Origin of the sequence: Rothia santali, assembly GCF_024199905.1 — a bacterium.
Classification (GTDB): domain Bacteria; phylum Actinomycetota; class Actinomycetes; order Actinomycetales; family Micrococcaceae; genus Rothia; species Rothia santali.
The window spans coordinates 1-48,064 of the sequence record NZ_JANAFB010000026.1 but is presented as its reverse complement, the minus strand read 5'-3'; the positions used below and the strand labels follow the sequence as shown (position 1 = coordinate 48,064).

The following is a 48,064-nucleotide window of genomic DNA, read 5'->3' as shown; positions in this document are numbered from 1 at the left end:
CCCGCCGCAAGACCGGCCTGGAGCCCTCGCCGAAGTTCCGCGGCGGCCCCCACGTCTCGGACCTCGAGCAGATCCAGATGGGGCGCCCGGACCCGCGGCACGCCTCGGCGATCTACCAGCCGATCACGGAGGCCGTGCCCATCGTGGGCAAGGACTCCGCGGCCCCCGGCTCGGGCGAGACCGGGTCGGTGACGATCAAGGAGTAGCAGCGCACGCTCCCCGCACGCGACGGGGCGGACGGCCGATCGGTCGTCCGCCCCGTCGCGTTTGGTCGTTCGTCCATCCGTCCGGTCATCCGCCCGTCCGTCCCGTCGCGTCCATCCGTCCGGTCGTCCGTCCCGTCGCGTCCATCCGTCCGGTCGTCCGCCCCGTCACGCCTCCCAGGCCCCGGGGGTCATGCCCTCGGGCCCATCGGTGCAGATGCTCCCGACGCCCCATTCCGACAGCAGGCGGGCGCGCTCCGGGGCGTTGACCGTCCACGCGGAGATGCCGAGCCCGGCGTCGAGCAGGGTCTCCACGAGCAGCGGGTCCAGGTCGGCGTGGTGCGGGTGGATCCGCTGGGCCCCGACCGCGTCCGCCGCCCGGCGCCAGCCGTCCGCGAGCTCGCCGGCGTGGAAGAGCGGCGCGAGGACCGCGCCGGCAGAGCGTTCCCGCAGCCCTGCGAGCAGCGCGTGGTCGAAGGAGGAGATCACGACGCCGGGGCCCTCCTCCGGCGCGGGGGCGCCCGGCCCGGGAGCCCCGGGCCCGCCCCCGACCTCGCCGCTCCGCGACGCGCCGGCCAGGCCCTCCAGCTCCTCCACGACGGCGTCGAGGCAGCGCTCGACCCTCTCGGGGGTCGGGTGGGAGAGCTTGAGCTCGAGGTTCGCGCTGAGCCCCGTCCGCGCCATGAGGTCCGTGAGGTCGGCCAGCAGCGGAAGGCGCTCCCCGGCGAAGTCGGCGGAGAACCATGAGCCCGCGTCGCGGTGCCGCAGGGAGCGGCTCGTCGCGGCGCTGACGGGACCGGCGCCGTCGGTGGTGCGGTCGAGGGTCGAGTCGTGGATGAGGACCGGGACGCCGTCTGCCAGGAGGTCGACGTCGGTCTCGATCCACTCGAAGTCCGCGGTCAGCGCCGCCTCGAAGGCGGCCAGGGTGTTCTCCGGCGCGCGCGCCGAGCGGCCCCGGTGGGCGACGAGCTGGCTCATGGGCCCACCGTCTCACACCGTGGCGCCGGGCGACACCCTGGGCGACGCGGCGCGGTCCGACGTGGTGCGTCTGGTCCGGTCCGTCCGGGCCCGCCCGGCTGCCGTCGGCTCAGCCGGCCCGGTGGCCGTCCACCAGCTGGAACGTGGCCCCGCCGGGGTCGGCGACCGTCGCGACCCGGCCGAAGGGGGAGTCCATGGGGCCGTCGAGCAGGTGCCCGCCCAGCTCCTGGACCGTGCGCACGGCGGCGTCGGTCTCCTCCACGAGGAAGTAGGCCCGCCAGAAGGACGGGACCCCGTCCGGGAGGAAGGAGTCCGCCGCGCAGATCCCGGCGCCGCCCTCGCCATCGGGACCGTGGGTCGCGTAGCGGACGCCGCCCTCATCGACGTCGCCCTCGCCGCCGTCCTCCCCGCCCATGGGGACCACGTTCCAGCCGAGGGCCCTCTCGTAGAAGGGGACCGCCGCGTCGTAGTCCGTCGAGAGGGTCTCGAACCAGACGGGCGAGCCGGGCGTCATGGGGAAGGCCAGGCCGTCGAACTCGCCGAGCTCCCAGACCCCCAGCACGGCCCCGTCGGGCGCGGAGACGATCGAGAAGCGGCCCTGGCCCTCGACGTCGCGGATCGGCATGAGCACGCGGCCGTCGGTCTCCTCGACGGCCGCGAGGGCGGCGTCGAGGTCGTCGGTGCGCAGGTAGACGGTCCAGGCGTTGGGCACGCCCTCCGCGTCGGAGGCGCCGAAGTTGTCGAAGCGCGTCGAGTCGATGAAGCCGCCGACCAGCGTCTCGCCCTGGTAGATCATCCCGAAGCCGGGCATCTCCTCGTCGGTGACGCGCCAGCCGAGCAGCCGGGCGTAGAAGTCGCGGACCAGTCCGGCCTGGTCGGTCGTGAGCTCGAGCCAGACGGGGCTGCCGACGCCGCTGGCCTGGGGGACGGTCTCGGAGGTGGGTTCGGTGGACATGGGAGCACCTTTCGAGCGGGGCGGCCCGCGCGGGTGCGGGCCCGTGCTGTCGAGTCTAGGATCCGCGCCGGGGATGCACTAGGCCTATTCCGGGCCTCGACGCGGCCCCGGTGCGGCTCAGCCGCGGCCCCCAGGGCGGCCCCCAGGGCGGCCCCGGCGCGGCCCGGGCACGCCCCCGAGGCGACCCCGGCGGCGACCTAGCCCCTCCGCCGCCCGCCCCTCCGCTGGCTCTCCTTCTCCAGAGCCTCGACGAGCTCGTCCTTGGTCATCCCGGACCGCCCCTCGACGTCGAGCTCCTGGGCCAGCCGGTAGAGGTGCTCCTTCGAGGCGTTGGCGTCCACGCCGCCCGCGGTGGGCTTCGAGGAGTCCCGCCCGCCCTCCTCGCTGCGCGCGTCGGAGGGGCCGTACTCCTCCTTCTCGCGCCACGCGTCGCCCACCTTCTCGTGGGTGTGCTTGAGGGCGGCGTAGGCCACCTGGTGGGCGCGCTGCTCGTCGTCGTACTCCTCCATCGCGGAGTCGTAGGCCTTCGCGAAGGTGTCCTGCGCCTTCTTGCCGGAGTTCTTGAGCGGCTCCGGCAGCTCGCTCCTCTTGGGCTGACCGTTCCTGCCGATCTTGGGCATGGTGCCTCCTCGTCGATGAGGGGAGCTCGGGCCTGGGCTCAGGCTCGCGGCGTCGCGAGCTCCCCGGTGACGTACTGGGCCCTGCCGAAGCCGAAGGTCCAGTCCGCCGCGGTGTTCTCGAAGTATCCCAGGAACACGTCCTCGCCGGCCACGCCCTGCTGCGCCAGGTTCGCCGCGAGCGTGGCGTAGAGCGTCTGCTTGGTGGGGGTGTCCCGGCCGGCCTGCGTGAAGACCTGGATCATGACGACGTCGTCCGAGCGCTCGAAGCCCAGCCCCGCGTCCTGCGCGATGATCTCCCCCGGCTCGTGGCGGGTGACGATCTGGAAGCGGTCGCGCTCGGGGATGCCGTAGACCTCCACGATGGCCTCGTGGACGGCGTCGGCGATCGCGCGGGTCCTCTGCGGGTCCTGGGTCTTGTTGACGTCGATGCGGACGAGCGGCATGGTGCCCCCTGTGGTCTAGTTTGTCCTGACAAACTAAGTGTAGGCGCCGGCGGGCCATAGGGGAACACCCTCAGTCGAGGTCCAGCACGCCGGGGATGGGCTCGACGGCGTCGGCCCCCTCCCGGACGAAGGCCCCCCACGCGGCCCGCAGCGCCCGCCCGGCCTCCTCGACCGTCTCGGGGTCGTAGGTCGCGACCACCTCGGGGCCCGTCACGCCGGCCCCGGCCTCCTCGACGCCGCGGCGCCAGGCCGGGGAGGGGAACAGCAGCGGCAGCTCGGAGAGGTGGCAGCAGGACAGTGTCATCCCGGGCCGCCCGTACACGAAGGTGTAGGACACGGCCCGGCCCCCGGCCTGCCGGAACAACCGGGCCCAGCGCCGGGACTCGCGCCCGTACACCTTCCGGGTGAGCGCGCGGACCAGCGGCTCCACGACCCACCGCGAGCCGCGGGGCGAGTCGGCCAGCCGCTGGAGCGAGGGCAGGATCCCGGTGAACAGCGAGACCTCGCGGGAGGTGGTGCCCATGAGCACCTCGACCGAGCCGGCCAGTCCCTTCCACCGGCCGACCAGCTCGGACTCCGGCGGAAGGGGGCGGGCGCCGTAACGGGTGGTGAAGGGCATGAACTTCGCCAGGCCCTGACGGAAGGCGAGTCGGTCGATCCGGATGCGCCCGTCGGCGAGGTCCTGGGGGTCGGCTTCGCGCATGCTCTCGGTGGCGGCCGCGGAGGGCGTGAGAGCCGCCAGGGCACGACGTCGCCCGAACACGATGCCGAGCGGGGCGCTCTGGACGATGGCGCGCGCGATCATCCCCCGCAGCTCCTCGACCTGCAGGAGGTCCCAGCAGGCGTGGCCGCCGGCCGACTGGCCGGCGATCGTGATCCGGTCCGGGTCCCCGCCGAAGCCGCCGATGTTCCGGTGCACCCACCGGACCGCCTCCACCTGGTCGAGCAGCCCCGGGTTGGCCTCGCGGGACTCGCCGTCGCCGAGGTAGCCGAACAGCCCGATCCGGTAGGTCACCGCGACCACGATGACGTTCTGCTCCTCCACGAGCCACCGGGGGTCGTAGTAGGGCACATCGCCCGCGCCCGCGACGTAGGAGCCGCCGTGGATCCAGACGAGGACGGGCAGGCCGGTCTCGGCGGTGTCCGGGCGGGTGACGCTGAGCCGCTGGCAGTCCTCGTCGAACCCCAGCGCGACGAGCTCCGTGTCGGTCGGCTTGTGCACCTGGGGGCACGCCGGCGCGGGGGTGTCCGCCGCGAAGGGCCGGTCGTAGGCGTAGGGCTCCGGGGCGCCGAAGCGGCGGGAGCTGGCGTAGCGGATGCCGAGCGCGCGGACCAGGTCGTCCTCGCCCAAGGGCAGGAAGGTGCCGGCGGGAGTCGCCACGGAGGCCCAGTGCGCGGGCGCCGAGGTCGGACGCTCGGAGCCCGACGCCGTGGCCTCCTCGGCGAGGCGGGCCGGCGTCGATCGGGCCTCGGGGCTCTGCGCCGGTTCCGTGAGGCGGGGCCGGGTCGAGGGCCGGGGGGATGCGTCGTCGTGGGGGTGATCGCGGCGGTCAGTCATGTCTCGAGCCTACGGGGCGATGCTGCGGACGGCCGTGAACGCACTGATGCCGACCCGGTGTTCGTCGTCGGACTCGAAGTGTCTACCTTTGAACGGTGACTGTGGCTTATGAAAGCCTGTAGCCGCGAAGAGCGATATAGGGTCGGCATAGCGCCAGATAAGATTTTAAAGCTATTCTGTGAGCTTTGAGGCATATGCGGCTCGCCGGGAACAACGCTGAGCCGGGAACCGCTTCGCCAAGTAAATATAGGCTTCTCGCTGATGCTCTGCATCGCCGCTATCCTGCGCCACTCGGGGCGTCTACGGGCAACTTAGCCTGTGGTCAGATGCGGTATCAGAGTGAAGTCTGTACGTACTTATCTGCGGGGTAAGCTTTCATACTCTCTCCCGTCGGAAGGTCTTCGGTGCTGGTTGATCAACCACCTTCAGTAAAGCACTTTAAGGCGCGGGTGTTAAGTGTTTCTTGCTGGGAGTTGTGTGTCAGCTCACCGGGCGTTGGCTCGGCGTCGTCAGGGCCCAGGCGTCGGCCAGGATCTCCATCGAGCGGGCCGACTCCTCCGTGGAGGGGGACTGCAGGGAGATCATCAGCTCGTCCGCCCTAGCCCGCTCGGCGAAGCGCTCCAGGTACCCCCGGACATCGTCCCCCGTGCCGACCGCGCTGTACCGGAGCATCTCCAGGACCTGCTGCCCCGCCGGCGAATGCACCAGCATGTCGATCTCGGCCTCGGTCAGCTCCCGGCCCCGGCCCACCATGGCCGCGACGCGAGCCCTCCTCACGCGCTCGGACTGCTCCTGCGCCTCCTCCTCGGTGTCCGCGGCGGTGACGTTGACGGCGGCGATGACATAGGGCTCTGTCAGCTGCTCCGACGGCTCGAAGTGCTCCCGGTAGGTCGCGACGGCCTGCTCGAGGGCGGCGGGGGCGAAGTGAGAGGCGAAGGAGTAGGGGAGCCCGAGCTTCGCGGCCAGCTGCGCCCCGAAGAGGGAGGAGCCGAGGATGTAGAGGGGGACGTCCGTATAGCGCCCGGGGATCGCCTGCACCCCCGGGATGCGGGAGGCCCCGCCCAGGTACCCCTGGAGCTCGACGACGTCGCTCGGGAACCGCTCCGCGTCCTGGGGCTCCCGACGCAGCGCCTGCAGGGTCTTCATATCGGTGCCCGGCGCCCGGCCCAGCCCCAGGTCGATGCGCCCGGGGTAGAGCTCGGCGAGGGTGCCGAACTGCTCCGCGATGGTCAGGGGTGAGTGGTTGGGGAGCATCACACCGCCGGAGCCGAGCCTGATGCTCTCGGTCTTGGCCGCGACGTGGGAGATGAGGACCGCGGGGGCGGCCGAGGAGATGGTGGGCATGTTGTGGTGCTCCGCGTACCAGATACGGGAGAAGCCGAGCCGCTCGGCCCGGCGGGCCATCTCCACCGAGCGGAGGTAGCTGTCCCGGGGGGTCTCGCCCGGGTAGACGGTCGCGAAGTCGATGAGGGAGAGGGGAAGCACTGCGGCACCTGCCTTTCGAGGGGATGTCTCCATCTCCTACAACCGGGGACGCGCTTCCGGATATTCCACGGGGACCCACGACGCCGGCCCCCGGCCTCTCGGGGTGACCCACTCCACTTTCAGCCCCCCCGGATATAAAAGCCAACGGTGTAGTTTCCCGGTTTCCCGGGGTTCAATGAGCTGTGATCTGTTTCATGGTCCGCCGAGTTGCGGGTCCGGTGGGTGGTGTGTAGAGTTCTACGAGTCGCCGCGGGGCAAACGCTTCGAAGGGCCGACATCGGATCTGGTGTTCACCGGTTTCTCGTGATTGTTTCCTCCTTCTGTGGGGGTTGTTGCGGGGGTTGGTGGGCGCGGGTTCTCATCGGAAAGTTTGTGGACATCGTGTGGTGTTCGTTTCCCGGTGTGGTGGTGCTGCTGTGTGGATGGGGCCTGGTGCTTCGTTCGGTCGGTGGTGCTGGTGCGCCGTGAGGGAGCGGGTGCGGATGGCGGGTTTGCACGGTGGGGATCGGGTCTGGTAGGCTTGAGAAGTTGCCGCGATGATGGTGACGATGTAGGATTGACAACCGGTTCTCCGGTATCGAGACGATGATCTTTTGGGATGCTTCCTTCTTCTTTGTGAAGGGTTTCTCGGGGTGGTTTCGGTGTGCGGGGTTCGAGTGGTTTGTTGTTTGAGAACTCAATAGTGTGCTTTGTTCATTTGATGCTTGTACCAAATTTATTTATTGGTGAATAACCTCTTGGTTATCAGCATTCAAATGATCGTCGGTCTGCGGTTACCCCGTAACCGTGATCGACGTGTTTATTTATGTTGAGTCCAGGGTATTCATGCTTTTTGTTTTTCAACGGAGAGTTTGATCCTGGCTCAGGACGAACGCTGGCGGCGTGCTTAACACATGCAAGTCGAACGCTGAAGCTCCCAGCTTGCTGGGGGTGGATGAGTGGCGAACGGGTGAGTAATACGTGAGTGACCTTCCCTTGACTCTGGGATAAGCCCGGGAAACTGGGTCTAATACCGGATATTCACTTCCTCCTGCCTGGGAGGGGGTGGAAAGGGTTCTGTACTGGTCTTGGATGGGCTCACGGCCTATCAGCTGGTTGGTGAGGTAATGGCTCACCAAGGCGACGACGGGTAGCCGGCCTGAGAGGGTGACCGGCCACACTGGGACTGAGACACGGCCCAGACTCCTACGGGAGGCAGCAGTGGGGAATATTGCACAATGGGCGCAAGCCTGATGCAGCGACGCCGCGTGAGGGATGACGGCCTTCGGGTTGTAAACCTCTTTCAGCAGGGAAGAAGCGAAAGTGACGGTACCTGCAGAAGAAGCGCCGGCTAACTACGTGCCAGCAGCCGCGGTAATACGTAGGGCGCAAGCGTTGTCCGGAATTATTGGGCGTAAAGAGCTCGTAGGCGGCTTGTCGCGTCTGCTGTGAAAGCCCGGGGCTTAACCCCGGGTGTGCAGTGGGTACGGGCAGGCTAGAGTGCAGTAGGGGAGACTGGAATTCCTGGTGTAGCGGTGAAATGCGCAGATATCAGGAGGAACACCGATGGCGAAGGCAGGTCTCTGGGCTGTTACTGACGCTGAGGAGCGAAAGCATGGGGAGCGAACAGGATTAGATACCCTGGTAGTCCATGCCGTAAACGTTGGGCACTAGGTGTGGGGGACATTCCACGTTTTCCGCGCCGTAGCTAACGCATTAAGTGCCCCGCCTGGGGAGTACGGCCGCAAGGCTAAAACTCAAAGGAATTGACGGGGGCCCGCACAAGCGGCGGAGCATGCGGATTAATTCGATGCAACGCGAAGAACCTTACCAAGGCTTGACATACACCGGATCGCAGCAGAGATGTTGTTTCCCCTTTGGGGCTGGTGTACAGGTGGTGCATGGTTGTCGTCAGCTCGTGTCGTGAGATGTTGGGTTAAGTCCCGCAACGAGCGCAACCCTCGTTCTATGTTGCCAGCACGTGATGGTGGGGACTCATAGGAGACTGCCGGGGTCAACTCGGAGGAAGGTGGGGATGACGTCAAATCATCATGCCCCTTATGTCTTGGGCTTCACGCATGCTACAATGGCCGGTACAATGGGTTGCGATACTGTGAGGTGGAGCTAATCCCAAAAAGCCGGTCTCAGTTCGGATTGGGGTCTGCAACTCGACCCCATGAAGTCGGAGTCGCTAGTAATCGCAGATCAGCAACGCTGCGGTGAATACGTTCCCGGGCCTTGTACACACCGCCCGTCAAGTCACGAAAGTTGGTAACACCCGAAGCCGATGGCCTAACCCTTGTGGAGGGAGTCGTCGAAGGTGGGACTGGCGATTGGGACTAAGTCGTAACAAGGTAGCCGTACCGGAAGGTGCGGCTGGATCACCTCCTTTCTAAGGAGCACAACACTAGTTGGCCATTTTCGTGTACGAGTGTTGCACGGATGGTTTGCTCATGGGTGGAATACAAGCACTCAGGCCCTTCTCTGTGCCGCGAGGTAATCGTGGTGCGGGGGGTGCTGGGATGAACGAAGCATGCTGTTGGGTTTTGAGACAACAAACCCGCCGGTGCTTGCTCCCGTGTCAACGAGGGTGGGTGGTGGTGGGGGTTGTTTCATGAAGATACCCGTCCATCGGGGGTCCTGGCGCGGATTGTGCTGGGGTTCTCTGGTGGGGTGGGTTGTTGTTTGAGAACTATATAGTGGACGCGAGCATCTTTTGGTTCGCATCATGGGGGTGTCCTGATCGGCGGTTTTCGGATCGTGGGTGGGGGTGCCCGGTGTGGTGCGATTCTAATTTTTATTGTGATGTATCTTTGTATGCCAATTTGATTATTTGTGTGTGGCTAAGTTATTTAGGGCGCACGGTGGATGCCTTGGCACAAGAAGCCGATGAAGGACGTGTGAATCTGCGATAAGCCTCGGGGAGCCGATAACAGGGCCGTGATCCGAGGGTCTCCGAATGGGGAAACCCCGCTGCCTGGATGATAAGGGCAGTGACCCGCACCTGAATGTATAGGGTGTGTGGAGGGAACGAGGGGAAGTGAAACATCTCAGTACCCTCAGGAAGAGAAAATAACGAATGATTCTGTGAGTAGTGGCGAGCGAAAGCGGATGAGACTAAACCTTTGGTGTGTGATACCGGTAAGGGGTTGCATCAGGGGGGTTGTGGGATGTGTCTGACCGGTTCTTACTTGGCCGGTGGCGTTGATCGCGGGGGTAGGCGAAGCATCTGGGAAGGTGCACTGGAAAGGGTGAGAGTCCCGTAGCCGAAACTTCTGTTGGTCGCGTTTGGACGCTGTTCCCGAGTAGCACGGGGCCCGTGAAATCTCGTGTGAATCTGCCAGGACCACCTGGTAAGTCTAAATACTTTCTTGTGACCGATAGTGAATCAGTACCGTGAGGGAATGGTGAAAAGTACCCCGGGAGGGGAGTGAAATAGTACCTGAAACCGTGTGCCTACAAGCCGTCAGAGCATTGCCTTGTGTGGTGTGATGGCGTGCCTTTTGAAGAATGAGCCTGCGAGTTAGTGCTGTGTCGCGAGGTTAACCCGTGTGGGGTAGCCGTAGCGAAAGCGAGTCTGAATAGGGCGTTTACAGTGGCACGGTCTAGACCCGAAGCGGAGTGATCTACCCATGGCCAGGTTGAAGCGCGTGTAAGAGCGTGTGGAGGACCGAACCCACTTCAGTTGAAAATGGAGGGGATGAGCTGTGGGTAGGGGTGAAAGGCCAATCAAACTCTGTGATAGCTGGTTCTCCCCGAAATGCATTTAGGTGCAGCGTTGCGTGTTGCTTGCCTGAGGTAGAGCTACTGGTTGGCTGATGGGCCTTATCGGGTTACTGACGTCAGCCAAACTCCGAATGCGGGTAAGTGTAAGCGCAGCAGTGAGACAGTGGGGGATAAGCTTCATTGTCGAGAGGGAAACAGCCCAGACCATCAACTAAGGCCCCTAAGCGTGTGCTAAGTGGGAAAGGATGTGGAGTTGCTGAGACAACCAGGAGGTTGGCTTAGAAGCAGCCACCCTTGAAAGAGTGCGTAATAGCTCACTGGTCAAGTGATTCTGCGCCGATAATGTAGCGGGGCTCAAGTACACCGCCGAAGTTGTGGCAATAGCATGTATGTGTTATTGGGTAGGGGAGCGTCGTGTAGCCAGTGAAGTCGCCGGGTGACCGAGTGGTGGAGGCTACGCGAGTGAGAATGCAGGCATGAGTAGCGAATGATGCGTGAGAAACGTATCCGCCGAATGATCAAGGGTTCCAGGGTCAAGCTAATCTGCCCTGGGTTAGTCGGGGCCTAAGGCGAGGCCGACAGGCGTAGTCGATGGATAACGGGTTGATATTCCCGTACCGATTTCAAACCGCCCATACCAAGCTGGGGATACTAACCACTTCGGGCCGCCATTTTACCGGGTTCTCATCCTTCGGGGTGAGGGTCTTGGTGTGGTGGTTCCGCGTGGGACCTGATCCGGTGCGGTAAACGCATTAACAGGTGTGACACAGGAAGGTAGCCAAGCCACGCGGTGGTTGTCGTGGTCTAAGCGTGTAGGACGGGGAGTTGTTAAATGCGCTTCCCGCAACAGGTCTGAGACGTGATGGGACCCCCTTTTGTGGGGGGATTTGGTGATCCTATGCTGTCGAGAAAAGCATCGGCGTGAGGTTTGTGAATTGCCCGTACCCTAAACCGACACAGGTGATCAGGTAGAGAATACTAAGGCGATCGAGATAATCATGGTTAAGGAACTCGGCAAAATGCCCCCGTAACTTCGGGAGAAGGGGGGCCCTGAGCGTGAACTGCCCGTGCGGTGGGGAGCGTGTAGGGGTCGCAGAGACCAGGGGGAAGCGACTGTTTATCAAAAACACAGGTCCGTGCGAAGTCGCAAGACGATGTATACGGACTGACTCCTGCCCGGTGCTGGAAGGTTAAGAGGACCCGTTAGCTTTTTTGGCGAAGCGGAGAATTTAAGCCCCAGTAAACGGCGGTGGTAACTATAACCATCCTAAGGTAGCGAAATTCCTTGTCGGGTAAGTTCCGACCTGCACGAATGGAGTAACGACTTCCCTACTGTCTCAACCATGAACTCGGCGAAATTGCAGTACGAGTAAAGATGCTCGTTACGCGCAGCAGGACGGAAAGACCCCGTGACCTTTACTATAGTTTGGTATTGGTGTTCGGTGTGGCTTGTGTAGGATAGGTGGGAGACTGTGAAGCTATCACGCTAGTGGTGGTGGAGTCGTTGTTGAAATACCACTCTGGTCATATTGGATATCTAACTTCGGCCCATGATCTGGGTCAGGGACAGTGCCTGATGGGTAGTTTAACTGGGGCGGTTGCCTCCTAAAGAGTAACGGAGGCGCCCAAAGGTTCCCTCAGCCTGGTTGGCAATCAGGTGGCGAGTGTAAGTGCACAAGGGAGCTTGACTGTGAGACTGGCAGGTCGAGCAGGGACGAAAGTCGGGACTAGTGATCCGGCGGTACATTGTGGAATGGCCGTCGCTCAACGGATAAAAGGTACCTCGGGGATAACAGGCTGATCTTGCCCAAGAGTCCATATCGACGGCATGGTTTGGCACCTCGATGTCGGCTCGTCGCATCCTGGGGCTGGAGTTGGTCCCAAGGGTTGGGCTGTTCGCCCATTAAAGCGGTACGCGAGCTGGGTTCAGAACGTCGTGAGACAGTTCGGTCCCTATCCGCTGCGTGCGTTGGAAATTTGTGGAGACCTGTCCTTAGTACGAGAGGACCGGGACGGACGAACCTCTGGTATGTCAGTTGTACCGCCAGGTGCATGGCTGATTGGCTACGTTCGGCAGAGATAACCGCTGAAAGCATCTAAGCGGGAAGCTTGCTTCGAGATGAGATTTCCTGACCCTCTTTGTGGGGGTGTGAGGCTCCCTGTAGATGACGGGGTTGATAGGCCAGGTATGGAAGCGTCGACTAACGAGGCGTGAAGTTGACTGGTACTAATAGGCCGAAGACTTATCACACCATTTTTTTCAGGTTGGTGGGTATGTCATGGTTGGTGTTCGCGTTCACTGTATGGTTTTGGGATAACAACCCTGAGTGGGGGTGTTGATCTTCATAGGTTTTTCGGTGGTTTTGGCCAGAGGGGTACACCCGGTCCCTTTCCGAACCCGGTCGTTAAGGCTCTGTGCGCCGATGGTACTGCACCCGGAAGGTGTGTGGGAGAGTAGGACACCGCCGAAAATATTTTTGGTCTTCCGGTCGAATCGCCCAAGTGGCGATTCCCAGAGGATCGTGTATAATAGAATAAGTCTAAAACGACGAGTTTTGCCAGCATCTCCATGCTGAGCTCAAGGTTTTCGGTGATTATAGCCAGAGGGGTACACCCGGTCCCATTCCGAACCCGGTAGTTAAGGCTCTGAGCGCCGATGGTACTGCACCCGGAAGGTGTGTGGGAGAGTAGGTCGTTGCCGAAATATTCTTCATGAGGGGCGGATCCGCAAGGATCCGCCCCTTTTTTATGCCCGGATGCGTGCTGCGCGGCCTGGCTTCGAGCGGCCGGGCCTATGCTGGGGTTCTGATGACTTCTTCCGATATCCATAGCATCCGGCGTGCCCACTGGGCCGATCTGTCTCCCCGCACCGCGTACGCGCTGATCCGCCTGCGTCTGGAGGTGTACGTCGTCGAGCAGGGGATCACGGAGCAAGAGCTCGACGGACGGGAGCTCGAGTCCGGCAGCGAGCTCTTCTGGGTGGAGGCCGAGGGCCTTCCCGTCTCCACGATCCGCGTCCTCGAGGAAGCGCCGGGACTGCGCTCCATCGGGAGGGTCGCGACCGGCGTCGAGCACCGGGGGCAGGGGCTCGCCGGTGCCCTGCTGCGGGAGGCCATTGCAGCCTACGGCTCGCAGGATATCGCTCTTCACGCGCAGGCGTACCTCGAGGAGTGGTACGGCCGGTTCGGGTTCATCCGGAGCGGTGCCCCGGACATGGAGGCGGGGATTCCGCACGTGCCGATGCTGCGCCCCGGCGTCGGCGTCTGAGGTCTGAAGCTTGCGAACGAGAATCTGAAGGCTTGAGGCCCGAGGGCTCGAGGGTCTGAATCAGTCTCCGGCAGGGAACTCCGCTGGCCGAACGCCGCGCGGTGAAACGTTTCGGCATCGGCGCCGGGTCACCCGGGCCGTCCGGAGGCGTGGTGTAAGTTCGAGAAGTACTGTCGTTCCTCCGTCCGTGCCGTGATGACTAGGGGTGCCGCGAATGGTCTTCGCCTTTGTGCTGTGCGTGCTGTGCCTCGTCGTTCCCGGGGCGCTGATCGCATCGGCCGCGAGGATGCGGGCCTTCGACGTCGTGGCGGTGGCGCCGGCGCTCTCCGTCGCGTGCGTGGGGCTCAGCGCGATGTTGGGCGGCGTCGTCGGCGTCCCCTGGGGCTGGTGGCTCCCGCTGGGCCTGGGCGCGCTGATCGCCCTGATCCTCGTCTTCGTTCCCCTCGGCCGCTCCCGGCGGCGGGGGCAGCACGTGCGACGCGGTGGCGACTGGGTGGCCTGGGGCGGGCTCGTGTTCGGCGCGGCGCTCGGCGCGATCCAGATGGTCGCGGCCATCGGGAACATGTCGAGCTTCTCCAACACCTTCGACAACACGTTCCACCTCAACGCCGTCCGCTTCATCATCGACAACGGCAACGCCTCGCCCCTCTTCGTGGGGAGCATGAACGCCGGGGACGGGCCGAGCTTCTACTACCCCTCCGCCTGGCACGCGATCGCCGCGGTGCTGGTGCAGGTCACCGGCGTCTCGGTCCCGGTGGCGACCAACGTCCTCTCGATCGTCGTCGTCTGCATGGTCTGGCCGCTCAGCCTCATCCTCCTGGCCCGGGCGCTGAGCTCCAACCGCTTCTCGTGGCTGTTCGCCGGGGTGCTCTCGAGCGCATTCGCCGTCTTCCCGCTCCTGCTGCTGCGCCACGGGGTCCTGTACCCGAACATCCTCGGCATCGCGATCCTGCCGGCGGCGCTCGGGCTGATCGTGTGGGCGCTGCGCGGCACTCCGCTGACCGGGGCCACCCGCTCGCAGGGAATGGTCCTGGGGGCGCTGGCGGCCGGCGGCACCGCGCTCGGCCACCCCAACGCCGTCCTCTCCCTGATCGTTCTGGCGGCGCCCGCCGTGCTGGCGCGGGTCATCTGGCTCGTCGCGCGGCTGATCCGGTGGAAGCGGCAGCCGCATCCGGCGGGGGCGGCCACGCCCGCGACGCGGACCGGGACGGTGGCCGAGGCGGTCATCTTCCTCGTGCTGCTCGGGGCCATCCCGTTCCTGTGGGGCGCCATGCGCTTCGACACCGTGGAGCCGTACCGGCTCATCCAGGTCCCGGTCGGCGAGGCGATCCTGCGAACCCTGGGCATGGCCCCCCTCCGGTACACCATCTCCACCTTCAGCGTCATCGCGATCGTCGCAAGCATGCTCGTGCTCCTGATCCGCCGCAAGCACCTGTGGCTGATCCTGTCCTACGCGGTCCTGGCCTTCCTCTACGTCGCCGGCGTCTCCATGCCCTGGGAGGCGCGCGACGCCATCACGGGCCTCTGGTACAACGACATGTACCGGATCACGGCGCTCTTCCCGGTCATCGGGATCCCTCTCATCGCGACGGCGGCGGGGGAGCTGTGCAGCCTGCTCTCCCGATCGCTGGCGCGCAGGGCGAGCCGGGACGCGCCCTCGGACGTCGAGGCCCGGGACATCCGGCGGCTGACGCGCCGGGTGGTCAGCCCCGCCGCCGCCTGCGTCGTCGTCGTGGGCCTGCTGGTGCCCGCCTTCGCCGCGACGAGCATGAGGGAGGGGGAGCGCGACGCGGCCTGGGCCTTCAACACCTACGACGACTCGCAGATCGTCACCCCCGACGAGCTCGCCGTGATGCAGCACGTGACCGACGTCGTTCCGGAGGGGGACACCGTCATGGTCAATCCCTGGACCGGGGCGGCAATGACCTACGGGCTCACCGGCCGGAAGACGAGCTCGTACCACCTGCTCGAGACGCAGACCGCTCCGATGGCGTACCTGGCCAAGAACCTCGACTTCGCCTACGAGGACCCGCTGGTCTGCCAGTACGTCCGGGAGAACGACGCCTACTACGTCCTCGACTTCGGCGTGACGGAGGCGCTCGGCGAGTCCCACCGGGACGAGTACGGCGGCCTCCTCGGCCTGGAGGAGTCGGGAGTGGCCCAGACGGTCTACAGCGCCGGCGACGCGAAGCTGCTCCGGATCGTGGCCTGCCCGCAGTGAGGCGCGGCCGGGAGGCGCCCCTTCGGGAGGCGCGCCTTCCGGGGATATGCCGTCGGTCAGCGCGGCTGCGAGGGGAGGGCCTTCGGGCGGCACCCCTTCGACAGGTACGCCTGCCGGGCACGCGCCTGCGCGAGGCATCCCCGGTTGGGAGGCCGCGTCAGCCGTCCTGGCGAGTCAGCGGCGCGGCGATGTCCTCCAGGGACTTCCGCTCCGCACGCACCCCCAGGAAGATCGCGACGATGCCCGCCGCCATCATCAGCAGCGCCCCGATCGTGAAGGCCAGCGCCGTGTCGAAGGGGTTCCCGGTCTCGACCATCGCCGCGAACAGCAGCGGACCGCTGATGCCGCCGGCCGCCGTGCCGATGGCGTAGAAGAAGGCAATCGCCAGCGCCCGGGTCTCCATGGGGAAGACCTCCGAGACCGTCAGGTAGGCGGAGCTGGCCCCCGCCGAGGCGAAGAACAGCGCGACGCACCAGCAGGCGGTCAGGGTCGCGGCGGTGAGCGCGCCCGCGTTGAACAGCCACGCCGTGGCCAGCAGGATCGCCCCGGAGAGCAGGTAGGTCCCGGAGATCATGGGCCGCCGCCCCCAGGTGTCGAAGAACCGGGAGAGCACCAGCGGCCCCACGAAGTTCCCCACCGCGATCACCGCGTAGTAGTACCCGGTGCTGCCGGACGGGACGCCGAAGAAGGTCGCGAGGATCGTCGCGTAGCCGAACGTGATCGCGTTGTAGAGGAACGCCTGGCCGATGAACAGGGAGAACCCCAGCACCGCCCGCTTGGGGTAGGAGCGGAACATGGTCCCGGCGATCTCGCCGAAGCCGATGGAGTGCCGCTGCCGGATCGTGATCTCGCCCTTCGCGGGGGCGAGCTCCCCGCCCGTCTCCCGCTGCACGGTCTCCTCGATTCCGCGCACGATCCGCTCGGCCTCCTCCTCCCGGCCGTGGATGAACAGCCACCGGGGGCTCTCCGGCACGGAGCGGCGCACGAGGAGGATCACCAGGCCGAGGACCAGTCCGAGACCGAAGGTCAGGCGCCACCCGACGTCCACCGGGAACAGGGCCGTGTTCAGGGCGGGGATCGAGAGCAGCGAACCGCCCACCGCGCCCAGCCAGAACGTCCCGTTGATGATGATGTCGATGCGCCCGCGGTGCTGGGTGGGGATGAGCTCGTCGACGGCGGAGTTGATCGCCGCGTACTCGCCGCCGATGCCCGCGCCGGTCAGGAACCGGAAGACGAAGAACATCCAGGCCTCCGTCGCCAGCCCCGTGCACGCGGTGGCCGCCAGGTAGACGGCCAGCGTGATCATGAACAGCTTCTTCCGCCCCAGCCGGTCGGTCAGGTAGCCGAAGAACAGCGCCCCGACGCACGCGCCCAGCACGTACAGCGCGGCGCCCGTGCCGGAGGCCTGGGCATCGGTGATCGCGATGCCGCTGCCCGGCTCGGCGAGCCGGGTGGTCACGTTGCCGACGACGGTGACCTCGAGGCCGTCGAGGATCCACACGGTCCCCAGGCCGATGAGGATGCGCAGGTGCCATCGCGACCAGGGCAGCCGGTCCAGGCGGGCCGGGATGTCGGTGGTGATGGTCTTCAGCTCGGTGCGCGGCATCGCGACTCCTGGCAGCTCTCGACTCGATCTTCCCGAAAGAACATCCGTGTGACGAGGCTAACCCCGGCGGGGCGCCCCCACAAGACCCGGCGTCCGGGGCGGGTAGGCGGCGTCCGGCGCGCCGCCGTGGGCCGGCCGCCGTGGGCCGTTCGGCGTGGTTCGGCCACCGTGGGCCGGGCACCGTGGGCCGGTCGCCGTGGGTCAGTCGGCGTGCCGGTCCGCGACCTCCAGCGCGGCGTCGAGGATCTCCAGCCCGCGGCGGGCGACCTCCTCCGAGATGTTCAGCGGCGGGGCCACGTGGATGCGGTTGTAGTTGGCGAAGGGCAGGACGCCGCCCGCCTTGACCGCGCCCACGACCTCGCCCATCGCCGAGGAGGAGCCGCCGTAGGGGGCCAGCGGCTCCCTGGTCTCCCGGTTCTTCACCAGCTCGACCGCCCAGAAGCAGCCCAGGCCGCGCGTCTCGCCCACCGAGCGGTGCCGCTCGGCGATCTCGGCCAGGCCGGGGCCGAAGACGTTCTCGCCCAGCCACGCGGCGTGCTCGACCATCCCCTCGTCTCGCATCGCGCCGATCGTGGCCACCGCGGTGGCGCAGGCCAGCGGATGCCCCGAGTAGGTCAGGCCGCCGGGATAGGGGCGCTCGCGGAACGTCTCGTAGATCGCCTCGGAGATCGCGACGCCGCCCAGCGGCACGTACCCCGAGGTGACGCCCTTGGCGAAGGTCATGAGATCCGGCTCCACGTCCCAGTGGTCCACGGAGAACCACCGCCCCGAGCGGCCGAACCCGGCCATGACCTCGTCGGCGATGTAGACGATCCCGTACTTTCGCGTCAGCGCGCGCACGCCCGCCATGTACCCGGGCGGGGGCACGTAGATCCCCGCCGTCCCCGGGATCGACTCGAGGATCAGCGCGGCCAGGGTGTCCGGCCCCTCGAGCAGGATGGTGTCCTCGAGGTGCCGCAGGGCGCGCTCGGTCTCCTCCCCCGGGGAGGAGGAGTGGAAGTAGGAGCGGTAGGGGTAGGCGGGCATGAACCGGGCCACCCCGGCGTCGCCGACGTCGTTGGCGAAGCGCCGCGGGTCCCCGGTGACGTTGACGGCGAGCTCGGTGCCGCCGTGGTAGCTGCGGTAGGCCGAGAGGACCTTGCGCCGGCCGGTGTGGAGGCGGGCCATGCGGATCGCGTGCTCGACGGCGTCGGCACCCGCGTTGGTGAAGAAGACGTGGTTCAGGTCCCCGGGCGCGAGCTCCGCGATCAGCCGGGCCGCCTCCGAGCGCGCGGGGTTCACGTGGGCGGGCGCGATGGTGCACAGCGTCCGGGCCTGCTCCTGGATGGCCTCCACGACCCGGGGGTGCTGGTGCCCGATGTTGGTGTTGACCATCTGCGAGGAGAAGTCGATCAGCCGCCGCCCCTCCCCGTCCCAGACGTGCGAGCCCTCCGCGCGGGTGACGACCATGGGGTCGAACGAGCCCTGGGCGACCCACGAGTGGAAGACGTGCTCGCGGTCCAGCGCGTAGGCCCGGCGGCCCTCCTCCAGGAGTTCCGGACTGACCTCGGTCTCGGTGCCGGTCGTGCTCATCGTGGATGCGTCCCTTCGGTCGTGTGAAGCTCACCCGCGCGTCTCCGACCCGCTCGGGCCGGCGCGTGCCACCCAGCCTACTCCGGAGCCGGAGGGGGTGATCGTCGTGGGGCTCTGCCTGTGGATGGCCGTCCGCGGGCCCGTTGTGAGCGGGCGTTCGGGAACGGGCACTACAATTGGCACGGTTTGATCCCGAGACCCCCGACGATCGGAGTCCCTGTCGACATGGAATGGCTGACCCTCGCGCTCCCGCTGGCGTTGTGCCTTCTGCTGGTGGTGGTCCCCGGGCTGCTGGTGACGCTCTCGGTCAGGCTGCGCGGCTTCGACGCCGTCGCGCTGGCCCCCTCGATCTCCATCGCGCTCACGGCCGTCTCCGCGATCGTCGCGCCCCTGCTGGGGATCTCCTGGTCGTGGTGGGTGCCGCTCGCGGCCGGCCTGGGGACGGCGATCCTCGCCGGGCTCGTCGCGTGGGGTCTGCGCCGCGTCGGCCTGGGCGACTTCCCCGCCGCGCGGTCGACCCCGCCGGGGCGCCCCGTGGCGGCCGAGTCCGCGTCACACCCGGGATCCGCCGCAGGGCCCGGCGCCGCGTCGCACCCGGGATCCGCCGCGGCCCCCGGCGCCGCGCGCAACGCAGCCCCCGCGACCGCGCACGGCCCGCTGCCTTCCCGCTGGCTCTCCCGCGAGCAGGGTGCCTACTGGATCGCCCTGGCGCTCGCGGCGGTGCTGACGCTGCGCCAGCTGACCAACGGGATCGGCGCGCCCGGCTGGTTCTCCCAGACCTTCGACAACAACTTCCACCTCAACGCCGTGCGCTACATCGCCGAGACCGGCAACGGCTCGTCGCTGACCGTCAACGCCATGACCTCGGGCGGCGGGGAGACCTCGTTCTACCCGGCCGCCTGGCACGACGTCGTCGCGCTGGTCTTCACGGCCACCGGCTCCGGGTCGGTCCCGGAGGCCACCAACGCGATGATCCTCGCGGTGGGGGCCGTGGTGTGGCCGTTCAGCATGCTCTTCCTGCTGCGCTCGATGCTGCGCCTGAACCTCCCGGCCATCCTGGTCTCGGCGGCCGTGCTGACCGGCTTCAGCGCCTTCCCGCTGCTGCTCATCTTCTTCGGGGTCCTGTACCCCAACTTCCTGGGGCTGGCGCTCCTCCCGGCGGCGCTCGGCGTCGTGCTCAACCTCTTCCGCGTGGGCGGGGCGCGGCGGTTGAGCACGGTCCAGGCCGTGCTGGTCGGCGTCCCGGCGGCGCTCGGGGTCGCGCTCGCACATCCGAACGCCCTCATGTCCTTGCTGGTCATGGCGGTGCCGATCGTCGTCGTGCGCGCCCTGGCGCAGATCTGGGGGGTGATCCGCGGCCGGGTCGCGCTGTGGGCCGGGGCGCTGCAGGTGGTCGTCTGCGCGGCCCTGCTGTGGACGCTGTGGATCCTGTGGGGGATCGTCCGCCCCGATGAGGGCGCGGCGACCTGGGAGCCCACGGCGACCGACAGCCAGGCCTTCGGCGAGGCCCTGCTGAACAGCCCGCTGAGCCTCACGACCGCCCAGTGGTCGGTCTCCGTCCTGGCCCTCGTGGGCGTCGCGGCGGTGCTCGCGACGCGCAGGAACCTGTGGGCGCTGCTGACCTACGGCGTCGTGGTCTACTTCTACATCGCGGTGCGCTACCTCAGCTGGGACCAGGACCGGATGTGGGTGACCGGCGTCTGGTACAACGACCCCTACCGCCTGGCCGCGCTGGTGCCGCTGGCCGCGATCCCGCTGGCCGTGGTCGGGGTGCACTGGGTGACCCAGGCCATCCTCGACTCGCCGTGGGTCCGCGGGGGCTTCGGCCGGAGCGCCCAGGGCACCGCGCGCACGGGCGGGGCCGTCGTCGCGCTCGCCGTGGTGGCCCTCGTGGCCGCCGTGGGAGCGACCCAGTTCTCCCGCCCCCTGAGCACCATGATGGACAACGCCTACTGGACCTACTACCCCGGTCAGGACGCGCCGCTGGTCGACGCGGACGAGCTGGACGTCATCGAGAACCTCGACGCCTACGTCCCGGAGGACGCGACCGTCGTCGTCAACCCCTGGACCGGCGGGTCGCTCGCGTACGCGCTGGCGGACCGTGAGGTCACCGCCCACCACACCCTGTACACCAAGACCGCGGACGACGACGTCCTGGACGGCTACCTGAACCAGGCGGCCACCGACCCGCGCGTCTGCGAGGTGGTGGACGAGCTGGACGCCCGCTACGTCCTCGACTTCGGCGACCAGGAGATCAACGGCGGCTACCACCTGGGCGCCTACCAAGGGCTTCAGAACCTGGAGGAGGACGGCGTCGCCGAGGAGGTCTACTCCTCGGGGGACGCCAAGCTTCTCGAAGTCACGGCGTGCGGTGACCGGCAGGCTCAAACGGTAGGCTAGGACCACTATGGCTAACTCGACCGACGCGCATCCGGCGCAGAGCTGCCTCATCATCATGCCGGCCTGGAATGAGGAGGAGGTCATCGGATCCACGATCCGTGAGCTCCACTCCACCATGCCCGGCTACGATCTGCTCGTGGTCGACGACGGCTCCACCGACGAGACGGCCCGCGTGGCCCGGGCGGTCGGCGCCAACGTGCTGCAGCTGCCCTACAACATGGGCGTCGGCGGCGCCATGCGCGCCGGCTACAAGTACGCCGCCCGGCTCGACTACGACCGGACCATCCAGGTCGACGCCGACGGGCAGCACGACCCCCGGGACATCGAGCGCGTCCTCCAGGGCCTCGCGCACGCCGACATCTCCATCGGCGCCCGCTTCGCCGAGCGCGGCTCCTACAAGGCCAGCGGCCCGCGCAAGTGGGCCATGAACCTGCTGGCCTTCATGTTCTCCCGGGTCGCCAAGACCCGCCTGACCGACGTCACCAGCGGCTTCCGGGCGGGCAACCGCCGGGCGATCGCGCAGTACTGCCGGTACTTCCCGGCCGAGTACCTGGGTGACACCATCGACTCGCTGGCCATGGCCCTGCGCGCCGGCCTCACGGTCACCCAGGTGCCGGTGGAGATGCGCGAGCGCCAGGCCGGCACCCCGTCCAACAACCCCGCCAAGGCGGCCGTCTACCTGGTGCGATCGATTTTCTCGTTCCTCCTCTCGATGACCCGCCGCCGGGTGACCCTCAACGAGGAGCCGGGAGGCCGAGCGTGAACGTCTCCACCATCTTCTTCCTGATCATCGGGCTGGTCATCCTCTTCGCGGTGATCCGGCTGGTCCGCAACCTCAAGCTTCGCGAGAAGTACGCTGCCCTGTGGCTGCTCACCGGCGTTGTCATCGTCATCCTGATGCTGTTCCCGCGCATGCTGGACTGGCTCGCGCGGGTGGTCGGCGTTGCGACGCCGGTCAACCTGCTCTTCCTCATCGCGATCCTCCTGCTGCTGGGCGTGTGCCTGCACCTCTCCCTGGAGATCTCGCGGCTGGAGGGGGAGACGCGGGTGCTCGCCGAGGAGGCCGCCATCCAGCGCTCGCTGCTGGACCGGCAGCTCGAGCGGATCAGCCACGACCGCAACCCCACCTCCTCCCTGCCGCGGATCACCCTCGGCGAGGACGGGGAGGGCGAGGCCCCGGCGGACGACGACGCCGCGGCGCCGGGCTCCCAGCGCCCGGCCGGCCCCGGCGGTGCCCCGCAGTCCGGCCGGCCTGCCCGCTCCGCGGATCGTCCGGCTCAGCGCCCCACCGACCCCACCGATCCCGAGACCGACCCCGGCGACCGCCCCGAGCGCCACGACCCGACGGAGACACCATGACCGTTGACATCCTCTTCCCCTACTACGGCGACGTCGCCCTGATGAAGCAGGCCGTGCGCTCCGTGCTGACCCAGTCCGACCCGGACTGGCGCCTGATCGTCGTCGACGACGGCTACCCCGACGACTCGATCCCCGGCTGGTTCGCCTCCCTCGGGGACGAGCGCGTGACCTACATGCGCAACGAGAAGAACCTCGGCGCCAACGGCAACTACCGCAAGTGCCTGACCTTCGTGGAGAACGACCTCGTGGTGGTCATGGGCGCCGACGACGTCATGATGCCCAACTACGTCGAGTGGTTCGCGAACGCGGCCGAGGAGCACCCCGAGGCCAGCATCTTCCAGCCCGGCGTCTTCGTCATCGACGAGAACAACGCGCCCTCCAACACGCTGGTCGAGAAGACCAAGGCCTTCTACCGCCCCAACGGCACCACCGTGCTCAAGGGCGAGGACCTGGCCGTGTCGATCCTGCGCGGCGACTGGCTGTACTTCCCGTCGCTGGGCTGGCGCGCGGAGACCATCGTGGGCCTGGGCTTCCGCGAGGGGCTCGACGTCGTGCAGGACATGTGCCTGGTGATGGACGTGGCCATGACCGGCGGCGCCCTGTTCTACGACGAGACCGCGGCGTTCCTGTACCGCCGCCACAAGGCCTCGGACTCCTCGTGGCGCGCGCTCGACGGCACCCGCTTCGACGAGGAGCGCCGCTTCTTCGAGATGATGGCCGAGGAGATGGGCGCCAAGGGCTGGCAGAGGGCCGCCGCGGTGGCCAAGCGCCACCTCTCCTCGCGCCTGCACGCCGCGACCCTGCTGCCCAAGGCCGCCAAGATCAAGAACTGGGGCGGGGTCAAGAACCTGGCCTCCCACCTGGTCAAGTAGGCGCGGGGTGACCGGGACGGGGAGCGAGGAGCCCGTGCTCGCCGGGGAGGCCGAGCTGCCCCCCGAGCGGCGCGGGATCACCCGGCGGGAGTCGCTGGGGATCCTGATCTCGTCGGTGGTGGCGGCCGCATCGGCCCTGGGCGCCACCGTGCTCATCGCGAAGGCCCTCACGAACGAGGAGGCCACGCAGTTCCTGAGCGTCTTCTGGGCCGCCCTCTTCGGGATCTACGGCATCGTGGCCGGGATCCAGCAGGAGACGACGCGGGCGGTGGGTGCCGCGGCACTGGCTCCCGCCGGGACCATCGCCGCCGGTGGGCGTCCCGTCGGTGCCCGGGTCGCAGGCGTCGCAGCGATCTTCGGCCTAGTGGCGGCGGTCCTCGTCGCCCTCACCTCTCTCCTATGGGCCCCCCAGCTCCTGCCCACCGGGACCTCGTGGGCCGTGACGGTGCTCTGCATCGGCGTGGGACTCTACGCGATGCACTCGGCCATGAGCGGTGCGGCGGCGGGTCTCAGCCGCTGGTACCTCTTCGCCGGCCTGGGCGGTGGCGAGGCGGCCTGGCGGATCGTCGCGATGGCGGCCGTCGCGATCTCCGCAGCCTCCCTGGGCAGCTTCGAGGCCGCCGCGGTCTCCCCGGTGATCGTCTGGATCCTGTTCGCGATCTTCTCCCGCCGGGGCCGGGAAGCCTTCGACGCCCGGGCCGACGTCGGCGGGGGGCGTCTCGCGAGGAACTACCTCTTCGCGATGGGCTCCTCCACCGGATCGGCGGTGCTGATGACGGGCTTTCCCCTCGTTATGGCCGCTACGCATGGCCTGAACGACGAGATCCTGGGTGCCCTCACCCTCGCCATCGGCGTGACCCGCTCCCCGATCATGATCCCCTTGCAGGCGTTCCAGGGCGTGGCGATCGCGGCCTTCCTCAGGCAGCGTCACCGGCCCCTCGCCGCGATGTCCAAGCCCGCTGCGGCCCTGCTCGGCGTGGGGCTGCTGGGCGCTCTTCTCGCCTGGGCCATCGGCCCCTGGCTCTACGACCTGATCTACCGCGACTTCAGCGGCATGATGAGCGGCCCCGTCCTGGGCCTGCTCACCTTCGGTTCCGCGGTCATGGCCCTGCTGGTGCTCTCGGGGACGGCCACGCTGGCCCTGAACGCCCATCGGGTCTACACCGCGGGCTGGGTCATCGCCGCGCTGACCGCCATCGGGCTGCTGTTCCTGCCGATGGACCTGATCCCCCGGGCGCTGGTGGCGCTCTACGTGGGCCCCGCCGTGGGATTCGCCGTCCATCTCGCCGGGATGGTGGCGGTCATGAGGCACCGGGCCTAGCGCGCCCGCGTCACACGCGTTCGGCATGTGAACGAGTGTTCGTCGTGTGTTCGGGATCACTCGTAGGGTGGGGGAGATCGGCCCGGGCCCTGCGCCCGCGCCGCCACACCGTGGATCCCGACGGCGGGAGCTCGCCGACCGTTCGGGGCCTGACGCATCCCCGGACCGCCCCCGAACGAAGGCCTGACCCATGAGCGATTCCCCCGCGCCCGCCGAGGCGCCCCTTCCCCAGAAGTCGCCGCGCCGCGCCGCGCTCGCGAGCTGGATCGGCTCCGCGCTGGAGTACTACGACTTCGCCGTCTACGGCACCGCCGCCGCGATCGTGCTCAACCGCATCTTCTTCCCCGAGGACGACGCCGCGGCCGGCATCCTCAAGTCGATGGGCGTCGTCGGCGTCGCCTACGTCGTCCGGCCCTTCGGCGCCCTGATCCTGGGCCCGCTCAGCGACCGGTTCGGGCGGAAGTTCGTGCTGATGCTGACGCTGTTCCTCATCGGCGGCGCGACCTTCGCGATCGGCTGCCTGCCCACCTACGAGCAGGTCGGGGTGCTCGCGCCCGTGCTGATGGTGCTCTGCCGGGTCGTCCAGGGCATCTCCGCCTCGGGGGAGCAGGCCTCCGCGATCTCGATGTCGCTCGAGCACTCGCACGACCGGCGTCGCGGGCTCACTACCAGCTGGACGCTGCAGGGCACCCAGTTCGGCTCGCTGCTGGCCACGGCCGTGTTCATCCCGTTCGCGGCGCTGCCCGAGGAGCAGCTGCTCAGCTGGGGCTGGCGGGTGCCGTTCTGGCTCTCCGCCGTCGTCGTGGTGGCCGCGTACGTCATCCGGCGCAAGCTGCAGGAGCCGCCGGCCTTCGAGAAGCAGGGCCGCCAGGAGTCGGTGCTGGACCGCAGCACCCCGCTGGGCATCTCCTTCCGCTACCACAAGGCCGCGATCCTGCGGGTGGCCGCCTGCGCCCTGGTGAACACGGTCAACGTGGCGTTCACCGTCTGGGCGATCTCCTACGCGACCAACGGCGTCGGGATCGAGCGGTCCACGATGCTGTGGGTCCCGGTGGTCTCCAACACCGTCGGGCTGCTGGTGATCCCGCTGGCGGCCGTGCTCTCCGACCGGGTGGGGCGCAAGCCGGTGTTCATGGCCGGCGCGGTCCTCTCCGGGGCCACGATGTTCCCGTTCCTCTGGGCCGTGACCGAGCAGAACACCCTGCTGCTCTTCGTGTTCGGGGCGCTCATGCACGGCGGCTTCTACTCGCTGGCCAACGCGACCTGGCCCTCGTTCTACGCCGAGATGTTCCCGACGCCGGTCCGCAGCACCGGGCTCGCGCTGGGCACCCAGGTCGGCTTCGCGATCTCCGGCGGGTTCGTCCCGGTCGTCGCGGCCGCGCTGAACGGGCCCGAGATGGGCAACTGGGTCGCGCCCGCGATCTTCGTGCTGCTGATCGGGCTGGGGGTCGCCGCCGTCGCCTCGACCGCCAAGGAGACCGCGCCGCGCTCGCTGGAGTCCATCGACGACCTCCACATGAGCCGCACCGAGGCCCTCGAGGTGATCCGCCTCGAGGGCCGCGGGGAAGGGCGCGCGGACGGGGGCGCGACGACGACGGTGCGGGTCCCGGAGGACCGCTAGGGGCGCCCCCGGGGCGGCGGGCGAGGAGGACGCCGGCCGCCCCGCCCGGCCGCCGAGCCCCGGGCCATCACCCGCTCGGCGGCGTCAGCCGAGCTCCGCGCGCCGCGTGTACTGGCTGGCCATGCGCACCGGGGCGTTGGGGGCGCCGTAGCCGGAGTAGTCCCCGATCCGCTGCACCACCTCGAAGAACACGCTCCCGACCGTCTGGGTGTAGAAGTGCAGGAACTCCCCGCCGTCCTCCCGGTCGTAGAGCAGGTCCAGCTCCGCCAGACGGGTGACGAAGCCCTCCTCGAGGTCGAAGCGGGCGCGCAGGTCGTCGTAGTAGTTGCCGGGGACGCTCAGGAGGCGCAGGCCCGAGGCGCGCGCCCGCTCGGCCAGCCGCACGACGTCGTCGCACGCGAAGGCCACGTGCTCCACCTCCGGCTCCGTCCGCAGGTCCGGCGAGACGTTCAGCGGCAGCCGGACCGTGCGCTCGCGGTTGTGGACCACCTGCGAGCTGACCAGCCCCGTGGGGCCGGGCACGTCCTGCGAGGGCTGGACCCGCAGCCCCAGCGCCGCCCGGAAGAACAGGACCGACTCGGGGTAGTGGTGCCGCGGCTGGGCGAGGTTCACGTGGTCGACGCCGGTGATGAGGGCCTCGGGGGCGGAGGGCCGGCCCGCAGCGGAGCCGCGCGGGGGAGCGGTCGGCGAATGCCCGGCGGCGAGCCCGTCCCGTGCGGTGCCCGGTGCCTCGTCCGCGACCGGGGTGCCGAGGGCGCCAGGCGTCGAGAACTCCTCGACCCAGCGCGTCCCACCGTCGGACGCGGGCGGGCAGAAGAAGACCTCGGTCCCGTCGGGGGCGAGGTAGGCCGCGAACTCCTGCTCGCCGCGGCCGGTCAGGCGCGGCACGGCGGGCACGCGCAGGGTGTCCGCGCGGGCGGCGGCCGCGGCGGCGTCGGGGATCTCGAAGCCCAGGGAGGCGACGCTGGGGGTGTCCTCGGCGCGGGGTTCCTCGTTGACCACCACGCGGGCGCCGCCCTGCTCCCACAGCTGCACCGGCTTGCTCGCATGCCGTCCGCGGCATACGAAGCCCAGGTGGCCCAGGAGCGCCTCGACCTGTTCGGTCCGCTGCCCCCGGACCTCGGCCCAGGTGATCGAGCTCGGCTCGTCGGCCTCGGGGAGGCGGGTCAGCTCGCCGAGGCGGGCCGCGGCGCGGCTCACGACGTCGTCCCGCTCGCCCGGCGTCGCGGCCTCGCTCGCCCCGGTGGCGCCGCCTGGCGCCTTGCTCGTTCCGGTGGTGCCACCCGCGGCCTCGTCGGCCCCGCCGCTGCCGCCCGCGGCCTCGATCTCCCGGGCGGTGCGGTCCTGGAGCCACCGCAGCGAGCGCAGCGCGTCCACGGCCGTGCGGAACACGCTGGTCTGGCGGAAGGAGTCGTTGAAGATCTCCAGCGAGAGCGGGCCCGCGTAGCCCCCGGCCAGGAGCCGGACCATGAATCCCTCGAGGTCGAAACCGCCCTCGCCGGGGAAGACCCGGAAGTGCCGCGACCAGGACAGCACGTCCAGCGACATCAGCGGGGCGTCGGCGAGCTGGACGAAGAAGACCTTCTCGCCGGGGATCCGGGCGACGGCGTCGACGGGCCAGCCGCGGGAGAGGATGTGGAAGGTGTCGAGGCAGACGCCCAGGTTGGGGCGGTCGGTGGCCTCCACCAGGCGCCACGAGTGCTCGAAGTCGTCCACGAAGCGGCCCCAGGCCAGCGCCTCATAGGCCAGTCGGATCCCGTACCCGGCGGCGAGGTCGGCGAGGCGGCCGAGCTGGTCCGTCATGACGGCGTCGTCGCCCACGGTGGCCGTGCCCGCGTTGGAGCACACGAGCATCAGGTCCATCCCCAGCCGGTTCATCAGCGCGAACTTGGCCTCGGCCCGGCGCAGTGCGGCCCGGAACTCCTCCTCCGTGGTGCCCTCGACGTCGCGGAAGGGCTGGTAGAGGTCCAGCGAAAGGCCCAGCTCGGCGGCGTAGTCCCGGATCTGCTCGGGGGACTCGGGGGCGACCACGAGGTCCTGCTCGAAGATCTCGACGCCGTCGAAGCCGGCCGCGGCGGCGGCGCGCAGCTTCTGGCGCAGGGTCCCGGAGAGGCAGACGGTGGCGATCGAGGTTCTCATGGGGTCCTTTCGGCGGGACTGCGGGTGGGTCGAGGGTGCGGTGACGCGAGGGGGCGTTGAGAGGGGCGGGCGGTCGCGAGGGGGCGGCGTCGAGAAGGGGCGGGCCCGCAGATGGGCGACGTCGCGGGCGGGCGGGCGGTGGATGCTGCGGGACGGGCACCCGCGGCCCGGTCAGGCCCCGGCCGGCGCCCCCTGTTGCTCGGCCACGAGGCGCTCGAAGTGGCGGCGCATGCGGGCGGCGTCGGGTCGGATCCCGGTGATGAGCTCGAACGCGTCCACCGCCTGGCCCACGGCCATGTGGCCGCCCGGCAGCACCGCGCAGCCCAGGGCGCGGGCCCGGCGGATCAGCTCGGTCTCCTGGGGGAGGTAGACGACGTCGGCCACCCACGTCCCCGCGTGCAGCAGGTCCGGGTCCACGGGGGTGCCGGGGTGCGCGTGCATGCCGATGGGGGAGGCGTTGACCAGGCCGGTCGCCTCGCGCAGGGCGGCGGGGAGCCCGGTGGCGCCCAGGGGCTCCACGCGGGCGGCGGGGAACAGCGCGCCCAGCTCGGCGGCGCGGGTCCGGGCCCGCGCGAGGTCGGGGTCGTGCAGTCGGAGCCGGGCCGCGCCGGCCGCCAGCAGCGCGTGGGCCGTGGCCGAGCCGGCCCCGCCCACGCCCAGCTGGACGACGTCGTCCAGGTCGGCCCCGGGCAGGCCCTCCCGCAGCGCGGAGGCGAAGCCGGTGAGGTCGGTGTTGTGCCCCTCGGTCGCACCGTCGCGCAGCAGGACGGTGTTGACCGCGCCCAGGCCCGCGGCGTCGGGCGCGACCCGGTCCAGGTGGGGGATGATGCTCTGCTTGGCCGGATGCGTGATGTTGAACGCGGAGAAGCCGAGCCGGAAGCCCGCGCGCATCAGCTCCGGCACGTCCTCGGCGCCGGCGCCCAGCGGGGCGAGGTCGATGGGTCGGTAGAGGTAGCGCAGCCCGTGGTGGGAGGCCTCCTCCTCGTGCATCGGCGGGGTCAGGGAGGCGGTGATGCCGTCCCCGATCAGACCGACCAGGTACGACTCGCCGATGCGGCTCATGGTCCTCCTCGTGGGGTGGTGCGGTATGCCGGGCGGGGCGCGAGGCGCCGGAACCGTGCCGGCCGGCGGCGTCGTGCCGGCGCTCCGGCGGGTGTGCGGGGTGTCACGTCACTCTAACCAGCCGCCGCGACGTCTTTCGCACACTCGTGCGCTCCGCGAACTCCGCCGTCCCTCGTAGCCTCGAAAGTTTCGTCATGGGCAACAAAACTTTTCCACAAGTGTTCTGCGTTACACCGCGTTCGGGGCTATGGTGGTGAGGGTCAAGACGGTCACAAGGACGTGACCGGCTCTGCAAGGAAGGTAGTGCGAACGTGCCCATCAACCATCAGTCCGGGGTCCTCCCCTCCCACACCACGGGAGGCCTGTACCAGCTGTCCGCGGAACACTCCGCCGGGGACCGCGGATCCTGGACCGAGCTCTACTATCAGCACTCGAGCCTCGAGGACCTGGCCGACTACACCAGCCAGGAGCTGGACGAGCGCGCCGAGCTGCACCGCGAGGTCGCCCGGACGCGCCGCGACGGCGAGTCGATCGTCCGCGTCGTGCAGCACCGCGGCGCCTGGATCCTCATGGTGGTCACGCACGACAAGCCGTACCTCGTCTCCTCCATCACCGCGGAGGTCGGCGCGCACTTCGGCGGCTCCCGCTCGATGTTCCACCCCCTCTTCCTGGCCCACCGGGACCCGGAGACCGGCGAGCTGGAGACCCTCCGCGGCCTCGACCTCGACCAGCCCGTGGCCAGCGGCGACACCGCCGCGCTGCCCTCCCTCGGGGCCGGGCTGGGCCGGGACACCTCGATCGAGTCCTGGATCTCCGTGGAGCTCTCCCACGACGAGGACGAGGTCCGGGCGCGCGAGCTGACCGACGCCGTCGTGCGCATCCTGCAGGACGTCTCCCGGGCCAACGAGGACGAGCGGCGCATCCAGGAGAAGGTCCTGGAGCTCGCCGAGCGCGTGGGCGACCTGCCCGAGCCCGAGCGCGCCCGGGACGACCGGCCCGACGCCGCGCGCTACCCCCAGGTGGTCCGGGACTTCCTGGGCTGGCTCGCCCGGGACAACTTCCTCTTCTTCGGATACAAGGAGCGCGACCTCCGGGAGAGCCCGGAGGGCCTCGCCCTCTCGGACCGCCCCGGCACGAGCCTGGGCATCCTCACCGAGCACCCCACCGGCGACGAGATCGGCGCGAGCCACCGGGCCACGCTCGACGACGGGTCGTTCCTGCTCACCGGGCGCTCGCGGGACAACGCCCTGGACCCCAAGATCGTCTACGTCACCAAGGCGAACTCGCGCTCATCGATCCACCGGCACGAGTACCTCGACTACATCGGCGTCCGGGACTTCGACGAGGCGGGCCGCGTGGTCGGCGAGTTCGTGATCCTGGGCCTGTTCTCCCTGCAGGCATACTCCCTCCCGGCCACCGAGACGCCCCTGATGCGGGACCGGGTCCGCGAGATCCGCAATCGCCTGGGCTTCCAGCCCGGCTCGCACTCGGACAAGCAGCTGACCGGCATGATCGAGGAGTACCCGCGCCTGGAGATGCTGCAGGCAGACCAGGACACCCTGACCGGGACCTTCGCCGGCATCATGGGGCTGGAGGAACGACGCCGCACGCGCCTGTTCCTGCGCCCCGACGAGTTCGGCCGCTTCGTCTCCGCCGTGGTCTTCCTGCCGCGCGACCGGTACAACACCGGCGTCCGCCGCCGGATCGAGCAGGTCCTCCGGGAGCAGCTCGCGCTGGACTCGATCGACTTCGAGATCCGCCTCTCCGTCTCGGCCCTGGCCCGGCTGTTCCTGCGCCTGCGCCTGACCGACCCGGAGCAGGTCCCCGAGGTCGACGTCCGCGATTTGGAGAAGCGCCTGCAGGACGCCACGCGCTCGTGGCCCGAGGCGCTGGAGGCCGCGCTCGGCCGCCTGGGGCCGGGGATCGCCTCCCGGTGGGCCGACGCCGCCCCCAAGACCTACCGCGCCGACTACGAGATCGAGGCGGCGGTGGAGGACGCCGCGATCTTCGAGGAGCTCTCCGGGGCGGGCCCGCGCCGCCCCGCGGCCGTGCGCCTGCACCGCCCCTCCGACCAGCACCAGCCCAACGCGGCGCTCGAGGGCGAGATCCGCCTCAAGACCTACCTGCGCGAGCCCAAGACGCTGACGGCGCTGCTGCCGATCATGCAGAACATGGGGCTGACGGTCGTGGACCAGAAGCCCTACGACCTGACCACCTCGGACGGCCGCAGCTACCTGCTCTACGACTTCGGGGTCACCTTCCCCCGCGGCGTCGACCCCGAGTCGGTGATCGGCCTCTACGAGGAGGCCCTGTGCGCCGTGCTGGCCGGCCGCGCCGAGTCGGACCTGCTGGACCGGCTGGTGCTCACCGAGTCGCTGTCCTGGCGGACCGTGATGATCCTGCGCGCCTACGTGCGCTACCTGGTGCAGCTGGGCTCCGGGTTCTCCCAGGCCTTCATGGCCGACACCCTGATGGAGCACTCCGAGGTCACCGGCCTGCTGGTCGAGCTCTTCGAGGCGAGCTTCGACCCGGACGCCCCGCGCCACGCGGGCGGGGTCGAGGCGCGCGAGGAGCGCCGCGCCGAGATCCTGCGGAGGATCCGGAAGGTCCTCAACGACGTCCCGACCCTGGACGCCGACAGCATGCTGCGCAGCCTCAGCGAGGCCATCGCGGCGACCGTGCGCACCAACGCCTACCAGGACCGCGACTCGATCGCGCTGAAGATCCTGCCCGAGGGCATCTCGCTCGCCCCGCTCCCGCGGCCCGAGTACGAGGTCTGGGTCCACTCGCCCCGCGTCGAGGGCGCGCACCTGCGCTTCGGCAAGGTCGCCCGCGGCGGCCTGCGCTGGTCCGACCGCCGCGAGGACTTCCGCACCGAGGTCCTGGGCCTGGTCAAGGCCCAGATGGTCAAGAACGCGGTGATCATCCCGACCGGCGCCAAGGGCGGCTTCTACCCCAAGCAGCTGCCGGACCCGGCGGTCAGCCGCGAGGCGTGGCTCGACGAGGGCCGCGCGGCCTACGCGCTGTTCATCCGCTCGCTGCTGGACGTCACCGACAACCTCGTGATCGACGACGACGGCGCCCGGCGCGCGGTCCGCCCCGAGCGCGTGGTCGCCCTGGACGGGGACGACACCTACCTGGTGGTCGCGGCCGACAAGGGCACGGCGACCTTCTCCGACCTGGCCAACTCGATCTCCCAGGAGTACGGCTTCTGGCTGGGCGACGCGTTCGCCTCGGGCGGCTCGGTGGGCTACGACCACAAGGCCATGGGCATCACCGCCCGCGGCGCGTGGGAGTCGGTCAAGCGCCACTTCGCGGAGCTGGGCGTCGACTGCCAGGCCGAGGACTTCACGGCCGTGGGCGTGGGCGACATGTCCGGCGACGTGTTCGGCAATGGCATGCTGCTCTCCGAGCACACCCGCCTGGTGGCCGCGTTCGACCACCGGGACATCTTCATCGACCCCACCCCCGACGCCGCGTCCTCCTTCGCCGAGCGCCAGCGCCTCTTCGGGCTGCCCCGCTCCTCGTGGCAGGACTACGACGAGTCGCTGATCTCCGCCGGCGGCGGGGTGTTCTCGCGCCGGAACAAGTCCATCGAGCTGACCCCGGAGATCCGGGAGGCCCTCGGGATCGAGGGATCGGTCGCGCGGCTCTCGCCGCCCGAGCTGGTCTCCGCGATCCTCAGGGCGCCGGTGGACCTGCTGTACAACGGCGGCATCGGCACCTACGTCAAGGCCTCCACGGAGACCAACGCCGAGGTCGGGGACAAGGCCAACGACGTCCTGCGCGTCAACGGCGAGGACCTGCGGGCCCGGATCGTGGGCGAGGGCGGCAACCTCGGCCTGACCCAGCGCGGCCGCATCGAGGCCGCCCGGGCCGGCGTCATCGTCAACACCGACGCGATCGACAACTCGGCGGGCGTGGAGACCTCGGACCGCGAGGTCAACCTCAAGATCCTCGTGGACGACCTCGTGGGCCGCGGCCTGCTGGAGGCCGGCGAGCGGGCCGGGTTCATCGAGGCCCAGACCGACGCCGTCGCCCGCCTGGTTCTGGAGACCAACCGGGAGCAGAACGCCCTGCTGCAGGCGGAGCGGATGGGCACCATGCCCACCAACTTCACCGCGGCCCGGCTCATGCGGCACCTGGAGGAGCACGCGGGCCTGAACCGTAAGATCGAGTTCCTGCCCAGCGACGCGGAGCTGCAGGAGCGGATCGCCGACGGCTGGGGCCTCACCGGGCCCGAGCTGGCGGTGCTGACGGCCTACGTCAAGATCGACCTGACGGACTCCCTGCTGGAGGGCGGCTTCGGCAAGGACCCGTGGCTCTCCGAGATCCTGGACGAGTACTTCCCCGAGGCGGTGACCGAGCGGTTCGGCGACGAGCTGGACGGGCACCCGCTGCGCCGGGAGATCGTGTGCACGCGGGTCGCCAACCAGATGGTGGACCTGGCCGGCATCACCTACGCCTACCGCGTGGTGGAGGAGACGGGCGCCTCGGCGGCCACCGCGGCCAGCGCCTTCCTCGCGGCCCGCGAGCTCTTCGGCATCCGCGAGCTGGTGGCCCAGCACCGGGCCCTGCCCGCGACCGTCGACCCCCGCGCCTGGCGTTCGGTGGCCCGCGAGATCCAGCGCCTGCTGGACCGCGGGACGCGCTGGCTCATCAACGAGGGCACCCTCGCCACGGGCGACATGCAGGGCGAGGCCGAGTCGGAGCTGCAGATCGCGGCGGTCATCGACCGGTACGCCCCGGCCCTGGAGCTGGCCGGCGAGGTGCCGGAGCTGCTGGGCGAGGGCGCTCGCGAGCGGCTGCAGGATCGCCTCGACCGGGCCCGCTCGTGGGGCATCCCGGAGCCGCTGGCCACCCAGTGGGCGCAGCTGCTGGACGTCTACCCGCTGCTGGACATCGCGCGCCTCGACGTCCAGACCGAGTGCGACCTGCGGGAGTCCGCGCTGATCTACTTCGCGCTCTCCGAGCGCTTCGAGGCAGACGCGATCCTCGGGGCGATCACCCGGCTGCCGCGCACCGACCGGTGGGAGACCCTGGCGCGCTCGTCGCTGCGCTCGGACCTCTACGAGACGATCGCGGACCTGACCGTGGGCGTCGCGGCGGACCTCGCGGCCAAGGACCGGGCCTGCCCCCGGACCGCGGCCGACGCCGCGGACGCCGTGGCCCGGTGGGAGGCCTCCCACCCGGTCCACGCGCAGCGCATCGGGCGGCTGATGTCCGAGGTCGAGGCGGAGCTGCAGGACGAGTCCAAGCCGCCGCGCCTCTCGGCGCTGTCGGTGGCGGTGCGGGGGCTGCGCGGGCTGGTCTAGCGGCGCCGGAGCCCGGGCGCGGACTTCGGCTGCGGACTCCAGGCGAGGGTGCGGACTCCGGGTGAGGGCGCGGGCTCCGGGTGAGGGCGCGGATCCCGGCGGGGTCCGTGCCCTCGCCGCGTCCGCGTCGAGCCCGGGCCGCACCCCCCGGCCGGCCGCCACCCCGTGTGACCCGCGGTGCGTCCGGGTTTAGGGATGAGAGCCTCGTCACCTCTAAGCTGGGGGGAGCCGCCCGGGCCGCGGGCAGCGCCGGAGCGCCGGCATCGCCGGTCGGGCGTGCCGCCTCGGCCGCGGCGGTGCCGCTCGCACCCGGCCCGGAGGAAGGTCCACCACGTGACATCCACGCCCACGTTCAGCATCAGCGACGAGACGTTCGAGGACGTCGTCGACCCCTCAGCCGTCCGCGAGCTGACGGGGGACGATCCCGCTCCCGTGGCCGTGCGCCTGCACCGCCGGGAGGACGCGGCGAGCACCGAGCTCGGCGGGCAGAGCGAGCACCGGCTGCGGCTGTACCTGAAGAGCCCCCGCGCGCTCTCCGAGCTGCTGCCCGTGCTGGAGGACCTGGGCCTGCGCGTCGTGGACCAGCGGCCCCTCCAGCTGACCGGCGAGGACGGCAGCACCTTCCAGCTCTACGACTTCGGCGTCGGCTTCCCCCACGGCGTCGAGGCGGAGGACGTGCTGGGCCTGTTCGAGGAGGCGCTGGGCGCGGTGCTCTCGGGCCGGGCGGCCTCGGACGCGCTCAACCGCCTGGTGCTCGCCGAGTCCCTGCCGTGGCGCACCGTCGCGGTGCTGCGCGCCTACACCCGCTACCTGATCCAGCTCGGGGCGGGGTACGGCGAGGACTTCATGGCGGACGCGCTGCTGCGCAACCCCGGGGTGACCCGGCTGCTGGTCGAGATCTTCGCCGCGGGCCTGGACCCGGAGCGGGACGGCGACCGGGAGGCCCGCCTCGTCGAGCGCCGCCGGCTGCGCGGGGAGATCGGCGAGGCCCTCGACGACGTCCCCGGCCTCGAGGAGGACCGCTTCCTGCGCATCATGGCCGACGCCGTCCTGGCCACCGTGCGCACCAACGCCTACCTGGACCACGCCTCGATCGCGCTGAAGATGCTGCCGCGCGAGATCGCCGCGGCCCCAGCGCCCCGCCCCGCCTACGAGATCTGGGTGAGCGCGCCGCGCGTCGAAGGGACGCACCTGCGCTTCGGCAAGGTCGCCCGCGGCGGGCTGCGCTGGTCGGACCGGCCGCACGACTTCCGCACCGAGGTGCTCGGCCTGGTCAAGGCGCAGCAGAGCAAGAACGCGGTGATCATCCCGGAGGGGGCCAAGGGCGGGTTCTTCCCGCGCTGGGCCCCGGATCGCGACGCCGACCCGGAGGGCTACCAGCGGGAGGGCCGCGCGGCCTACTCGCTGTTCATCGGCTCCCTGCTCGACGTCACCGACAACCGGGCCGCCGGCGAGGGCGACGAGTCGTCGGTGGTCACGCCGGACGGCGTCGTCGCCCTGGACGGCCCCGACGACTACCTCGTGGTCGCCGCGGACAAGGGCACCGCGACGTTCTCCGACCTCGCCAACTCGATCTCGGCGGACTACGGCTTCTGGCTGGGCGACGCCTTCGCCTCGGGCGGGTCGGTCGGGTTTGACCACAAGCAGATGGGCATCACCGCCCGCGGCGCGTGGGAGTCGGTCAAGCGGCACTTCGCCGCGCGCGGTGTCGACTGCCAGCGCGAGGACTTCACCGCGATCGGGATCGGCGGCATGGCCGGGGACGTGTTCGGCAACGGCATGCTGCGCTCCGAGCACACCCGGCTGATCGCGGCCTTCGACACCCGGCACATCTTCCTGGACCCCGCGCCCGACGCCGCGGCCTCCTTTGCTGAGCGGAAGCGGCTCTTCGAGCTGCCCCGGGCCTACTGGAGCGACTACGACGAGTCGTCGATCTCCGCGGGCGGCGGCGTGTACCCGCGCAGCGCCAAGTCGATCGAGATCGGCGAGGAGGTCCGCGAGGCTCTGGGCCTCGACGACTCGGTGCGCGAGCTGGCACCCGCGGACCTGGTCTCCGCGATCCTCCGGGCCCCGGCGGACCTGCTGTACACCGGCGGCGCCGGAACCTACGTCAAGGCCACCGACGAGGACCAGTCCGACGCCGGGGACCGCGCCAACGACCCGCTCCGGATCGACGCCTCGGAGCTGCGGGTCGCCGTGATCGGCGAGGGCGGCAACCTCGGCCTGACCCAGCGCGCGCGGATCGAGGCGGCCCGCCGCGGCATCCTGGTCAACACCGATGCGATCGACAACTCGGCCGGCGTCGAGACCTCGGACCGCGAGGTCAACCTCAAGATCCTCGTGGACCGGCTCGTGGCCGACGGCGAGCTGACCCGGGACGAGCGGGCGGCGTTCATCGAGCAGCAGGTCGAGGAGGTCGCGGGGCTGGTGCTGCGCACCAACCGGGAGCAGAACGTGCTGCTGCAGGCCGAGCGGCTCGGGACCCGGCCCACCAACAGCACGGCCGAGCGGTTCATGGCCCACCTCGAGGAGCACGGCGGGCTGGACCGCGAGGTCGAGCTGCTGCCCTCCGACGAGGAGCTCGCCGCGCGGCGCGCCGCGGGGGAACCGCTGACCTCGCCGGAGCTGGCGGTGCTGACCGCCTACTCCAAGACCGACCTGTCCCGCTCCCTCCTGGAGGGCGGCTTCGGCGCGGACCCGTGGCTGGACGAGATCCTGCTGGAGTACTTCCCGGCCGCGGTCGGGGAGCGCTACGCCGGGCGGTTCGGCGAGCACCCGCTGCGCCGGGAGATCATCTGCACCCGGGTGGCCAACGACGTCGTGGACACCGCCGGCATCGTCTTCGTCCACCGCGTGGTGGAGGAGACCGGCGCGTCCCCGGCCACGGTCGCGCACGCGTTCATCGTGGCCCGGGAGATCTTCGGCCTGCGGGAGCTCATGGAGCTGCACCGCGGGATCGCCCCCACGGCCGACCCGGAGGGCTGGAGCGCCGTGATCCGGGACCTGCAGCGGTTCACCGACCGGGCCGTCCGCTGGGTCATCGCCGAGGGCACGCTCAGCGCGGCGGCGGCCGCGGCGCGGGGCGGGGCGGCCGGGGAGCCGGCGTCCACACGGGGCGACGACTCGCCACTCGGCCCGGACGACGACGCGTCATTCGGCCGGGACGACGACTCGTCGGCCGCTGGTGGCGACGACTCGTCACCCGAGAGCCCCATCCGCGAGGTGCTGGGCCGCTTCGAGGGGGTGGCCTCCCTCGTCGAGGAGCTGCCGGATCTCGTCGCCGACGACGCCGCGGCGAGCATCCACGAGCGCGCCCGGCGGGCCGCGGGCTGGGAGGTGCCCGCGGCGCTGGTGGACCGCTGGGCCTCGATCTGGCAGTCGCTCTCGCTGCTCGACGTCGTCGAGATCACCCGGGCCAGCGGGTACTCGCTGCGCGAGGCGGCGCTGCTCTACTTCGCGGTCTACGAGCGCTTCCGGGTGCGGAACATCGCGCTGGCCATCACCGAGCTGCCGCGCACCGGGCGCTGGGACTCGATCGCCCGGTCAGCCCAGCGCGCGGACCTCTACGAGGCGACGGCCGAGCTGACGCTCGCGATCGCGCTGGACAACGACGAGGCCGGCGTCGAGCGCGGGGGCGACGTCGCCGGAGCGGCGCGGGCCCTGGCCAAGTGGGAGGAGTCCCATCGGGTGCGGATGCCGGCGATCCGGCGCCTGACCGAGGAGATGCCGGAGGAGATCGACGCGTACGCCTCGGGGGCCCGGCCGGTGGACCTCGCGACCCTCTCGGTCGCGGTGCGGACCCTGCGCGAGATGGCGTAGGGCGGCGGACGGCCCGGCGGGCCCCCGGGGACAGCAAGCGAGACGGACGCCGCAGAACGTGGCGCGGGAGAGGAGCGACGATGACGGAGAAGGCACGCGAGGACGCTCTCCGCGAGACGCCCGGTCAAGCACCCGGCGAGACGCTTGGTCAAGCACGCGGCGAGACGCCGGGCCAAGCGTCCCGCGAGGCACCCGGCGAGATGCCGGGCCAAGCGCCCGGCGAGGCGCCGGGCGCCCTGGAGGAGCTGCGCGACCGCCTCGGCGACCGGCTGCTCACGGGGGAGGCGGTGCGCGAGCACGCCTCGGACCGCTCGATCGCGGAGCCGGAGGGCATGCCGGCCGGCGTCGTGCTGGCCTCCGGGACGGACGACGTCGCCGCGGCCCTGGCCTGGGCGAACGAGCACCGGGTGCCGGTCTCGGTGCGCGGGGCCGGCTCGGGACTGTCCGGGGGCTCCAACGCCTACCCGGGCGGGCTGACGGTCTCGCTCGCGGCGATGGACCGCGTCCTGGGCATCGACGCCGCGAACCGCCTGGCCGACGTCGAGCCCGGCGTGGTCACCGCCGAGCTGGACCGCGCCGCGCGCGAGCACGGCCTGTTCTTCGCCCCCGACCCCGCGAGCACGCACCTCTCCACGGTCGGCGGGAACATCGCGACCGACGCCGGCGGGCTGCGCTGCATCGCCCACGGCACCACCGGGGACGCCGTGGCCGCCCTGGAGGTCGTGCTGGCCGACGGGAGCGTCATCCACACCGGCGCCCGGACCCTCAAGAACGCGACGGGGCTGAACCTCACCCCGCTCTTCGTGGGCTCGGAGGGCACCCTGGGCGTCATCACCCGGGCGACGGTGCGGCTCGAGCCGGTGCCCGAGGGCGTCCCCCAGACGTTCGTCGCGAGCTTCGACGACCTCGAGGCCGCCGGACGCGCGGTCACCGAGATCGTCTCCGCCGAGCCCCGGCCCGAGGCCCTGGAGCTGATCGACGACGTCTGCGCGCGCCTGATCGAGCAGTTCCGGCCCAGCGGCCTGCCGCAGCCGGACGCCGCGCTCCTGCTCGGCCAGACGGTCGGCCTCACCGCCTCCCGCGACGCCGAGCTGCTCCTGGAGACCTGCCGCCGCCACGGCGCCGTGGAGACCGAGTCCCAGGAGGGCACCGCGCTGATGGAGGCCCGCCGCGTCGCCAACGGGGCGCTGCTGGCCGGGAAGTACTCGGTGCACTGCGACGTCGGGGTGCCCGTGTCCCGGCTGGTCGAGATGATCGGCGGCGTGCGGCGGATCGCGGAGGAGTCGGGCCGGGGCGTCAGCATCCTGGCCCACGCGGGGGACGGCAACCTGCACCCGGCGGTCGAGTCGGAGGACACGCCCGAGGACCGGGCCGCGGCCGAGGCCGTGGTGGACCGGATCACCGAGCTCGCGATCGAGCTGGGCGGGGTGATCAGCGGGGAGCACGGCATCGGCTCGCTCAAGCACCGCGAGCTGCCGCTGCAGTTCGACGCCGCGACCCTGGCCGCCCAGCACGCGATCAAGGCGGCGCTGGACCCGCGCGGGATCCTGACGCCGGGCCGGGGGATCTAGCGCCCGCGGCCACCCGGCCTCACCCGGCCCGCGGCCTCACCCGGCCCGCGGCCGCACCCCCGCCGGAGCCGGGAGCGCGCCCGCGGACCGCCCTTCCCCCGTCACCCCGTCACCCGTTGATGACCTGCGGCACCCCCAGCCCCTTGAGCCCCTCGACGCCGAACTCCAGCCCGTACCCCGACTGCTTGACGCCGCCGAAGGGGATCCGCGGGTCCACCCCGCCGTGGGAGTTGATCCACACCGTCCCGGCCTGCAGCCGAGCGGCCACCTCGCGGGCGCGCTCGCGGTCCCCGGACCACACCGAGGCGCCGAGCCCGACGTCGAGCGCGTTGGCCCGCGCGATCGCCTCCTCGGCGTCGGCGACCCGGACGATCGGCAGCGCCGGGCCGAACTGCTCCTCCACCACGAGCGGGTTCTCCGGGTCGATGTCCGCGATCAGCGTGGTCGGGTAGAAGTGCCCCGCGGCGTCGCGGTCGGGGTCCGCGCCGAGCAGCACGCGCGCCCCGCTCCGCCGGGCCTCCTCGACCAGCCCGTCCACGATCTCGAACTGCGCCGCGTTCTGCAGCGGCCCGAGCACGTTCTGCTCCTCCAGGCCCACGCCCATCGGCACGCCCCGCGCGAAGTCGGCGAGGGCCGCGCACACGTCGTCGTAGATCGCGTCGGCCACGTAGAGCCGCTTGAGCGCGGCGCAGGTCTGGCCGGTGTTGATGAACGCGCCCCAGAACAGGCCCTCGGCGATGGCCGCGGGGTCGGCGTCCTCCAGGACGATGCCGGCGTCGTTGCCGCCCAGCTCCAAGGTCAGTCGCTTGACCGTCTCCGCGGAGGACTCGATGATCTTCTTGCCGGTCGCGGTGGAGCCCGTGAACATGATCTTGCCGATCCCCGGGTGGGTGCTGATCGCGGCCCCGACCTCCCGCCCGCCGGAGACCACCTGCAGCACGTCCTCGGGCAGCACGGAGTTCAGCACGTGGCACAGGGCCAGCACGCTCAGCGGCGTGTGCTCGGAGGGCTTGACCACCACGGCGTTGCCCATCCGCAGGGCGGGGGCGGTCTGCCAGATCGTGATCATCATGGGCCAGTTCCACGGGCCGATCGCGCCGACGACGCCGATCGGCCGGTAGGTCAGCACGGCCCGGGTCTGCCCGTCGTCGACCACGGGGGTGTCCTCCAGCTCGAAGGAGGCGGTGGCACGCAGCCACGAGGCGCACGCGCCGACCTCGAAGCGGGCATTGGGGCCGTTGAGCGGCTTGCCCTGCTCGCGGGAGAGCAGCTCGGCCAGGGGCTCGGCCCACTCCTCGACGGCGTCGGCGGCCTTCAGCAGGAGGTCGCACCGCTCCCGCTGGGTTCGGGAGCCCCAGCCCCGCTGGGCGGTCCCGGCGCGCCCGACGGCGTCGTCGAGGTCCTGCGCGGTCTGCTCCGGGGCGTGCCCCACGACCTCGTCGGTCGCCGGGTCCAGGATCGCGCGTCCCGCCTCGCCGGCGTCTACCGCCTGGACGAGGTCGGCGTAGGTGGTGGCCATGGGGCTCCTCACATCGTCGGGATGGTGGCTCCATCCTCCCCGCCGCGCGCGGGCGCCGAGTTGCCGCAGCGTGCAGGCTTGTTGTCCGCCGATGTGTGCCGCGTCACGACGGTGATAGATTGGCTCCCGAGAGCGCTGGAGCCGGTGCCCCGACGGGGCGGCGGCCCTCTGCCGCGTCGGCCGCCCGGAGCGTTCCCCGCCCCGGGTCGAGGGGCGCGGCGGGCGCTGGGAGACGGGAATCGGAAGCGAGGCGGCACGGATGGACGTACGGCAGCTCGCCGAGTCGCGGACCGCGACCCGGCCCGGACTGACGATGCCGGAGTGGCGGTGCCTGATCTCCCGCTCCTTCGCGCCCCTGCGGCTCTCCTCCGAGGACGAGCGGGCCTTCCGCGCCGAGCTGCGCGAGGTGGCGCTCGAGGAGGTGCACCTCTTCGACATGTCCACCGACGCCCACCGCGTCGTCCGCAGCCCCGACCTCATCGATCCCGCGGCCCGGGCCTACTGCAAGCTCAGCCTCCAGCTGAGCGGGTCGGCCCGGCTCGTCCAGGACGGCCGCACCTGCGACCTCGCCGCCGGGGACCTCGCCCTGTACGTGACCCAGCGCCCCTACGAGCTGAGCTACGAGGAGGCGCAGCGCAGCCTCGTCGTGATCTTCCCGCAGTCGATGGTCCACCTGAGCCCCGACCAGATCTCCCTCATCACGGCGACGCCGGTCAGCAGCGTCAGCGGCCTGGGAAAGGTCGCGGTCCCCCTGTTCGAGCAGCTGGCCCGGAACATGGACGTGCTCAGCGGGCCGCACGCGATGAGCCTGGTCCGCTCCGCGCTGGACATGCTGGTCACGGTCCTCTCCGCGGAGTCGCGGGAGTCCGGCCGGGACACCGCGGAGAGCCCCCTGCTGCAGCAGGCCATCGCGCTGATCGACGAGCGGCTGGGGGACCCGGAGCTGGGCCCCCACGACATCGCCGAGCACCTCTTCGTCTCCCTGCGGCAGCTGCACAGCCGGTTCGCGGCCAACGGCCTGACGGTCGCCTCCTACATCCGCACGCGGCGGCTGCAGGCGATCCGCCAGGACCTGGCCAACCCGCTCCTGGCCCACGAGGCGGTGCACACCATCAGCACCCGGTACGGGCTGGTGGACGCCTCCCACGTCAGCAAGGCGTTCAAGACCGAGTTCGGGGAGTCGCCCTCGGCGTACCGGGCCAGGATCCTGGAGGGACCGCTCAGGCCAGCTCCCGGATGACCTTCCGCGCGGTGCTCAGCCCGGTCTCGATCGCCCCGTCCACGACGACGCCGCGCCACCCCGAGGCCCAGTCGGCCCCGGCGAAGTGCAGGCGCGTGTCCGTCTCGCGGAAGTGGTGCCAGCCGTTGGTGAACTGGCCCTTCTTGAGGGTCGCCCACGCCTGGCCGCTCCAGCGGTCGGCCACCCAGTCGTGGCCCGTGCAGTCGAGGACCTCCAGGTCCGGCCGCCACTGGTTCACGATCTCCTGGCCCGAGGCGGGGTCCTCGAGGTCCACGCGGTCGTGGTGCGAGCCGAAGCCGACGCAGATCGTCGTCCCGTCGTCCATGAAGTACTCGCTGCGGAAGACCGCGACCTTGGCCGGCGTCGGCGCGTAGCCGATGATGCTGTGGTGCCCCTTGACCTTGATCCAGATCTTGCACCCGGTGGAGTTCCACTTCTGGTCCACGACGGAGCGCATCGAGGGCGGCAGGGCCGGGGTGAACTCGATCGTGTCGAGGGCGCCGAGCGGGACGGTGACGACGACGGCGTCGCACGGGATCCGCTCCCCGCCCTCCAGGGTCACCACGGCCGAGGAGGTGAGGTGCTCGATCGCGGTCACCGGCGTCGAGAGCCGGAGGGGGCAGCGTAGGTCCGCGGCGATGTTCTCGTAGATCCCGCGCATGCCGTCGACGAGCTTGAAGCGCAGGGTCTGCTCGTCGAGCAGCGGCAGCCGGTTGTCGGACAGCGCGACCCACTGCTTGGCCATGAGCGAGGAGGCCTGGCTCGGGTCGCCGATGTACCCGGCGGACCAGTAGCCGTCGCACAGGTCGATCTCCTCCTGGGTGAAGTCGCCGCCGCGGAGGCACTCGAGGACGCCGGCGGCGTCGTCGGCCAGGAACTGCTCGCGCAGCTCGGCGGGGCCGCGGTAGGCGTCGGAGAGGATGTGCAGGGGGTCGTGCGGGTTGGGGAAGTACTCGGCGGAGCGCTCGAAGATCTTGGCCATGGGGCGGGCCAGGGCTGCGTCGAGCTCCGCCTCGGTGCCGCTGCGCACCTCGCCGCCGGTGACCCAGTAGGCGCGGTCCGTGTACGGGCTGGGATGGATGCCCTGGCCGTAGCGGGTGATCTCCGACCAGACGTGGGGCTGCATCCAGTGGACCCAGGTCGCCCCGAGCTCCAGCGGGCGGCCCATGCGCTCCTGCGTCCAGGCGCGCCCGCCGATCCTCTCGCGGGCCTCGACGATCTCGACGTCGATCCCGGCCATCTGCAGCTCGCGGGCGGCCACGAGTCCGGCGAATCCGGCGCCGACGACCACGACATGGGGTGTGCTCACGGTGTGTTCCTTTCGAGGGGAGGGGTTCGGTTCTCGTCCTGCGGGGCCGTTCCCGCCGGGGCGTCAGCGTCGACGGAGGCGAAGGCCTCCGGGCGCCGCCGCCGCAGCACCTCGCCCCAGACGGCGCCCAGGACGCCGGCGGCGATGATGATGCCGGGCATGACCACCACGAGGGCGGAGGGGCCCTCCGCGCCGATCATGAGGTCGAAGTTGACGAGGATCAGGACGGCCACGGCCAGCAGCCCCAGGGCCGACGCCGCGGGGGCCACCACGCGCGTCCAGGCGCCGTACCCGCGCGCGTCCCGGGCGAACCAGGCGATCACGGCGATCGAGGTGACCGCGAGCAGGAAGACGAGGCCGAAGGCGGCGGCGTTGGTCAGCCACGTGAACAGCGTGATCACGGGGTAGAGCGGGCCCAGCGCGGAGCCGGCGCCCGCGACCGCGAAGACCGCGACGACGACGAGCGCGAGCGCCGACTGGGTCAGCGAGCCGACCCGCGGCGCCCCGCTCGGCGAGGCCCCGGCCAGGCCGCGCGGCAGCACCCCGGAGCGGCCGAGGGAGAAGAAGTACCGGGCCGCCGCGTTGTGGAACGCGATGAGGGCCGCGAGGAGGCTGGTGATGAACAGGACGTTGGCGACCTCCGCGAGCAGCGGGAAGCGCGCGCTGAGCCACTCGAAGACCAGGTCCGGCCCGAGCGCGGCGGACTGCCCGATGATCGCGCTGGGCCCCACGCCCATCGCGAGGGCCCAGGCCGAGCCGGCGTAGAACACCGCGATCACGCCCACCGCGATGTACGTGGCCCGCGCGACCGTGCGCCGGGGGTTGCGGGTCTCCTCGGCATAGATCGCCCCGGACTCGAAGCCCATGAACGCGGCGATGCCGAAGGCCAGCAGGACGCCGATGCCGCCGGTGAAGAACTCGTCCGGCCGCAGCGTCTCCGTGCTGACGCCCTCGGGCGCCACGACCAGGGAGATCACGCAGACCACCAGCACCACGAGGAACTCGAGCGAGACCAGGACCGCCAGCACGCGGGCCGAGAGGTCGACGCTGCGCACGCCCAACGCCCCCACGACGGCCCAGCCGATCAGGGCCGCGAGCCACCACGGGACGTCGAGCCCGGTCAGGTCGCCCAGCGCGTTGGCGAGCGCGAAGCCGAACAGGCCGTACAGCCCGATCTGCATCATGTTGTAGGAGACCAGGGCCAGGATCGCGGCGGCGATGCCCTGCCGCCGCCCGAGCCCCTGGGTGATGTAGGCGTAGAAGGCGCCGGCGTTGTGCACGTGGCCGCTCATCGCGCCGTAGCCGACGGCGAAGAGGGCCAGCACGACGCCGAGCACCAGGTAGCTGACCGGCACGCCCAGCAGCCCGGAGACCGCGAAGTTGGTGGGCACGCCGCCGGCGAGCACGGTCAGCGGGGCGGAGGCGGCGATGATCATGAAGACCAGGGCCGTCGTCGAGAGATGGCGGCGGGCCAGGGTGGGCTGCTGTGCCGACACGGTGCCTCCTCGGGGTGACTCGGACGGACGGGATGGTCCCTCTAATGTGCGTCAGGACACATCGCGGGCGGTTGTGCCTGAGCGCGGCGCCGTTGTCGCTCCACGCCTACCGGGGCGTGCGGGGCGCGCCAGGATCGGCTCGAAGAACCGCCCGAGCGCCGCCGGCTCGTCCAGCGGCAGGACCGCGGCCACGTACTGGTCCGGCCGGACCACCACGACGGCGCCCGCGCGGCCGATCCGGCGATCCTCGAAGACGTCCTCCCCCGGCAGCGCGGCGTAGACCCGCTCGAGGTAGCTCAGCCGGAACGGTCCCACCTGCGGGCGGAACGCCCGGGGCGTGCGCATGAGCTCGACGTCGACGTGGGGCTGCCGGTAGACGACGCTGAGGTCTAGGAGGGCGTCGTCGTCGCCCCCGTCCGGGGTGTGCAGCACCCGCGGGGAGGCCGGGTCGGCGCGCACCCATTCCGCCCAGTCGGCCAGGGTGGAGGGCTCGCCGGCGGCTGGGGCGTCGGCGAAGACGTAGACCCGCCACCGCCCGTCGGCCGTGGCCTGGTGGCCCAGGTGCAGCGGGAAGCCGTCGCAGACCCGGGTGACCCGGGCCGAGCGGAACCGCTTGCCCACCGGGAACCCGGCGGCCAGGTCCTGGTGCTCGGTCCCGGCGGTGATCATCGAGGGCCGGTACTCGGTCATGAAGCCCGCCGGGAACTCCGCGGTCTTGACGTAGAACTCCTCGAGCTCCTCGGGGCTCTTGAGGTCCTCCGGGCGGGCCGCCATCATCGTCGACCACTCGCGGTCGAAGTCGATGAGGTTCCGGGTGATCACCTGCCGCTCCTCCGAGTAGGTGCGCAGCAGCGCGGCCGGGCTGAGCCCGGTCAGCACGTGGCCCAGCTTCCAGCCGAGGTTGAAGCCGTCCTGCATCGACACGTTCATGCCCTGCCCGGCCTTGGCGGAGTGGGTGTGGCAGGCGTCGCCGGTGATGAACACCCGCGGCTCCCGCTCGCCGACGCGGTCCGCGGGGACGTCGTCGAAGCGGTCGGTCAGCCGGTGACCGACCTCGTAGACGCTGTGCCACGCCACGCTGCGGACGTCCAGGGAGTAGGGGTGCAGGATCGCGTTGGCCCGCTCGACGATCTGCTCGACCGTGGTCTGCCGCACCGCGTGGTGCGCCGCGGGGTCTACCACGCCGAGGTCCACGTACATGCGGAACAGGTGCCCGCCCTCGCGGGGGATGTGGAGGATGCTGCCGTGCTCGGACTGGATCGCGCACTTGCGGCGGATGTCCGGGAAGTCGCTCTCGGCCAGCACGTCCATGACGCCCCACGCGTGGTTGGCCTGGTCCCCCTCGAGGCGGCGGCCGATCGCGGCGCGGACGCCCGAGCGGGCGCCGTCGGAGCCGACGACGTACCGGGCCCGGATGGTGCGGACCTCGCCCTCGCGGGGCCCCGCGGTGTGCCGGACGGTGGCCAGCACGGGGCGCTCGCCCTCGCCGGTCACCTCCAGGGTCAGGAACTCGACGCCGTAGTCGGGCTCGATGCGCCCGGGGGAGCGCAGCATGAACTCGGCGAAGGAGTCGAGCACGCGGGCCTGGTTGACGATCAGGTGGGGGAACTCGCTGATGCCGCGCGGGTCGTCGGCCGGCCGGGCCGTGCGCACGATCTCCTGCGGACGCTCGGGGTCGGGCTTCCAGAAGGACATCTCGGTGATGTGGTACGCCTCGTCGATCAGCCGGTTGGCGAAGCCGAAGGCCTGGAAGGTCTCGACGCTGCGGGCCTGGATGCCGTCGGCCTGGCCGATCTCGAGGCGGTGCGGGCGCTTGTCGATGATCCGGACGTCCACCTCGGGGAACTGGGAGAGCTGAGCGGCGGTGATCATGCCCGCGGGGCCGGTGCCGACGACGAGCACGTCGGTCTCGTCGGGCAGCTCGCGCGGGCGGTCGATCCCGTGGCCCGCGGGGGCCTGGACGCCCGGGTCGCCGGAGACGTAGCCGTGGTGGTGGAAATGCACTTCGAGGCTCCTTCCCCCACCGCATCGTGGGAGTGGCGTTGATTCGGCGTGTTCTCTATGCGAATATGGGGTTCCGATAGAGAACTGTGGTCTGGATCATATACGGACCCGCCGGGGCGGACAAGGCCCGACGGCGGGTAGCCCGGACCGCGGTCGTGGCGGCCCCGGCGGCCGGAGAGTGGGGTTCGATGGCGACGACGAGCGGAGCGGATGGGGCGGCGGCCGGGCCGGGGCCCCGCCCCGGGGGGTGCGCGAGGGCGGACGGCACCGCCCGCCGCCGCCGCAGAAGCCGGCCATCATGGAGGGCTACGAGCACCAGGCGTCCGAGATCCAGGGCCAGTACGAGCTGGGCCTGATCGACGACGAGGAGCGCCGCTCCGAGCTGATCGACATCTGGACCAAGG

The 48,064-nt window shown here is 70.2% G+C and carries 27 protein-coding genes and 4 rRNA genes; 17 read left to right on the top strand and 14 right to left on the bottom strand.

The window, feature by feature from the left end:
* The coding region (locus NBM05_RS10760) for a hypothetical protein (RefSeq protein ID WP_254167177.1) at positions 1-206 on the top strand (206 nt) is incomplete at its 5' end.
* A 165-nt stretch (positions 207-371) separates the two neighbouring features.
* On the opposite strand, the gene NBM05_RS10755 is transcribed toward NBM05_RS10760, so the two are convergent.
* From NBM05_RS10755 to NBM05_RS10730, 6 genes are all read right to left on the bottom strand, one after another.
* On the bottom strand, positions 372-1,181 hold the full coding sequence (locus NBM05_RS10755; protein ID WP_254167175.1) for a glycerophosphodiester phosphodiesterase family protein: 810 nt from the start codon (positions 1,179-1,181) through the stop codon (positions 372-374).
* 109 nt (positions 1,182-1,290) lie between these two features.
* Entirely contained in the window at positions 1,291-2,136 is an 846-nt protein-coding gene (locus NBM05_RS10750; protein ID WP_254167174.1) for a VOC family protein, read from the bottom strand.
* A gap of 197 nt (positions 2,137-2,333) precedes the next feature.
* Positions 2,334-2,756: a ChaB family protein gene (locus NBM05_RS10745; RefSeq protein WP_254167172.1), complete on the bottom strand. Its 423-nt coding sequence runs from the start codon at positions 2,754-2,756 to the stop codon at positions 2,334-2,336.
* A gap of 38 nt (positions 2,757-2,794) precedes the next feature.
* Positions 2,795-3,199 (bottom strand): tautomerase family protein, encoded by a 405-nt coding sequence (locus NBM05_RS10740; protein ID WP_254167170.1) that lies wholly within the window; start codon positions 3,197-3,199, stop codon positions 2,795-2,797.
* Between the two features lie 70 nt (positions 3,200-3,269).
* Positions 3,270-4,757: a carboxylesterase family protein gene (locus NBM05_RS10735; RefSeq protein ID WP_254167168.1), complete on the bottom strand. Its 1,488-nt coding sequence runs from the start codon at positions 4,755-4,757 to the stop codon at positions 3,270-3,272.
* Between the two features lie 480 nt (positions 4,758-5,237).
* Positions 5,238-6,275, bottom strand: coding sequence for an LLM class flavin-dependent oxidoreductase (locus NBM05_RS10730; protein WP_373689321.1), 1,038 nt, complete (start codon positions 6,273-6,275; stop codon positions 5,238-5,240).
* 806 nt (positions 6,276-7,081) lie between these two features.
* On the opposite strand from NBM05_RS10730, the gene NBM05_RS10725 reads away from it, so the two are divergent.
* From NBM05_RS10725 to NBM05_RS10700, 6 genes are all read left to right on the top strand, one after another.
* Positions 7,082-8,613: ribosomal RNA gene (locus NBM05_RS10725) — 16S ribosomal RNA — on the top strand.
* A 449-nt stretch (positions 8,614-9,062) separates the two neighbouring features.
* Positions 9,063-12,198 (top strand): 23S ribosomal RNA (locus NBM05_RS10720).
* A gap of 102 nt (positions 12,199-12,300) precedes the next feature.
* A 5S ribosomal RNA gene (gene rrf / locus NBM05_RS10715) occupies positions 12,301-12,418 on the top strand.
* 115 nt (positions 12,419-12,533) lie between these two features.
* A 5S ribosomal RNA gene (gene rrf / locus NBM05_RS10710) occupies positions 12,534-12,651 on the top strand.
* The 16S, 23S and 5S rRNA genes sit together here, the layout of an rRNA operon.
* 104 nt (positions 12,652-12,755) lie before the next feature.
* Positions 12,756-13,214 (top strand): GNAT family N-acetyltransferase, encoded by a 459-nt coding sequence (locus NBM05_RS10705; protein WP_254167165.1) that lies wholly within the window; start codon positions 12,756-12,758, stop codon positions 13,212-13,214.
* A 214-nt stretch (positions 13,215-13,428) separates the two neighbouring features.
* On the top strand, positions 13,429-15,435 hold the full coding sequence (locus NBM05_RS10700) for a DUF6541 family protein (protein ID WP_254167163.1): 2,007 nt from the start codon (positions 13,429-13,431) through the stop codon (positions 15,433-15,435).
* A gap of 157 nt (positions 15,436-15,592) precedes the next feature.
* Here the strand turns inward: NBM05_RS10700 and NBM05_RS10695 are convergent, their stop codons facing one another.
* Entirely contained in the window at positions 15,593-17,041 is a 1,449-nt protein-coding gene (locus tag NBM05_RS10695; RefSeq protein WP_254167161.1) for an MFS transporter, read from the bottom strand.
* 201 nt (positions 17,042-17,242) lie between these two features.
* Complete coding sequence (locus tag NBM05_RS10690) at positions 17,243-18,613, bottom strand: aspartate aminotransferase family protein (protein ID WP_254167160.1); 1,371 nt, start codon at positions 18,611-18,613, stop codon at positions 17,243-17,245.
* Positions 18,614-18,838: 225 nt separating this feature from the next.
* On the opposite strand from NBM05_RS10690, the gene NBM05_RS10685 reads away from it, so the two are divergent.
* The 6 genes from NBM05_RS10685 to NBM05_RS10660 all read left to right on the top strand — a co-directional run bounded on the left by NBM05_RS10685 (position 18,839) and on the right by NBM05_RS10660 (position 26,186).
* Complete coding sequence (locus NBM05_RS10685; RefSeq protein ID WP_254167158.1) at positions 18,839-21,013, top strand: DUF6541 family protein; 2,175 nt, start codon at positions 18,839-18,841, stop codon at positions 21,011-21,013.
* Between the two features lie 7 nt (positions 21,014-21,020).
* Positions 21,021-21,776, top strand: a complete 756-nt coding sequence (locus NBM05_RS10680) for a glycosyltransferase family 2 protein (RefSeq protein ID WP_254167156.1) — start codon at positions 21,021-21,023, stop codon at positions 21,774-21,776.
* Entirely contained in the window at positions 21,773-22,372 is a 600-nt protein-coding gene (locus NBM05_RS10675) for a DUF2304 domain-containing protein (protein WP_254167154.1), read from the top strand. Before NBM05_RS10680 ends, NBM05_RS10675 begins: the two co-directional genes overlap by 4 nt.
* On the top strand, positions 22,369-23,244 hold the full coding sequence (locus NBM05_RS10670; RefSeq protein WP_254167152.1) for a glycosyltransferase family 2 protein: 876 nt from the start codon (positions 22,369-22,371) through the stop codon (positions 23,242-23,244). The genes NBM05_RS10675 and NBM05_RS10670 overlap by 4 nt, the downstream gene beginning before the upstream one ends.
* A 7-nt stretch (positions 23,245-23,251) precedes the next feature.
* Entirely contained in the window at positions 23,252-24,565 is a 1,314-nt protein-coding gene (locus tag NBM05_RS10665) for a hypothetical protein (protein WP_254167151.1), read from the top strand.
* Positions 24,566-24,755: 190 nt separating this feature from the next.
* A complete protein-coding gene (locus NBM05_RS10660; RefSeq protein ID WP_254167149.1) occupies positions 24,756-26,186 on the top strand; it encodes an MFS transporter in 1,431 nt (476 codons plus the stop codon).
* Positions 26,187-26,270: 84 nt separating this feature from the next.
* On the opposite strand, the gene NBM05_RS10655 is transcribed toward NBM05_RS10660, so the two are convergent.
* Both NBM05_RS10655 and NBM05_RS10650 read right to left on the bottom strand, forming a co-directional pair.
* Positions 26,271-28,325, bottom strand: a complete 2,055-nt coding sequence (locus NBM05_RS10655; protein ID WP_254167147.1) for a sugar phosphate isomerase/epimerase and 4-hydroxyphenylpyruvate domain-containing protein — start codon at positions 28,323-28,325, stop codon at positions 26,271-26,273.
* Positions 28,326-28,496: 171 nt separating this feature from the next.
* Positions 28,497-29,387, bottom strand: a complete 891-nt coding sequence (locus NBM05_RS10650) for a shikimate dehydrogenase (protein WP_254167145.1) — start codon at positions 29,385-29,387, stop codon at positions 28,497-28,499.
* A gap of 311 nt (positions 29,388-29,698) precedes the next feature.
* On the opposite strand from NBM05_RS10650, the gene NBM05_RS10645 reads away from it, so the two are divergent.
* The 3 genes from NBM05_RS10645 (at position 29,699) to NBM05_RS10635 (ending at position 40,092) form a co-directional block, all read left to right on the top strand.
* Positions 29,699-34,702: an NAD-glutamate dehydrogenase gene (locus tag NBM05_RS10645; protein ID WP_254167143.1), complete on the top strand. Its 5,004-nt coding sequence runs from the start codon at positions 29,699-29,701 to the stop codon at positions 34,700-34,702.
* Positions 34,703-35,035: 333 nt separating this feature from the next.
* Positions 35,036-38,521, top strand: a complete 3,486-nt coding sequence (locus NBM05_RS10640) for an NAD-glutamate dehydrogenase domain-containing protein (protein WP_254167142.1) — start codon at positions 35,036-35,038, stop codon at positions 38,519-38,521.
* Positions 38,522-38,601: 80 nt separating this feature from the next.
* Positions 38,602-40,092, top strand: coding sequence for an FAD-binding oxidoreductase (locus tag NBM05_RS10635; RefSeq protein ID WP_254167140.1), 1,491 nt, complete (start codon positions 38,602-38,604; stop codon positions 40,090-40,092).
* Between the two features lie 109 nt (positions 40,093-40,201).
* Here NBM05_RS10635 and NBM05_RS10630 read toward each other — a convergent pair whose 3' ends face one another.
* Entirely contained in the window at positions 40,202-41,611 is a 1,410-nt protein-coding gene (locus tag NBM05_RS10630; protein WP_254167138.1) for an aldehyde dehydrogenase family protein, read from the bottom strand.
* A gap of 259 nt (positions 41,612-41,870) precedes the next feature.
* Here NBM05_RS10630 and NBM05_RS10625 point away from each other — a divergent pair, with 259 nt between their 5' ends.
* Positions 41,871-42,851: an AraC-like ligand-binding domain-containing protein gene (locus NBM05_RS10625; RefSeq protein ID WP_254167137.1), complete on the top strand. Its 981-nt coding sequence runs from the start codon at positions 41,871-41,873 to the stop codon at positions 42,849-42,851.
* Here NBM05_RS10625 and NBM05_RS10620 read toward each other — a convergent pair.
* Genes NBM05_RS10620 through NBM05_RS10610 form a run of 3 tightly spaced genes read right to left on the bottom strand, consistent with a single transcriptional unit; the run spans position 42,832 to position 47,660 of the window.
* On the bottom strand, positions 42,832-44,160 hold the full coding sequence (locus NBM05_RS10620) for an NAD(P)/FAD-dependent oxidoreductase (protein ID WP_254167135.1): 1,329 nt from the start codon (positions 44,158-44,160) through the stop codon (positions 42,832-42,834). The genes NBM05_RS10625 and NBM05_RS10620 overlap by 20 nt on opposite strands.
* The gene (locus NBM05_RS10615) at positions 44,157-45,656 is read right to left on the bottom strand and encodes an APC family permease (RefSeq protein WP_254167133.1); all 1,500 of its coding nucleotides are present in this window, start codon (positions 45,654-45,656) and stop codon (positions 44,157-44,159) included. The genes NBM05_RS10620 and NBM05_RS10615 overlap by 4 nt, the downstream gene beginning before the upstream one ends.
* A 51-nt stretch (positions 45,657-45,707) precedes the next feature.
* Positions 45,708-47,660, bottom strand: a complete 1,953-nt coding sequence (locus NBM05_RS10610; RefSeq protein ID WP_254167132.1) for an FAD-dependent monooxygenase — start codon at positions 47,658-47,660, stop codon at positions 45,708-45,710.
* Positions 47,661-48,064 lie beyond the last annotated feature (404 nt).

Coding starts and splice junctions, on each gene's coding strand:
- NBM05_RS10755 (WP_254167175.1), bottom strand. CDS start 1,181: ATGAGCCAGCTCGTCGCCCACCGGGGCCGCTCGGCGCGCGCGCCGGAG.
- NBM05_RS10750 (WP_254167174.1), bottom strand. CDS start 2,136: ATGTCCACCGAACCCACCTCCGAGACCGTCCCCCAGGCCAGCGGCGTC.
- NBM05_RS10745 (WP_254167172.1), bottom strand. CDS start 2,756: ATGCCCAAGATCGGCAGGAACGGTCAGCCCAAGAGGAGCGAGCTGCCG.
- NBM05_RS10740 (WP_254167170.1), bottom strand. CDS start 3,199: ATGCCGCTCGTCCGCATCGACGTCAACAAGACCCAGGACCCGCAGAGG.
- NBM05_RS10735 (WP_254167168.1), bottom strand. CDS start 4,757: ATGACTGACCGCCGCGATCACCCCCACGACGACGCATCCCCCCGGCCC.
- NBM05_RS10730 (WP_373689321.1), bottom strand. CDS start 6,275: ATGGAGACATCCCCTCGAAAGGCAGGTGCCGCAGTGCTTCCCCTCTCC.
- NBM05_RS10705 (WP_254167165.1), top strand. CDS start 12,756: ATGACTTCTTCCGATATCCATAGCATCCGGCGTGCCCACTGGGCCGAT.
- NBM05_RS10700 (WP_254167163.1), top strand. CDS start 13,429: ATGGTCTTCGCCTTTGTGCTGTGCGTGCTGTGCCTCGTCGTTCCCGGG.
- NBM05_RS10695 (WP_254167161.1), bottom strand. CDS start 17,041: ATGCCGCGCACCGAGCTGAAGACCATCACCACCGACATCCCGGCCCGC.
- NBM05_RS10690 (WP_254167160.1), bottom strand. CDS start 18,613: ATGAGCACGACCGGCACCGAGACCGAGGTCAGTCCGGAACTCCTGGAG.
- NBM05_RS10685 (WP_254167158.1), top strand. CDS start 18,839: ATGGAATGGCTGACCCTCGCGCTCCCGCTGGCGTTGTGCCTTCTGCTG.
- NBM05_RS10680 (WP_254167156.1), top strand. CDS start 21,021: ATGGCTAACTCGACCGACGCGCATCCGGCGCAGAGCTGCCTCATCATC.
- NBM05_RS10670 (WP_254167152.1), top strand. CDS start 22,369: ATGACCGTTGACATCCTCTTCCCCTACTACGGCGACGTCGCCCTGATG.
- NBM05_RS10660 (WP_254167149.1), top strand. CDS start 24,756: ATGAGCGATTCCCCCGCGCCCGCCGAGGCGCCCCTTCCCCAGAAGTCG.
- NBM05_RS10655 (WP_254167147.1), bottom strand. CDS start 28,325: ATGAGAACCTCGATCGCCACCGTCTGCCTCTCCGGGACCCTGCGCCAG.
- NBM05_RS10650 (WP_254167145.1), bottom strand. CDS start 29,387: ATGAGCCGCATCGGCGAGTCGTACCTGGTCGGTCTGATCGGGGACGGC.
- NBM05_RS10635 (WP_254167140.1), top strand. CDS start 38,602: ATGACGGAGAAGGCACGCGAGGACGCTCTCCGCGAGACGCCCGGTCAA.
- NBM05_RS10630 (WP_254167138.1), bottom strand. CDS start 41,611: ATGGCCACCACCTACGCCGACCTCGTCCAGGCGGTAGACGCCGGCGAG.
- NBM05_RS10625 (WP_254167137.1), top strand. CDS start 41,871: ATGGACGTACGGCAGCTCGCCGAGTCGCGGACCGCGACCCGGCCCGGA.